At 68.4% G+C, this 56,795-nt stretch carries 55 protein-coding genes, 1 tRNA gene and 1 pseudogene (2 of these 57 cut by a window edge); 30 read left to right on the top strand and 27 right to left on the bottom strand.

Annotated elements, in window-relative coordinates:
• From SBI80_RS11760 to SBI80_RS11730, 7 genes and pseudogenes are all read right to left on the bottom strand, one after another.
• Positions 1-37 (bottom strand): annotated as a pseudogene (locus tag SBI80_RS11760) (HNH endonuclease signature motif containing protein) (it extends 1,371 nt beyond the left edge of the window).
• An 88-nt stretch (positions 38-125) separates the two neighbouring features.
• Entirely contained in the window at positions 126-1,391 is a 1,266-nt protein-coding gene (locus SBI80_RS11755; RefSeq protein ID WP_318974760.1) for a DUF4032 domain-containing protein, read from the bottom strand.
• A 2-nt stretch (positions 1,392-1,393) separates the two neighbouring features.
• Positions 1,394-2,476, bottom strand: a complete 1,083-nt coding sequence (locus tag SBI80_RS11750; protein ID WP_318974759.1) for an ABC transporter ATP-binding protein — start codon at positions 2,474-2,476, stop codon at positions 1,394-1,396.
• A gap of 36 nt (positions 2,477-2,512) precedes the next feature.
• Positions 2,513-3,382 (bottom strand): carbohydrate ABC transporter permease, encoded by an 870-nt coding sequence (locus SBI80_RS11745; RefSeq protein ID WP_318974758.1) that lies wholly within the window; start codon positions 3,380-3,382, stop codon positions 2,513-2,515.
• A gap of 31 nt (positions 3,383-3,413) precedes the next feature.
• Entirely contained in the window at positions 3,414-4,388 is a 975-nt protein-coding gene (locus SBI80_RS11740) for a carbohydrate ABC transporter permease (protein WP_318974756.1), read from the bottom strand.
• Positions 4,388-5,755 carry an ABC transporter substrate-binding protein gene (locus SBI80_RS11735; RefSeq protein WP_318974754.1) on the bottom strand — a complete coding sequence of 456 codons (1,368 nt, stop codon included), beginning with the start codon at positions 5,753-5,755 and terminating at the stop codon, positions 4,388-4,390. The genes SBI80_RS11740 and SBI80_RS11735 overlap by 1 nt, the downstream gene beginning before the upstream one ends.
• Before the next feature lie 37 nt (positions 5,756-5,792).
• Complete coding sequence (locus tag SBI80_RS11730; protein ID WP_318975233.1) at positions 5,793-6,749, bottom strand: sugar-binding transcriptional regulator; 957 nt, start codon at positions 6,747-6,749, stop codon at positions 5,793-5,795.
• 230 nt (positions 6,750-6,979) lie between these two features.
• Here SBI80_RS11730 and SBI80_RS11725 point away from each other — a divergent pair, with 230 nt between their 5' ends.
• The 9 genes from SBI80_RS11725 (at position 6,980) to SBI80_RS11685 (ending at position 15,145) form a co-directional block, all read left to right on the top strand.
• A complete protein-coding gene (locus SBI80_RS11725; RefSeq protein WP_318974752.1) occupies positions 6,980-8,401 on the top strand; it encodes a mannitol dehydrogenase family protein in 1,422 nt (473 codons plus the stop codon).
• A complete protein-coding gene (locus SBI80_RS11720; protein WP_318974750.1) occupies positions 8,398-9,315 on the top strand; it encodes a carbohydrate kinase family protein in 918 nt (305 codons plus the stop codon). The genes SBI80_RS11725 and SBI80_RS11720 overlap by 4 nt, the downstream gene beginning before the upstream one ends.
• A 21-nt stretch (positions 9,316-9,336) precedes the next feature.
• Positions 9,337-10,293, top strand: coding sequence for a non-homologous end joining protein Ku (gene ku, locus SBI80_RS11715; protein ID WP_318974749.1), 957 nt, complete (start codon positions 9,337-9,339; stop codon positions 10,291-10,293).
• 58 nt (positions 10,294-10,351) lie between these two features.
• Complete coding sequence (locus tag SBI80_RS11710; protein ID WP_318975231.1) at positions 10,352-11,143, top strand: SDR family oxidoreductase; 792 nt, start codon at positions 10,352-10,354, stop codon at positions 11,141-11,143.
• 10 nt (positions 11,144-11,153) lie between these two features.
• Entirely contained in the window at positions 11,154-12,230 is a 1,077-nt protein-coding gene (locus tag SBI80_RS11705) for an NAD(P)H-dependent amine dehydrogenase family protein (protein WP_318974747.1), read from the top strand.
• A 28-nt stretch (positions 12,231-12,258) separates the two neighbouring features.
• On the top strand, positions 12,259-12,540 hold the full coding sequence (locus SBI80_RS11700; RefSeq protein ID WP_318974745.1) for a hypothetical protein: 282 nt from the start codon (positions 12,259-12,261) through the stop codon (positions 12,538-12,540).
• Between the two features lie 24 nt (positions 12,541-12,564).
• Positions 12,565-12,765, top strand: a complete 201-nt coding sequence (locus tag SBI80_RS11695) for a hypothetical protein (RefSeq protein ID WP_318974744.1) — start codon at positions 12,565-12,567, stop codon at positions 12,763-12,765.
• 124 nt (positions 12,766-12,889) lie between these two features.
• Positions 12,890-14,083: an Nramp family divalent metal transporter gene (locus SBI80_RS11690; RefSeq protein WP_318975230.1), complete on the top strand. Its 1,194-nt coding sequence runs from the start codon at positions 12,890-12,892 to the stop codon at positions 14,081-14,083.
• The gene (locus SBI80_RS11685) at positions 14,084-15,145 is read left to right on the top strand and encodes a poly-gamma-glutamate hydrolase family protein (protein WP_318974742.1); all 1,062 of its coding nucleotides are present in this window, start codon (positions 14,084-14,086) and stop codon (positions 15,143-15,145) included.
• Here the strand turns inward: SBI80_RS11685 and SBI80_RS11680 are convergent.
• The 3 genes from SBI80_RS11680 to SBI80_RS11670 all read right to left on the bottom strand — a co-directional run bounded on the left by SBI80_RS11680 (position 15,131) and on the right by SBI80_RS11670 (position 18,789).
• Positions 15,131-15,556, bottom strand: coding sequence for an STAS domain-containing protein (locus SBI80_RS11680; protein ID WP_318974740.1), 426 nt, complete (start codon positions 15,554-15,556; stop codon positions 15,131-15,133). The genes SBI80_RS11685 and SBI80_RS11680 overlap by 15 nt on opposite strands.
• A 193-nt stretch (positions 15,557-15,749) precedes the next feature.
• Entirely contained in the window at positions 15,750-17,087 is a 1,338-nt protein-coding gene (locus SBI80_RS11675; RefSeq protein WP_318974738.1) for an APC family permease, read from the bottom strand.
• Between the two features lie 28 nt (positions 17,088-17,115).
• A complete protein-coding gene (locus SBI80_RS11670; RefSeq protein WP_318974736.1) occupies positions 17,116-18,789 on the bottom strand; it encodes an amidohydrolase in 1,674 nt (557 codons plus the stop codon).
• A 156-nt stretch (positions 18,790-18,945) separates the two neighbouring features.
• On the opposite strand from SBI80_RS11670, the gene SBI80_RS11665 reads away from it, so the two are divergent.
• From SBI80_RS11665 to SBI80_RS11640, 6 genes are read left to right on the top strand one after another with little or no spacing between them, the layout of a single operon-like run.
• Positions 18,946-20,190, top strand: a complete 1,245-nt coding sequence (locus SBI80_RS11665; protein ID WP_413232712.1) for an NAD(P)/FAD-dependent oxidoreductase — start codon at positions 18,946-18,948, stop codon at positions 20,188-20,190.
• Complete coding sequence (locus SBI80_RS11660) at positions 20,184-20,924, top strand: DUF1365 domain-containing protein (protein WP_318974733.1); 741 nt, start codon at positions 20,184-20,186, stop codon at positions 20,922-20,924. Before SBI80_RS11665 ends, SBI80_RS11660 begins: the two co-directional genes overlap by 7 nt.
• Positions 20,921-22,192, top strand: a complete 1,272-nt coding sequence (locus tag SBI80_RS11655; protein WP_318974732.1) for a class I SAM-dependent methyltransferase — start codon at positions 20,921-20,923, stop codon at positions 22,190-22,192. Before SBI80_RS11660 ends, SBI80_RS11655 begins: the two co-directional genes overlap by 4 nt.
• Positions 22,189-22,974: a DUF1295 domain-containing protein gene (locus SBI80_RS11650; RefSeq protein WP_318975229.1), complete on the top strand. Its 786-nt coding sequence runs from the start codon at positions 22,189-22,191 to the stop codon at positions 22,972-22,974. Before SBI80_RS11655 ends, SBI80_RS11650 begins: the two co-directional genes overlap by 4 nt.
• Positions 22,975-22,979: 5 nt before the next feature.
• Entirely contained in the window at positions 22,980-23,555 is a 576-nt protein-coding gene (locus SBI80_RS11645; RefSeq protein WP_318975227.1) for a sigma-70 family RNA polymerase sigma factor, read from the top strand.
• Positions 23,552-24,298, top strand: coding sequence for an anti-sigma factor (locus SBI80_RS11640; protein WP_318974731.1), 747 nt, complete (start codon positions 23,552-23,554; stop codon positions 24,296-24,298). The genes SBI80_RS11645 and SBI80_RS11640 overlap by 4 nt, the downstream gene beginning before the upstream one ends.
• Position 24,299: 1 nt before the next feature.
• On the opposite strand, the gene SBI80_RS11635 is transcribed toward SBI80_RS11640, so the two are convergent.
• The gene (locus SBI80_RS11635) at positions 24,300-25,415 is read right to left on the bottom strand and encodes a glutamate--cysteine ligase (protein ID WP_318975226.1); all 1,116 of its coding nucleotides are present in this window, start codon (positions 25,413-25,415) and stop codon (positions 24,300-24,302) included.
• A 137-nt stretch (positions 25,416-25,552) separates the two neighbouring features.
• Between SBI80_RS11635 and SBI80_RS11630 the strand changes: the two genes are divergently transcribed.
• Positions 25,553-26,377 (top strand): LLM class F420-dependent oxidoreductase, encoded by an 825-nt coding sequence (locus SBI80_RS11630; RefSeq protein ID WP_318974729.1) that lies wholly within the window; start codon positions 25,553-25,555, stop codon positions 26,375-26,377.
• Positions 26,378-27,214: 837 nt separating this feature from the next.
• On the opposite strand, the gene SBI80_RS11625 is transcribed toward SBI80_RS11630, so the two are convergent.
• Positions 27,215-27,631, bottom strand: coding sequence for a helix-turn-helix domain-containing protein (locus SBI80_RS11625; RefSeq protein WP_318974727.1), 417 nt, complete (start codon positions 27,629-27,631; stop codon positions 27,215-27,217).
• Positions 27,632-27,893: 262 nt separating this feature from the next.
• Between SBI80_RS11625 and SBI80_RS11620 the strand changes: the two genes are divergently transcribed.
• The 3 genes from SBI80_RS11620 (at position 27,894) to SBI80_RS11610 (ending at position 30,289) form a co-directional block, all read left to right on the top strand.
• Positions 27,894-29,810, top strand: coding sequence for a PGRS repeat-containing protein (locus SBI80_RS11620; RefSeq protein WP_318974725.1), 1,917 nt, complete (start codon positions 27,894-27,896; stop codon positions 29,808-29,810).
• Between the two features lie 155 nt (positions 29,811-29,965).
• Positions 29,966-30,041: transfer RNA gene (locus tag SBI80_RS11615), tRNA-Arg, on the top strand.
• A gap of 110 nt (positions 30,042-30,151) precedes the next feature.
• Positions 30,152-30,289 carry a hypothetical protein gene (locus SBI80_RS11610; RefSeq protein ID WP_318975265.1) on the top strand — a complete coding sequence of 46 codons (138 nt, stop codon included), beginning with the start codon at positions 30,152-30,154 and terminating at the stop codon, positions 30,287-30,289.
• Between the two features lie 257 nt (positions 30,290-30,546).
• On the opposite strand, the gene SBI80_RS11605 is transcribed toward SBI80_RS11610, so the two are convergent.
• Positions 30,547-31,191: a 3-oxoacid CoA-transferase subunit B gene (locus SBI80_RS11605; protein ID WP_318974724.1), complete on the bottom strand. Its 645-nt coding sequence runs from the start codon at positions 31,189-31,191 to the stop codon at positions 30,547-30,549.
• A complete protein-coding gene (locus SBI80_RS11600) occupies positions 31,188-31,967 on the bottom strand; it encodes a CoA transferase subunit A (protein WP_318974722.1) in 780 nt (259 codons plus the stop codon). Before SBI80_RS11600 ends, SBI80_RS11605 begins: the two co-directional genes overlap by 4 nt.
• 385 nt (positions 31,968-32,352) lie before the next feature.
• Here SBI80_RS11600 and SBI80_RS11595 point away from each other — a divergent pair, with 385 nt between their 5' ends.
• Positions 32,353-33,885 carry a GGDEF domain-containing protein gene (locus SBI80_RS11595; RefSeq protein WP_318974720.1) on the top strand — a complete coding sequence of 511 codons (1,533 nt, stop codon included), beginning with the start codon at positions 32,353-32,355 and terminating at the stop codon, positions 33,883-33,885.
• Positions 33,886-33,904: 19 nt separating this feature from the next.
• On the opposite strand, the gene SBI80_RS11590 is transcribed toward SBI80_RS11595, so the two are convergent.
• A complete protein-coding gene (locus SBI80_RS11590; protein WP_318974718.1) occupies positions 33,905-34,585 on the bottom strand; it encodes a GAF and ANTAR domain-containing protein in 681 nt (226 codons plus the stop codon).
• 199 nt (positions 34,586-34,784) lie between these two features.
• On the opposite strand from SBI80_RS11590, the gene SBI80_RS11585 reads away from it, so the two are divergent.
• From SBI80_RS11585 to SBI80_RS11570, 4 genes are read left to right on the top strand one after another with little or no spacing between them, the layout of a single operon-like run.
• Complete coding sequence (locus SBI80_RS11585) at positions 34,785-36,002, top strand: acetyl-CoA acetyltransferase (protein ID WP_318974716.1); 1,218 nt, start codon at positions 34,785-34,787, stop codon at positions 36,000-36,002.
• A gap of 3 nt (positions 36,003-36,005) precedes the next feature.
• Entirely contained in the window at positions 36,006-37,523 is a 1,518-nt protein-coding gene (locus tag SBI80_RS11580; RefSeq protein WP_318974714.1) for a carotenoid oxygenase family protein, read from the top strand.
• Positions 37,524-37,559: 36 nt separating this feature from the next.
• Complete coding sequence (locus tag SBI80_RS11575; RefSeq protein WP_318975224.1) at positions 37,560-38,420, top strand: winged helix-turn-helix transcriptional regulator; 861 nt, start codon at positions 37,560-37,562, stop codon at positions 38,418-38,420.
• 14 nt (positions 38,421-38,434) lie between these two features.
• Positions 38,435-39,424 carry an NAD-dependent epimerase/dehydratase family protein gene (locus SBI80_RS11570; protein ID WP_318975222.1) on the top strand — a complete coding sequence of 330 codons (990 nt, stop codon included), beginning with the start codon at positions 38,435-38,437 and terminating at the stop codon, positions 39,422-39,424.
• Positions 39,425-39,429: 5 nt separating this feature from the next.
• On the opposite strand, the gene SBI80_RS11565 is transcribed toward SBI80_RS11570, so the two are convergent.
• Both SBI80_RS11565 and SBI80_RS11560 read right to left on the bottom strand, forming a co-directional pair.
• Positions 39,430-40,014, bottom strand: coding sequence for a GNAT family N-acetyltransferase (locus SBI80_RS11565; protein ID WP_318974713.1), 585 nt, complete (start codon positions 40,012-40,014; stop codon positions 39,430-39,432).
• The gene (locus SBI80_RS11560) at positions 40,011-40,442 is read right to left on the bottom strand and encodes a hypothetical protein (protein ID WP_318974710.1); all 432 of its coding nucleotides are present in this window, start codon (positions 40,440-40,442) and stop codon (positions 40,011-40,013) included. The genes SBI80_RS11565 and SBI80_RS11560 overlap by 4 nt, the downstream gene beginning before the upstream one ends.
• Before the next feature lie 48 nt (positions 40,443-40,490).
• Here SBI80_RS11560 and SBI80_RS11555 point away from each other — a divergent pair, with 48 nt between their 5' ends.
• Positions 40,491-40,967, top strand: a complete 477-nt coding sequence (locus SBI80_RS11555; protein WP_318974708.1) for a cupin domain-containing protein — start codon at positions 40,491-40,493, stop codon at positions 40,965-40,967.
• A gap of 53 nt (positions 40,968-41,020) precedes the next feature.
• On the opposite strand, the gene SBI80_RS11550 is transcribed toward SBI80_RS11555, so the two are convergent.
• On the bottom strand, positions 41,021-41,773 hold the full coding sequence (locus tag SBI80_RS11550) for a 3-keto-5-aminohexanoate cleavage protein (protein WP_318974706.1): 753 nt from the start codon (positions 41,771-41,773) through the stop codon (positions 41,021-41,023).
• A gap of 50 nt (positions 41,774-41,823) precedes the next feature.
• Here SBI80_RS11550 and SBI80_RS11545 point away from each other — a divergent pair, with 50 nt between their 5' ends.
• Complete coding sequence (locus SBI80_RS11545; protein WP_318974704.1) at positions 41,824-43,548, top strand: NAD-binding protein; 1,725 nt, start codon at positions 41,824-41,826, stop codon at positions 43,546-43,548.
• On the opposite strand, the gene SBI80_RS11540 is transcribed toward SBI80_RS11545, so the two are convergent.
• Genes SBI80_RS11540 through SBI80_RS11505 form a run of 8 tightly spaced genes read right to left on the bottom strand, consistent with a single transcriptional unit; the run spans position 43,538 to position 52,186 of the window.
• Positions 43,538-44,422, bottom strand: a complete 885-nt coding sequence (locus SBI80_RS11540; protein WP_318974702.1) for an amidohydrolase family protein — start codon at positions 44,420-44,422, stop codon at positions 43,538-43,540. The genes SBI80_RS11545 and SBI80_RS11540 overlap by 11 nt on opposite strands.
• Positions 44,419-45,633, bottom strand: coding sequence for a class I SAM-dependent methyltransferase (locus SBI80_RS11535; RefSeq protein WP_318974700.1), 1,215 nt, complete (start codon positions 45,631-45,633; stop codon positions 44,419-44,421). The genes SBI80_RS11540 and SBI80_RS11535 overlap by 4 nt, the downstream gene beginning before the upstream one ends.
• On the bottom strand, positions 45,630-46,061 hold the full coding sequence (locus SBI80_RS11530; protein ID WP_318974698.1) for a type II toxin-antitoxin system Rv0910 family toxin: 432 nt from the start codon (positions 46,059-46,061) through the stop codon (positions 45,630-45,632). The genes SBI80_RS11535 and SBI80_RS11530 overlap by 4 nt, the downstream gene beginning before the upstream one ends.
• A gap of 2 nt (positions 46,062-46,063) precedes the next feature.
• Complete coding sequence (locus SBI80_RS11525; protein ID WP_318974696.1) at positions 46,064-46,294, bottom strand: antitoxin; 231 nt, start codon at positions 46,292-46,294, stop codon at positions 46,064-46,066.
• A gap of 16 nt (positions 46,295-46,310) precedes the next feature.
• Positions 46,311-48,698 carry a cation-translocating P-type ATPase gene (locus SBI80_RS11520; RefSeq protein ID WP_318974695.1) on the bottom strand — a complete coding sequence of 796 codons (2,388 nt, stop codon included), beginning with the start codon at positions 48,696-48,698 and terminating at the stop codon, positions 46,311-46,313.
• Entirely contained in the window at positions 48,695-50,323 is a 1,629-nt protein-coding gene (locus SBI80_RS11515) for a serine hydrolase (RefSeq protein WP_413232698.1), read from the bottom strand. The genes SBI80_RS11520 and SBI80_RS11515 overlap by 4 nt, the downstream gene beginning before the upstream one ends.
• Positions 50,324-50,340: 17 nt before the next feature.
• Entirely contained in the window at positions 50,341-51,450 is a 1,110-nt protein-coding gene (locus SBI80_RS11510) for an MBL fold metallo-hydrolase (RefSeq protein WP_318974693.1), read from the bottom strand.
• A 1-nt stretch (position 51,451) separates the two neighbouring features.
• Positions 51,452-52,186, bottom strand: a complete 735-nt coding sequence (locus SBI80_RS11505) for an enoyl-CoA hydratase (RefSeq protein WP_318974690.1) — start codon at positions 52,184-52,186, stop codon at positions 51,452-51,454.
• A gap of 38 nt (positions 52,187-52,224) precedes the next feature.
• Between SBI80_RS11505 and SBI80_RS11500 the strand changes: the two genes are divergently transcribed.
• Together SBI80_RS11500 and SBI80_RS11495 are read left to right on the top strand one after the other, a co-directional pair.
• Entirely contained in the window at positions 52,225-53,706 is a 1,482-nt protein-coding gene (locus SBI80_RS11500; protein ID WP_318974688.1) for a carboxyl transferase domain-containing protein, read from the top strand.
• Positions 53,707-53,734: 28 nt separating this feature from the next.
• Positions 53,735-54,427: a hypothetical protein gene (locus SBI80_RS11495; RefSeq protein WP_318974686.1), complete on the top strand. Its 693-nt coding sequence runs from the start codon at positions 53,735-53,737 to the stop codon at positions 54,425-54,427.
• A 97-nt stretch (positions 54,428-54,524) separates the two neighbouring features.
• Here SBI80_RS11495 and SBI80_RS11490 read toward each other — a convergent pair whose 3' ends face one another.
• Positions 54,525-55,067: a TetR/AcrR family transcriptional regulator gene (locus SBI80_RS11490; protein WP_318974684.1), complete on the bottom strand. Its 543-nt coding sequence runs from the start codon at positions 55,065-55,067 to the stop codon at positions 54,525-54,527.
• 100 nt (positions 55,068-55,167) lie between these two features.
• Here SBI80_RS11490 and SBI80_RS11485 point away from each other — a divergent pair, with 100 nt between their 5' ends.
• Positions 55,168-56,301, top strand: a complete 1,134-nt coding sequence (locus tag SBI80_RS11485) for an FAD-dependent oxidoreductase (protein WP_318974682.1) — start codon at positions 55,168-55,170, stop codon at positions 56,299-56,301.
• 52 nt (positions 56,302-56,353) lie between these two features.
• A protein-coding gene (locus SBI80_RS11480; protein ID WP_318974679.1) for an NAD(P)-binding protein crosses the window boundary here: on the top strand, positions 56,354-56,795 show its 5' end (the start). 929 nt of this gene lie beyond the right edge of the window; only the first 442 of its 1,371 coding nucleotides appear in the window; the start codon lies at positions 56,354-56,356; its stop codon lies off the right edge, out of view.

The following is a 56,795-nucleotide window of genomic DNA, read 5'->3' as shown; positions in this document are numbered from 1 at the left end:
TACGCAACGCCGCGACCGCCTCACCAACCTCTTGCATTACTCGAACTTATGTTCGAATCCTAAGAACTCGGCGGCGCAGTTCACGAGGATTCTCTGAGTGTCCACACTCGTTGTTGCACAACGATTCACCCGTCTTCGGAGAGCACGGCGAACGGCGCCGTCGGCACCTCCGCGACCGCCATCTTGGCGGCAGAGTCGGTGGGGATGACGTCGCCCGCCAGCGCCGCGAGCGCCTTGTTGGTGCCGACGTCGCGACCGGCCTTCTCGCTGAGCAACCACCGCACCTCGAGCAGATCGCAGTACGCCTGGATGGCGGTACCCGTGAAGTGCACCGCCTCGTGGGCCAGTTGCTCGTACGGAGTCAGCACCTCGATCACCCACAGCCGCGCGGCCGTCGACTCGTCGACGTCGTGGCCGGCCTCGACGCACAACTGCGCTTGGTACGCATGCAGGTCACCGAGCAGGATGGCCGCCTGTCCCTCGCCGACGTCCAGTCCGGTCAGGTCCCGCAGGTGTTGCGCGTGATAGCGACGGTCGCCCACGGCGACGCGGACCCGCATCCGGCTCGGGTCCTCGGCATCGGGCTGCAGCGCGAGTTCGTCGACGGCGAAACCGAGTTCGTTGAGCCTGCGGATGGTGCCCTCCACGCGATACCGGTCGCTGAAGCCGAATACCGGCTCGGCATGCAACAGTTCCCAGAGGCTGTCGTAGCGGACCTGCACCTGTTCGGCCTCGGCGATCAGCACCTCGTGCATCTCCTCGGGCAACTCGAGTCGCTCGGCGAGGTCGACCAGGCCCTCGGCGACGTTCTCGACCAGGATCTCGAGATCGTGCCGACGCTGCCCGCGACTCAGCTGCGGATGAACCTCGGAGGTCTCGGCGTCGACCAGCCACGCCTGCAGCAGCTGCCCGTCCCGGGAGAACAGCGTGTTGGCCAGGGAGCAGTCACCCCAGAACACCCCGTGCCGGTGCAGTTCCACCAGCAGGCCCGCCATCGCGTCGAGCAGCCTGGCCCGGTGGCGCGGCTGGTCGGGTGGCAATCGCATGAACAATCGCCGGTACTGCCACGACCCCTCGAGATAGCGGGTGACCAGGATCGCGGTGTCGAACTCCGGCTGCAGCACCAGCCCCGCCGGGTGCACGGCGGGCAACCCCATGTCCTCCAGCTTCCGCAGTACCTCGTACTCCTTGATCGCGATCCGCGGCGGCATGTCCTTGACCGCCCAGAGATGTCCGTCGGCGTCGACGAACTTCACCAGGTGCCGACTCATTCCGACGGCGATGTCCCGCAGCGGGACCTCGGGCACCACCCAATCCGAAAGCGGCTTGTCCCACGGCAATCCGAGCAGACCAGGCGTCGGAGCCCGGAGCCGCAACTCCGGTGGTCTCATGGCTAATTCAGTCGCTCGCCCGAGGTCGGGTGGAACAGGTGCACCGCGCCCTCCGGGTGCCTGCGCAGGCGAACCGAGTCGGCCAGCCGCGGCGCGGTGCGCGGGTTGCAACGCGCCACCAACTCGACCCCACCCGAACCGGCGTGCGTGTAGACGTAGGCCTCGCTGCCGAGATCCTCGACGAGGTCGACGACCACCTCGATGCCGCCGGTCTCGGTGACCTCGAGCTGCTCGGGCCGAATGCCGACGGTGACCTCCGACAGACCCGCCTGGCTGATCTTGGCGATGTCGTCGCGCTCCAGCTCGAACACGGAGTCCCCCACCTTCACACCGTCATTGGTGACCGGTGCGGTGAAGAGGTTCATCGCGGGCGAGCCGATGAAGCCCGCCACGAAGGCGTTCGCCGGACGATCGTAGAGCTCGTTGGGCGACGCGAACTGCTGCAGCTTGCCGAACCGCAGCACGGCCACCCGGTCACCCATCGTCATGGCCTCGACCTGGTCGTGGGTGACGTAGACGGTGGTGGTGCCGAGACGGCGCTGCAGGGCGGCGATCTGCGTGCGGGTCTGCACGCGCAGCTTGGCGTCCAGGTTGCTCAACGGCTCGTCCATGCAGAACACCTGCGGCTCACGGACGATCGCGCGGCCCATCGCGACGCGCTGACGCTGACCGCCGGACAGCTTGGCGGGCTTGCGGTCCAGGAACTCGGTGAGATCGAGGATCTTGGCCGCGCTCTCGACCTTCTTGCGGCGCTCGTCGGCCGGCACGCCGCGCAGCTTCAGGGCGAAGCCCATGTTCTCGGCCACGGTCTTGTTGGGGTACAGGGCGTAGTTCTGGAACACCATCGCGATGTCGCGATCCTTGGACGGGACGCCCGTCATGTCCTTGCCATCGATCTCGATGGCCCCCTCGTCGATGTCCTCCAGTCCGGCCAGCATCCGCAGCGCGGTGCTCTTGCCGGAGCCGGAAGGCCCCACCAGGACGATGAATTCGCCGTCCTTGATGTCCAGGTTGAGATTGTCGACCGCGAGTTTGTCCGACCCTTCGTAGATGCAGGACGCGTTCTTGTAGGTGATCGATGCCATGTCGGGTTCTCCTTTTCAGGGTGAGGGAAGTGGGAGCTACTTGATCGCGCCGAAGGAAAGCCCGCGCACCAGCTTGTTCTGAGCGAACCACCCGCAAAGGATCACGGGCAGGGCGGCCATGGTTGCGGCTGCGGACAGCACCGCCCAGTACTGACCCTCACCGGCGATGAACCCGACCAAGTACACCGGCATGGTCTGAGCGTTGACCGCGGTGAGGTTCACGGCGAGGAAGAATTCGTTCCACGCGAAGATCACGCAGATCAATGCGGTCGCCGCGATGCCGGGAGAGACCAACGGCAGGATCACTTCTCGCACCGATCGCCACAGGCTGGCGCCGTCGAGGCTGGCGGCCTCGAGCAGTTCACCGGGCACCTCGAGGAAGAACGACCGCATCATCCAGATCGCGATCGGCAGGTTCATCGACGTGTAGAGCACGACCAGGGCCCAAATGTTGTCCAGCAGACCGAGGTTGGACACGATCACGTACAGCGGCAGGATCGCCGCGACGACGGGCAGCATCTTCGTGCTCATGAAGAAGAACAACGCGTCCGATGTCTTGCGGACCGGCCGCAGCGACAGCGCGAAGGCCGCCGGTACGCCGAGCAGCAGCACCAGGATCGTCGACATGGCGGTGGCGAACACCGAGTTCAGCATCGCCGGCCCAATGCCCTGGGAGAACACTGCGGAGTACTGATCCAGGGTCGGGGTGAAGAACAAGGTCGGTGGGTTCGTCGCCGCTGCGTTCTCCGGCTTGAACGACGTGAGCACCATCCAGAACACCGGGAAGAAGAAGCCGAGCCCGACGAGCCAGGCCACTACACCCCACGGGCTGAACTTCTTGGACTTCTTCTTTCGCACCGGGGCGGAATCGCTGGTCTCGGTGAGTCTTTCGGCTGTAGTGGTCATCGCACTGAACCCTTCTTTGCGCAAGCGCTCATCATGCTGCCTCTTCCTTGCCAGAGAATGATTTGAAGATCAACCGGAGCGCGAAGCTGGCGATGATCATCGTGAAGATGACGACCACCACGCCCATGGCCGCCGCTTGGCCCATGTCGAAGCCGAGGAACGCGCGCTGGTAGATGTAGAACGGCAGGTTCGCACTGGCGACACCGGGTCCGCCCTGGGTCATCATGAAGATGGCGTCGAACGTGTTGACCAGGTACACCGCGCCGAGGACGACGCCCAACTCGATGAAGCGGCGAAGGTGTGGCAGCGTCAGCTCGCGGAAGAGCTGGATCGCGGTCGCACCGTCCACCCGGCCCGCTTCGAGCTGATCTCGGGGCATGGAGGTCAAGCCGGCCAGGATCAGCAGCATCATGAAGGGCGTCCACTGCCAGATCAATTCGACCATGACCATCGCCAACGGGAATTGTCCGATCCAGTCCACCGGGCCGATCCCCACCAGCGACAGCAACCAGTTGAGGATGCCGTTGTTGGGGTCGAGGATCGTGGTCTTCCAGATCAGGGCTCCCGCAACGGGTGTGATCAGGAAGGGCGTGATCAGCAGCGTCCGGACGGCTCCGCGGCCGAGGAACGCGCGATCCAGCAGCAACGCGATACCCAGGCCCAGCAGGGCCGAGATCAGCACCACGCCGACGATCAGGATCACGGTATTGCCCGCCACCGACCAGAACTGGCTGTCCTGGATCACCGCGAGGTAGTTGTTCAGCCCGACGAACTGCCGGGACCCGGGGCGCACCAGGTTCCACGACTGCGTGGAGTAGTACAGCGTGAACAGGAACGGGACCTGCGTCACCGCGATCATGAAGATCAGCGCGGGAAGCAGGGGACCGCGTCGGCGCCATCCCTCGGCGCGGCTCACACCGACGTCCTGCGCCTCCCGGATCTTGCGGACCCGTTCGGCAGTCGCCCTCTCGCCGGTGTCGGCACCGGTATCAGCAGTAAGTGTCATCACTTCTCCTGGTAGCTCTTGCCGACGACCTCGGCATACAACTGCGATTGCTCCATCGCGGCGTCGACGGACTTCTGCCCGGCGATGGCCGCGCTGATCTGCTGGCTCACCCGTGTTCCTAGATCCTGGAATTCGGGTATCCCGACGAATTGCACACCCGTGTACGGAACCGGCTGCACCGTGGGCTTGTTCGGGGTTGCGTTGGTGATCGACTGCAGGGTCAAGGGACCGTAGGACTTCGAGATCGCCTCGTACTCGGGCAGTTCGGTGTAGGTCGAGGTGCGGCTACCCGGTGGTACCCGCGCCCAGCCCAGCTTCTCGCCGACCAGCTTCATGTAGTCCTTGCTGGTCATCCACGAGATGAACTTCCATGCCCCGTCGGGGTTCTTGGCGGCCTTCGGGATGCCAAGGGCCCAGGTGTACAGCCATCCCGAGTTGGGCTTCTCCACGATGGGCGCCGGCAGATAGCCGATCTTGCCGACGAGGTCGGGGTAGGTCTTTGGATCCTCAAGGACCGACACCGCGGACGTCGCGTCGTACCACATCGCGGTCTGACCCTGGCCGAACAGGTTGGCGCACTCTTGGAATCCCGTCGAGGAGGCGCCCAGTTCGCCGGACTCCTTGATCGTGTCGACGTAGAAGTTGACGGCCTTCTTCACCTCGGGGCTGTTGAGTTGCGCGTTCCACTTCTCGTCGAACCAGCGTCCGCCGAAGGTGTTGATGACCGTGTCCAGCGGGGCGAGTACCTCACCCCAACCAGGCTTGCCGCGCAGGCAGATCCCCGCCCGGTCGTTGGTCTTGAGGGTCTTCGCCCAGCCCGCGACTTCCTGCCAGGTGGGCTGGTAATTGGGATCCGAGTCGACGGTTATGCCGGCCTGCTTGAACAGGTCCTTGCGGTACATCAGGAACGACGACTCGCCGTAGAACGGCACCGAGTACATGTTGCCCTGGTAGGAAAGCGAATCCCGCAGCGAGGGAATGAAGTCCTGCTCGTCGTATCCCGGTGTGTTCTTGGCGTAGTCCGAGAGGTTGCGCAACCAGCCGTCCTTCGCCCACTGCGGGGTTTCGAAGTTGCTGATCATCGCGACGTCGAACTGGCTTCCGCCCATGGCCGTGGACATGGTGATCTTCGCGCGTGCCTGGTTCTCCGAAAGCGAGATGAACTTCAGCTTGATGCCGGGATTGGCCTTCTCGAACTCGGGCGACAGCTTCTGGGCGTCGGTCATCTGTGCGTTCGACACCAAGGCGATGGTCACCTCGTTGCTCGAAGCCCCCAGACTGCCCGCGCCCGCACAACCCGCCGTCAACGACAACCCCGCCGCGACCGCGCACACCGAGAGCTTGCGCAACGCTCTTGTCGTCTTCATTCTCACCTCACTCATATCGAGAAACCCTTCGCTTGGTTTACTGATTCAAAAGCCAACGTGCACAGTCGATGTCGCATACCAATAGCTTGCCCAACCCTCCCCGCAAGGCGGCGAGCGTGGCCTGGTACTTCGGCGGCCCGCTGCAGATCAGAATGGTCTTGGCGCACGTGCGGACGTCCTCCAGCGGAACCGACACCGCACGGTGCGCCAGCTCGGTGACGACGGGGACGCCGTCGGCATCGAAGAACCGGCCCCCGATCTCGCCGACGGCCCCAAGCGACACCAGCTCGTCGAGCATCCGGGTGTCCAGGAAACTGCCCTCGAACAACGTGGTCGACGTGGTCACCGACCCGACACCGAACAGCATGGTGTCGGCGCGGCGCCCGGTCTCCAACGTCCGGGAGATCACCGAGTCGCTGCGCATCGACATCACGGTCGAGGGGTCGGCGTACAGCGGAGCGGGCAGTCGCATTGCGCTGGCGCGCAACATGTCGGCGCCACGGCTGAGGATGAACTCCATCCCGGTCTGATAGGCCGCGGTGGACATCGCGCCGTCCAGTTGAACGACCACGCGACAGCTCGCCACGCCCGGCGTCAGGGCAGTGACGGCTGCGACCTGCTCGGGTCCCCACGTGAAGCCAAGCACGTCGTTCTCGGAGAGACGCCGCATCAGCAGCGCCCCGGCAGCACGCCCCAGGTGCCCGCTGACGACCGCCTCCGTCAGTCCAAACCGCTTCTCCAGGAGACGTTCCTCGTCGGCGTGCAGATCGTCCTTCATGGTCGGCGGCACGACGACCTCGATGCGCACCAGCCCTCTGGCCTTGGCCCTGGCGATGAGCCTGCCCGCCGTCGGGCGAGACACCCCCAGCTTGGCCGCGATCTCCGCCTGGGTCAGTCCGTCGAGGTAGTACAGCGTGGCCGCGCGCAGCGCGAGCCGAAGGTCCTCGGGGGTCGCCCCGGCATTGGGTGCCGCGTCGGCGGGCGGTTCGGCCACCCTGCCGTTCGACGTCGATGTCGCCACCCTCGCCTGCCCTCCTCTTTCCCATTGTGTGAGCAAATGCTCAGGGATGCGTGTACATGCTCATCACGCTAACATTCAGATGTGACCTACACAACACTTTCAGTCGAGACGACATTGCGAGGCGAATTGAAGACCGCGACCCCGTCAATGCGGGCCGCCGCCGGCCCGGTGCGGGGTAGCGTCGAGGAAGTGGTGACCCAGTCATGAAGCTCGACAACGCGTCCCTGCCCCAGCTCCAGATCGCCAAGCCGTCCTATGACCGCAGCGAGATCAGCGTCGGCATAGTGCATTTCGGGGTGGGCGGATTCCACCGAGCACACCAGGCGATGTATCTGGACCGGCTGCTCGAGAACGGTCAGGCCAAGGAATGGGGCATCTGCGGCGTGGGCGTCCTGCCCGGCGACCGCAAGATGGCTCAGGTGATGGCCGACCAGGACTGCCTCTACACCCTGATCGCGATGAACCCCGACGGCAGCCGGGACGCCCGGGTGATCGGCTCCATCGTCGACTACAAGTTCGCCCCCGACGATCCCGAGGCCGTCGTCGAACTCATCGCGGCCCCGTCCACGCGCATCGTGTCGCTGACGATCACCGAGGGCGGTTATGCCATCGACGACGCCGGACCGGACAGCGTGTTCGAACTGGTGACGGCCGCACTGGCCCGCCGCCAGGAGCGCGGGCTGCCGTCCCCGACCATCGTGTCTTGCGACAACATCGAGGGCAACGGCGACGTCGCGAGGAAGGCGTTCACCGACTACGCCCAGCGGACGAGGCCCGAACTCGTCGAGTGGATGAACGCCAATACCCTCTTCCCCAATTCGATGGTGGACCGCATCACGCCGGTCACCACCCCCGACGTCATCGAGGGTCTGGCCGCCGAATTCGGCGTCGAGGACCAGTGGCCGGTTGCCGCCGAGCCATTCACCGCCTGGGTGCTCGACGACCACTTCTCCGACGGCAGGCCGGCGTACCAGGACGTCGGTGTCCTGCTCGTCGAGGACGTCACGCCGTACGAATTGATGAAGCTGCGGCTGCTCAATGCCGGACACCAGGCCCTGTGCTACTTCGCCTACCTCGCCGGCTATCGGTTGGTGGCCGACGCGGCGGGCGACCCGCTGTTCGCCGAATTCCTGCGCGACTACATGGATTCCGAGGCCACGCCGACGCTGAAGCCGGTGCCCGGGATCGATCTGCCCGAGTTCAAGGCCACGGCCATCGAGCGCTTCGCCAACCCAAGCGTGCGCGACACCATCGTCAGGCTGTGCTTCGGATCCTCGGACCGCATCCCGCAGTGGCTGCTGCCGGTCGTGCGGGAGAACCTCGCCTCGGGTGCGCCGATCAGGCTGTCGGCGGCAGTCGTCGCCAGCTGGGCCAGGTACGCCGAGGGTGTCGACGAGCAGGGCGACCCGATCGACGTGCAGGATCAGCTCGCCGAAACGCTGGTGCCACTTGCCAAGTCGCAACTGGAGAAGCCGACCGCCTTCATCGAGAACACCGCGCTGTTCGGTGACCTCGTGCAGCAGCCGAGGTTCGTCGAGGCGTATCTGTGGGCACTGGACTCCCTGCACCGCGATGGTGCCCGCGCCACGCTCGAGGCACTCGCCGCTGGCAAGGGTCCTCGATGACTGGCCGCGCGCTGGTCATCGGCGAGGCCCTGATCGACATCGTGCAGCGCGACGGCCACGTCCAGGGTGAGCACGTCGGCGGCAGTCCACTCAACGTCGCGGTCGGGCTGGGCCGGCTCGACCGCGACGTCGACTTCCTCACCCACATCGCCGACGACGAACGCGGCCGTCGCATCGTGGACTACGTGCAAGCCTCCGGTGTTCGGTTGGTGCCGAGCAGCACGAACGCCACCCGCACGCCGACGGCCGAGGCCACGCTCGACGAGGACGGGGCGGCGACCTACACCTTCGACATCGAGTGGCGGCTCAGCGGAACACCCGAGGTGGCTCCCCCGCTCGTCGTGCACACCGGGTCCATCGCCGGGTTCCTAGCTCCCGGTTGCCTCGCCGTGGCGGCGCTGCTGGATGTCTACCGGCTGGCGGCCACCATCACGTTCGACCCGAATGTCCGCCCGGCGTTGATCGACGACCGCGACGAAGCGATCGCACGCATCGACCGCCTGATCGAGAAGGCCGACGTCGTCAAGGCCAGCGACGAGGACCTGCGGTGGATCGACCCGACCCGCAGCCCCGAACAGGTTGCCGCGGCATGGCAGTCGATGGGGCCCGCGATCGTAGCCGTGACGATGGGCGGTGAAGGCGCGTTCGCGATCTGCGCCGCGGGCACGGTGCACGTCAAGGCGCGATCCGTCGACGTCGTCGACACGGTGGGCGCCGGCGATTCCTTCATGACCGGGCTGGTCGACGCACTCTGGTCGCTGGGGCTGCTGGGCGGTGACAAGCGGACGCCGCTGGCCCGCATCGACCTCGCCACCTTGACGGGGGTACTGGAAGCGGCCGCGCACGCGTCCGCGGTGACCGTTGCCCGGGCCGGTGCCGACCTACCGGATCGCGCCGCTCTGCTCCGCGACTGAATACACGAGCCATACTGGGTCATGCGTTCCATCTGGAAGGGCTCCGTCGCGTTTGGCCTGGTGAACGTGCCGGTCAAGGTCTACAGCGCGACCGAAGACCACGACATCAAGTTCCACCAGGTGCACGCGAAGGACAACGGACGCATCCGTTACAAGCGCGTCTGCGAAGTGTGCGGGGAAGTCGTGGAGTACCGCGACATCGCCAAGGCCTACGACTCCGACGACGGCCAGACGGTCATCATCACCGACGAAGACATCGCCACGCTGCCCGAGGAACGCAGCCGCGAGATCGAGGTCATCGAGTTCGTCCCCGCCGAGCAGGTCGACCCGATGATGTACGACAAGAGCTACTTCCTCGAGCCGGATTCCAAGTCGTCGAAGTCCTATGTGCTGTTGGCCAAGACGCTCGCCGAGACCGATCGAGTGGCGATCGTGCACTTCGCGCTGCGCAACAAGACCCGCCTGGCCGCGCTGCGCGTCAAGGACTTCAGCAAGCGCGACGTCATGGTGATCCAGACGCTGCTGTGGCCCGACGAGATCCGCGACCCCGACTTTCCGGTGCTCGACAAGGAGGTCGACATCAAGCCTGCCGAGCTGAAGATGGCCGGCCAGGTGGTCGAGTCGATGACCGACGACTTCCACCCCGACCAGTTCCGCGACGACTACCAGGAGCAGCTACGCGAACTGGTGCAGGCGAAACTCGAAGGCGGCGAGGCGTTCACGACCGAGGAGCCCGAACCGGAGAACCTCGACGAGACCGACGACGTCTCCGATCTGCTGGCCAAGCTCGAGGCGAGCGTGAAGGCGCGCCAGGCCGGGTCGGGCTCCGCATCCGACGACAAGGCCGCTGCAAAGGCTGCTGACAAGGCCGCTGCAAAGAAGGCACCACCGAAGAAGACCCCCGCGAAGAAGACACCGGCCAAACAGGCGGCGGCCAAGAAGACGCCCGCGAAGAAGACACCCGCCAAGAAGGCCTAGCACCCCGTCGCCGGGAAACCGGGCACGACTAGAACGTGTTCTAGTAATGTCGGCGCACGTGATCCTCGACAGATTCAGACTCGACGGTCAGGTCGCCGTCGTCACCGGTGCCGGCCGCGGACTCGGTGCCGCGATGGCCCTGGCCCTTGCCGAAGCCGGTGCCGACGTGCTGGTCGCCGCACGCACGCGATCCCAGCTCGACGAGGTCGCCGAGCAGATCCGGGGCGCCGGGCGCCGGGCGCACGTGGTGGTTGCCGACCTGGCGCGGCCCGACGACACAGCCACGCTGGCCGCAGCGGCCGTCGAGGCGTTCGGCCGACTAGACGTCGTCGTCAACAACGTCGGCGGCACCATGCCGGGCGCGCTGCTGGACACCTCGACCAAGGACCTGCGCGACGCGTTCACGTTCAACGTCGCTACGGCCCATGCGCTCACCCTCGCCGCCGTTCCCCTGATGCTCGAGCACTCCGGCGGCGGCAGCATCATCAACGTCACCTCGACCATGGGCCGGCTGTCCGGTCGCGGATTCGCCGCCTACGGCACCGCGAAGGCTGCCCTGGCGCACTACACCCGACTCTCGGCGCTGGACCTCGCCCCTCGCATCCGGGTCAACGCCATCGCCCCGGGGTCGATCCTCACCTCTGCGCTGGACGTACTGGCCAGCAACGACGAACTGCGCAAGCCGATGGAGCAGGCCACGCCCATGCGCCGGCTCGGCGATCCGCTCGACATCGCCGCTGCCGCCGTCTATCTCGCGTCCCCGGCGGCGGGCTACGTCACCGGCAAGACCCTCGAGGTCGATGGCGGCCTCACCCACCCCAACTTCGACATGCCCATCCCCGATCTGTGAGGACCTAGGAATGCCCATCAAAGTCGCCGCGATCGGCACCGGCAACGTCGGCAAGCACGCGCTGACCCAGCTGATCGACGATGCCCGGTTCGAACTCACCGGCGTGTGGGTGTCGTCGGGGTCCAAGGCCGGCAAGGACGCCGGAGAGCTTGCCGGACTGGACGTTTCGACGGACATCATCGCCACCACCGATCTGGAGGCAATCCTCGCGGCGGAACCCGAGTGCGTGGTCTACACCGCGATGGCCGACAACCGCCTCGGCGAGGCGCTGGAGGACTATCGCCGCATCCTGGCCGCGGGGGTCAACGTCGTCGCCAGTGCCGCGGTGTTCCTGCAGTATCCGTGGGGCACGCTGCCCGACGAGATGATCGCGCCCATCCAGGAGGCGGCGCGAGACGGCCGGTCAAGCCTGTTCGTCAACGGCATCGACCCCGGTTTCGCCAACGACCTGCTGCCGCTGGCGCTCGCGGGCACGTGCCAGAGCATCGAGCAGGTGCGCTGCATGGAGATCATCAACTACGACACCTACGACAGCTCGACCGTGATGTTCGACGTGATGGGGTTCGGCAAGCCCCTCGACGAGATCCCGATGCTGCTGCAACCGGGTGTGCTGAGCCTGGCGTGGGGATCGGTGGTCCGACAACTCGCAGCGGGCCTTGGCATCTCGCTGGACGAGGTCACCGAGACCCATGTCCGCGAACCCGCCCCGGAGGACTTCGAGATCGCGTCGGGGCACATCGCCAGGGGAACCGCGGCCGCGTTGCGCTTCGAGGTGCGCGGCATGGTCGGCGGCAAGCCCGTCGTGGTGCTCGAACACGTCACCCGCACGCGCGACGACCTGCAGCCGGATTGGCCCCAACCCGCACAGCAGGGCGGTTCGTACCGCATCGAGATCACCGGCGAACCCAGCTACATCGTCGACCTGCGACTGAGCAGTCCGAACGGGGATCACAACCATGCCGGACTCGTCGCGACCGCCGCCCGGGTGGTCAATGCGATCCCCGAGGTGGTCGCCGCCCCACCGGGCATCCGCACCACGCTCGACTTGCCCCTCGTCACCGGATCAGGGCTGTACGCTGCACGTTGACTGTCGAATGACGTAACGGGGGCTTGCCATGCGGACGCGGAAACTGATCGGGACGATGCTCGCGGCGCCCGCCGCCCTGGCCATCATCGCGGCGCCCACCGCGGCGGCGGACCCGCAAGAGATCGCCAACGATCCCACCTGCACCAGCGCGGGTCTCGGCGGCACGACCGGCACCGGCATCACCCAGTGCCAGACGCCCGGGAACGTGCAGATCTCGGCCCAGGCGCCCGACGTCCCCACCTGGTCCTACCCCTGGGATGACGAGTTCTACGGACCCGCCCTCATCATCGGCGGCGGTCCGGTTCGGTAGGCCACTGAAATGCGATGCGCAGCAATGGCTCTCGTAGTCACCGGACTGACGGGCACCATGCTGCTGGCGCCATCGGCCGCCGCCGCACCGCAGTGCACCAAGACCGGACCGACGACGACGCAATGCGAGACCCCCGGACATACCCAGATCACCACCTCTCCCCCGGCCAGCAGGAACGATCCGTGGTGGCCGTACGGCGGATTCGTGGTCGCACTGCCCTGGTGACGCCGGCCCCTCGCAGGCCTTCACTGGCTCCCAACTGCAGTTTCGGTTAACCTAACTTTTCTATTCGCCCATCCGGATAGAGAGGACCCAGTTGTCGATCGCGATCAAGACGCCGCAGCGCGCCATGGCGATGCTCCTCGGACCCGCCTTCGTCGCGGCGATCGCCTACGTCGATCCCGGCAACGTCGCCGCCAACGTCAGCGCCGGTGCGCAGTACGGGTTCCTGCTGGTGTGGGTCATCGTCGTGGCCAACGTGATGGCGGGGTTGGTGCAGTACCTTTCGGCCAAGCTCGGGCTGGTCACCGGGCGCACGCTGCCCGAGGCAGTGGCCGATACCTCGCGCACCCGCACCAGGATCGCGTACTGGGCGCAGGCCGAATTGGTCGCCATGGCAACCGATCTCGCGGAGGTGGTAGGCGGCGCAATCGCGCTCTACCTGCTCTTCGATCTGCCGCTGCTCGTCGGCGGCATCATCACCGGGGTGGTGTCGATGCTGCTGTTGGCCGTGCAGAACCGGCGCGGCCAGGGGATGTTCGAACGGGTCATCGGCGGCCTGCTGCTCGTCATCGCCATCGGATTCCTGACCAGCCTGTTCGTCGAACCGCCACCGGTGGGTGACGTGATCGGCGGGCTGGTTCCACGGTTCCAGGGCCCGGAGAGCGTGCTGCTCGCGACCGCGATGCTCGGCGCTACCGTCATGCCGCACGCGGTATACCTGCACTCAGCGCTGGCCCGCGACCGGCACGGCCGGCCCGATGCCGGGGCGCCCCGGCGGCGCCTGCTGCGGGCCACCCGCTACGACGTCGGCCTGGCGATGCTGGTCGCCGGCGCGGTCAACCTCGCCATGCTGCTCGTCGCCGCCACCAACCTGCGCGGCATGGGCGACACCCATTCGATCGAGGGTGCCTACTCCGCGGTGCAGAACTCGTTGGGCCACACCGTCGCACTGTTCTTCGCGATCGGTCTGCTGGCCTCGGGGCTGGCCTCGACGTCGGTGGGCGCCTACGCCGGCGCGATGATCATGGAGGGTCTGCTGCGCAGGTCCTACCCGCTGCTGCTGCGCCGCCTGATCACCCTGATCCCGGCGCTCGTCGTGCTCGCCATCGGCGTCGACCCCAGCCGAGCGCTGGTGCTCTCGCAGGTGGTGCTGTCGTTCGGCATCCCGTTCGCGTTGGTGCCGCTGATTCGCCTGACCAGCAACAAGGTGCTGATGGGCGGGGATGCCAACCATCCCGTCACCACCGCACTCGGGTGGACCGTCGCGGCCATCATTAGTGTGCTGAACGTGGGACTCATCTACCTGACGGTCACCGGCTGAATGCAGCCCTACTTCGCGTACGGGTCGAACCTGAACGTGACACAGATGGCGCGGCGCTGCCCCGACGCCATCGATCCGCGCCCAGCGACACTGGCCGACCACGACTGGCTGATCAACGAGCGCGGCGTCGCGACGGTGGAGCCGTTACCCGGTGCCGAGGTACACGGCGTGCTGTGGCAGATCAGCGATCGCGACCTGGCAGTACTCGACAGCGCGGAGGGCGTCCCCGTGCGCTACCGCCGGGACTGGTTGACGGTCCGGACCGCCGAGAGCCCGCGGGAGGCCTGGGTCTACGTGGACCACCGCGTCGAGGCCGGTGCCCCGCGGGAGGGCTACCTCGAGCGGATCATCGACGGCGCCATGCATCACGGCCTGCCCCCGCGCTGGCTGGACTTCCTGCGGCGGTGGGATCCGGTGCACTGGCCGCGCAAGCTCGAACCTACGACTCTGGCTGCGCCGCAATCGCTTTCGGAGCTGCTGTCGCGGCCCGACGTGACCGATGACATGACGCTGCGATCCCGCTTCGGGTTCCTCGCCATCCACGGTGGCGGTTTGGAGCGGATGACCGACGTGATCGCCGAGCGGGCGGCGCTGGCCGCGGACGCGTCGGTGTATGCCGTGTGCCACCCCGAGAACTATCCACACCACCTGCCGTCCTCGGCGTACGTGGCCGGTGAGTCCGCACGCCTCGATGCCTTCCTCGACCACGTCGACGTGGTGGTGTCGCTGCACGGTTACGGCAGGGTCGGCCGCACCATGCAGCTGCTGGCCGGCGGCGCCAACCGGGCGCTGGCCGACCACCTGGCCGCACACGTGGCGGTGCCCGGCTACGAGGTCATCACGACGCTCGGCGACATCCCCCGCGAGCTGCGCGGCCTGCACCCGCAGAACCCGGTCAACCGCGCCCGCCACGGGGGCGCCCAGCTCGAACTATCCCCTCGGGTCCGCGGAATCAGCCCGCGCAGCGGACCCGTCGGCGACGACGGATTGTGTGCAGCGACGTCCGCGCTGGTCGAGGGGCTGGCCGCGGCGGCAAGTGCGTGGCCCTCAGTGCAGCACTGACGCGCGGGCCAGGTCCAACTGGGCGAGGGCCAACTCCACGCTCTGCGCGCGGGGCAGGTCCTTGGTTCCGCAGATGCGCATCACCCGCCGGAGCGCTGGTCCGGCGACCAGCAGCCAGGCCACGCCGCCGTCCTGACAGCACCGGTCGACCCGGTGCAGCGACGCGAGCGCCGGCACGCCGAAGAAGTCGACCGCACTGGTGTCGACGACGAGGGAGCGCCCGACGCCGGCGTGCCGTTCGACGTAGTCGGCCAACCGTCCGGAATTGCTCGCGTCGATCTCGCCGTCGACCCGCAGGACCAGGCAACCGCCGGCGCGACTCGTGTTCACCCCGGCCCCTCCCCATCGCTCGTCGACGCCGATGGACGTCGGATCCGGGCGGTAGACCCGGCAGGTACCAATGGGTGTCATCGTCACCCCCTGAAGCTCGAGGAATGGGTGAAGGGCCGCCAGATTCTGGACGTAGGGGGAAGGTACAACGAAATCCGTACGGCAAGGTCCGGAATCGCAAACAGGGATTAGTTCCTACTCCAACGTCAATTCCGACCCGCGAGGGCCCACCGGCGACGGATTTCGTTGCCGCGGAGTTCCGCAGCAAACAGCGTTACTCCTCGAGGGCCAACACGGGCGTCGGACGCTGGAACCCCTTGGTGACGACCAGCAGCCAGAGGAAGCCCAGCGCCAGCCAGATCACGCCCACCTCCAGCGTGAGCCAGGACAGACTGGTCCACAGCCACGCGGTCAGGACGAAGCCGATCAGCGGTAGCACCAGGTTGTTGATGACGTTCTTCTCGCCCTCGTCGACGAAGTAGTGCTTGATGACGGTCAGGTTCACCGCGGAGAACGCCACCAGCGCGCCGAAGCTCACGATCGAGGCCAGGAAGTCGAGCTTGATCCAGATGGCCGCCAGCGAGATCACCGACACCACCAGGATGGCGAACGTCGGCGTGGAGAACTTCGCCGAGACGTGGCCGAAGACCTTGCGCGGCATGATGCCGTCGCGTCCCATCGCGTAGAGGATCCGGGCCACCGACGCCTGGGAGGTCAGCGCCGAGCCGAAGGCACCCGCGATGTAGGCCGCGGTGAAGAACGTGTTCAGGAACTGGCCGCCGGCCGAAGTCATCACGTCCAGCGAGCCCGAGTCCACGTCGGCGAACTGGTTCGACGGGAACACCAGCTGCGAGACGTAGGACAGGCCGAAGAAGATGAGGCCGCACACGACGGTGGCGATCATGATCGCCTTGGGCACGCTCCGGGTCGGGTCCTTCGCCTCCTCCGACAGCGTCGAGACGGCGTCGAAGCCGAGGAACGACAGGCACAGTATCGCCGCGCCCGCGAAGATGGGGCTGGCCCCCGCCGTCGTGCCGTCACCGGAGAAGGGCGCCATCAGGTCGACGCTGCCCAGCTTGTTGATCGTCATGAACGACATCACCAGGAACACGACGATGAAGATGATCTGCACCGCCAACAGCAGGAAGTTGGCCCGGGCGACCGAGACGATGCCGACGATGTTGAGGAACGTCACCAGCGCGATCGACGCCAGGACGAACACCCAGGCCGGCACGGCCGGGATCGCCGCCTCCAGGTAGATGCCGATGACGAGGTAGTTGAGCATCGGCAGGAAGAGATAGTCCAGCAGCAGCGACCAGCCGGCCAGGAAGCCGACCGGCGCCCCGAACGTGCGCTGGGTATAGGCATACGTCGAGCCGGCGACGGGGAAGGCCGCTGACATCCTGGCGTAGGACCTGGCGGTGAACACCATGGCGGCCAGCGTCACCAGGTACGCGACCGACAGCCGGCCACCGGTCAGCTGGGTGACGATGCCGTAGGTGGTGTACACCGTGAGCGGCACCATGTAGACCATGCCGAACAGCACCAGGGCGGGTACACCGAGCGCGCGTTTGAGGTGGCCCTCGGTCTCGACCGACGTCGTCGACGACATGGCTCTTCCTTCCTTGGGTTCCATGGAGTTACTGCCCTGAGGAGTTGAACGGGTTGCCCAGCTCGCCTCGCAGATAGGTTCCCCGAATACCGATCTTCGGCAGATCGAGGGCGGGCGCGCGGCGCGGGTCGCGCTCGAGCCACACCAGATCGGCGCTGGCGCCAGGCACCAGGCGGCCCCAGATGCCCTCGGCGAAGGCCTGTTCGGCGACCCCCGCGGTATAGGCGCTCAGGGCGCTCTCGATGGTCAGTGCCTCCTCGGGCGTCCAGCCGCCCTCGGGCTCGCCGTCGGGGGTCCGCCGCGATATCCCGATGGAGATGCCGTCCAGCGGGGCGCCCGAGGACACCGGCCAGTCCGATCCGAGCGCCAGCGGTGCGCCCGATTCGGCCAGCGTCCGCATGCGGTACTGCTTGTCGGCGCGTTCCGCGCCGAGACGCGGGATGGTCAGCACCGTCATCAGCGCGTCCATCTGCGCCCACAGCGGTTGCATGCAGGGGATCACGCCAAGCTTCGCGAACCGCTCGAGGTCGGCGTCGTCGACCAGCTGCACGTGCGCGATCACGGGCCGGCGATCCCGCGGGCCGTTCGACTCGATCGCATACTGGATGGCGTCCAGCGCCTGGCGCACCGCGGCGTCGCCGATGGCGTGGATGTGGATCTGCAAACCGAGCTCGTCGACGCGGCGGGCGGCCTGGGCCAGGCTGTCGCCCTCCCACACCGTCATGCCGAATGGCTCTCCCGAGTCGCTCTGCTCCTGCCCTCCGTGCGCGTGCAACCCCGAGCAGTACGGGGCCAGCAGCGCGCCGGTCTCGTTCTCCACCACGCCGTCGGCGAAGAACTTCACCGTCTGCGCCGTGAGGAACGGCGAACCCACCTCGTCCACCCGGCGCCGGGCCTCGACGAAGTGCGGCACCTGCTCGTCGAAGTGCCGCGGGTCGGCGTAGAGCGCGAGGTTGAACCTGATGCGCAGCGCGCCTCGGCGCGCTGCCTCGACGTATGTGTCGACGTCGCCGGGCTCGACCCAGGCGTCCTGCACCCAGGTCACGCCTCTGGCCAGGTAGTAGTCGGCGGCCGTCCCGAGGGCGGCGATGCGGACGTCCTCATCGCGCGGCGGCGCGACGGCGTTGATCAGATCGACCGCACCCCACTCGCGCAGCGTGCCGAGCACCGAACCGTCGGCCCGGCGCGGCAGCTCACCGAGCGGCGGGTCGGGGGTGTCGGCGGTGATGCCGGCGCGTTCCAGCGCCACCGAGTTCACCCACATCGTGTGGTAGTCCCAGGCCCGGAGGGCGACCGGCCGATCGGGCACCGCCTCGTCCAGCCAGCGGGCGTCGAACAGTCCGCCCTCGGCCAGGCTGCCGTCGTAGGAGGCGCCAAGGATCCACTCCTGGTCGGGATTCGCCTCGGCGTACTTGCGTACCTCGGCGACGATCTCTTCCACGGAACTGCAGGGCCGCACGGCGGGTCCGACGAATTCGAGACCGCCGGGCAGCGGGTGGGCGTGCCCGTCGCCGAAGGACGGCATGAGGAACCCGCCCTCCAGATCCACCTCGGCCGTGCCGGGATGTTCGGCAGCCAACGCCCTCGCCTCGTCGCCCACCGCCGCGACGACACCGTCGACGACGAGCAGGGCGTCTGCCTCCCCAGTCGATCCAGCGGTGCCCGTCCACACGGTTCCGTCGTGAAACAGCGTTCTCGCCACGGGTTGGCACCTTACGCGGGCGCAAGCGATGCGCAATGCGTAACGGCGGGGAACGACACCCATCCGTCGTGTCGGCGGATCCGAATAGAGATCGTGGAACGTGAAGACCTCACCGGTCGCTCGGTCGCCGTCGTCGGAAGCGGTGTCGCCGGGCTGATGGCAGCCCACGTGTTGTCGACCCGCAATCGGGTGACCTTGTTCGAGGCCGACGACCGGCTCGGTGGCCACGCGCACACCCACGTCGTCGACCGCGGCGACGGAGTCGAGGTCGCCGTGGACTCGGCCTTCCTGGTCCACAACGACCGGACCTACCCCACGCTGTGCCAGTTGTTCGCCGAGCTGGGCATCGAGACCGTCGACACGGACATGTCCATGTCGGTACGTGACGACCGGGTGGGCGCAACCGGCCTGGAGTACGCGGGGGCGAAGGGCATCGGCGGGCTCTTCCCGTCGGCATCGAACCTCGCCAGACCCCGCTACCTACGGATGCTGGCCGAGGTCAAGCGCTTCCACCGCGAGGCGACACGGCTGCTCGAGGACCCCGACTCACGCGAGACGCTCGGGTCGTTCGTCGAGCAGCAGGGCTTCTCGGCGTACTTCGTCGACCACTTCCTGACGCCGCTGGTGGCCGCGGTCTGGTCCTGCGCGCCCGGCGACGCGATGCGCTACCCCGCCCGCTACCTGTTCGTGTTCCTGCACCACCACGGCATGCTGTCGGTGTTCGGCTCGCCGACCTGGCGGACGGTGGCCGGTGGCTCCGCCACCTACGTCGACGCCATCGCCACGGGCATTCACGAGATATCGCTGCGCTCGCCGGTGCGCGCGCTCGAGCGGGTTCCCGACGGGGTGCGCATCTGCGTCGGCGACGCCGGACCGCGGCACTTCGACGCTGCCGTCGTCGCCACCCATCCGGCACAGGCACTGCAGATGCTGGCCAAGCCCTCCAGTGCCCAGCGGGCGGTGCTGGGCGCCATCGCCTACTCCACCAACCACGCTCAGCTGCACACCGACGAGTCGCTGCTGCCGCGACATCGCAGGGCCCGGGCGTCCTGGAACTACCTGGCCACCTCCGACACCGACGCGGTACTGGTGACGTATGACGTCACGCGGCTGATGAAACTGGCCGGGCCGAAACGCTTCCTGGTGACCCTCGGCGGTCGCGATCGCGTCGACCCGGCCTCGGTCATCGCGGAGATGACCTACGAGCATCCGCTCTACACCCCCGAATCCGTTGCGGCGCAGGCCTTGCTGCCAACCATCGACGAAGACCGCCTGGTCTTCGCCGGCGCCTATCACGGTTGGGGCTTTCACGAGGACGGTGCGGCCTCGGGCCTGCGGGCCGCGGAACGGCTCGGCGCGACGTGGCCCACCGCGAGGACACTGGAGACGGTGCCATGCTGACGGCCCTCTACCGCACCAGGATCACCCACCTGCGCCGGGCACCGGTGCACCACTACTTCGAGCAACGGGGTTACAGCTGGTACGTCGACATCGACGACCTTCCCCGGCTGCCCCGCTGGTTGCAGCCATTCGCCAGATTCGAAGCCGCCGATCATCTCTCACCACCACCCGACGGTCAGGACACCCTGCGGACGCGGGTCGACCACTACCTCGCCGAACGGGGCGTCACACTGCCGGGCGGTACCGTCACCGCCCTACTGCAAGCCAGAGTGCTCGGCTACGTCTTCAACCCGCTGAGCATCTTCTGGTGTCACGACGCACGGGGCGTCCTGCGCCACGTCATCGCCGAAGTGCACAACACCTACGGTGATCGGCACGCCTACCTGCTGCCGCCGACGGGCGACCAGCCCGCCGCGGTGAAGAAGGCCCTCTACGTCTCGCCGTTCAACCAGGTCAACGGTTACTACCTGGTGCGTGCACCGCTGCCCGATGCCGAACTCGATGTGACGATCTCGCTGCACCGCGAGAACAAGCCCGCCTTCGTCGCCACCCTCGAGGGGGCGCGCTGCAAGGCATCGATCGCCAACATCCTGCGATTGCAGATGGTGGCACCGGTCGCACCGTTGTCTGGTGCGCTGTGGATTCGGGTGCAGGGTGTGACGCTGTGGGCCCGCCGGGTCCCGGTGGTCCCGCGAGTGCCAGCTCCGGAGAGGGAGAAGGTCAGCCAGTCATGACCACCAGAATCGTCGGAAGCAGCCGTAGCACCGCGGAAGTCGATCTTTGGCCCTCGGTGGCGCGAGTACCGAGCGGACCCGTGAGCATGGCCACGGCACTGGTGGCGGAGTCCTTCCTGCGACGTGCTGCGGCGCGCTTGCCGCTGCGGCTGCGATATCCGGACGGTTCCGTCGTCGGGGCGGCCGATCCCACGTTGCCGACGATGGACATCCACCGTCCCGCCGCGCTGTTCCGCCGCGTCGGCCGGTCGGGGCTCATCGGCTTCGGCGAGTCCTACATGGCCGGGGAATGGAGTTCGGCGGACCTCGCCGGTCTGCTGACGGCGTTCGCCAACTCGATCGCCGACTTGGTTCCCCCTGCGCTGCAATGGCTGCGGCCGCTGGCCCTGGTGCGGCATCCACACACGATGCTCAACAGCCCGACCCAGGCGCGGGAGAACGTCGCCGAGCACTACGATCTGTCCAACGATCTGTTCGCCGAGTTCCTCGACCGCACCATGACCTATTCGAGCGCGCTGTTCGAGGATTCGCAACCCGTCTGGTCGGATCTCGAGGCTGCCCAGCATCGAAAGATCGACCGGTTGCTCGACTCGGCCGGTGTCGGCCCGGGCAGCCGTGTCCTCGAGATCGGCACCGGCTGGGGTGAACTGTGCATTCGCGCAGCCTCCCGCGGCGCGGTGGTCCGCTCCATCACGCTGTCGGCTGAGCAGCAGCGACTGGCCCGGCAGCGCGTGGCCGCGGCCGGCCTGTCCGACCGGGTGACCATCGAGCTCAGGGACTACCGCGAAGTCCAGGGCCGGTTCGACGCCGTGGTGTCGGTCGAGATGATCGAGGCCGTCGGATACCGCTTCTGGCCCACGTACTTTCAGACACTCGACCGGCTGGTCTCACCCGGTGGCCGGGTGACGATCCAAGCGATCACCATGCCACATGATCGAATGCTCAAGTCTCGCAACACGTATACGTGGATTCAGAAGTACATCTTCCCCGGCGGGCTGATTCCATCAGTGGAGGCCGTCGTCGGCATCACCGAGCGCGAGACCCGGTTGCGCACCGTCGACATGCTGTCGCTGCGACCGCACTACGCCGAGACCCTGCGACTATGGCGGGAGCGCTTCAACTCCCGCCGGGACGCGGTGTCGGCGCTGGGATTCGACCAGGTGTTCCAACGGATGTGGGAGCTGTACCTGGCCTACTCCGAAGCGGGCTTCCGCTCGGGCTACCTCGACGTGTACCAGTGGACCTTCGCCCCGGCGGGCACCCCGTGAACTTCCTCGCCGTCACCGCGGGCTCGCTGGTGGCACTGATCCTGGTGTATGGCGCGACGTTCCTCATCGGGCGCCGCATCGGTCGCTACAACGTCGTCGACGTCGCCTGGGGTGCGAGCTTCGTCGTGGTGGCGGCCGTCGCCGCCGTGCTGGGCGACGGTGACCTCGTTCGCCGCCTGCTGCTGCTGGCGCTGACGGCCCCCTGGGGACTGCGGCTGGCCTGGCACATGGTTGGCAAGTCGGCGGGCAAGGGCGAGGATCCGCGCTACGACCGACTGCTGAAGGGAGAGTTCTCAGCGGTCACCGTGCTCCGCAAGATCTTTCTGCTTCAGGCGGTCATGGCGTGGTTCATCTCCCTGCCCTTGCAACTGTCCGCCACGCTTGGGCCCACCCCTACCGCTCTGCTGCCGGTGGCGATCATCGGGGTCGCCGCATGGGCGCTGGGGTTGTCGTTCGAAGCCGTCGGCGATCACCAGTTGCGGCAGTTCAAGGCCGATTCCGAGAACCACGGCAAGATCATGGACCGCGGACTTTGGTCGTGGACGCGCCACCCGAACTACTTCGGCGATTCCGCGGTCTGGTGGGGGCTGTGGCTGGTGAGCCTCGCGGGGTGGGTCTCGCTGACGACGGTGCTCTCCCCCGTGGCGATGACGTATTTCCTGGTGTACGCCACCGGCGCCCGGCTGACCGAGCGAATCATGGCCGAGCGCCCGGGTTTTCGTGAATACCAGTCGCGCACATCGTTCTTCGTACCGCGACCACCCCGAAGTCGATCATCGTGACTACCCTGCTCCTGCCCAGTAGTACACTTCGCGGCGTGACGGCCGATCTCGACGCATTGCTGCGCCGGGTGGCAGAACAGGACGTCGAGGCGTTTGCCGAGTTCTACGACCACACCCGGGCCAGGGTCTTCGGCTTGGTGCTGCGCGTGCTCCGCGATCCCGGGTACAGCGAGGAAACCACCCAGGACGTCTACCTGCAGGTATGGCGCGGCGCCGCCAACTACAACCCGTCGGCGGGATCGCCGCTCGCCTGGCTGTTGACGCTGGCCCACCGCCGGGCGGTGGACCGCGTGCGGTCCGAGCAATCGGCCAGTCAACGGGACTCGCGCTACGGCGCCGCCAACGTCGAGCTGCCGGCAGACCGGGTCGCCGAGGCGGTCATCCAGCTCGATGAGCAGCGTCAAGTCGTGGAATGCCTGGGCTCGCTGACCGATCCGCAGCGGGAATGCCTCCAGCTTGCGTATTACGAAGGCCTGACCTATGTCCAGGTGTCAGAGCGTTTGTCGGCGAACCTTGCGACCATTAAGTCACGGATGCGAGACGGCATTCGTGGCCTGCGCAAGTGTCTGGGGGTCTCGTGACCGAGCCTAATGCCGAAGACCTGATGCTCTTGGCTACCCCCTACGCCCTGCACGCGATGCCGCAGCCCGAACTCGACGATGTCGACCGACAGCTGGCCGACGTTCCCGCCTCGGTAGCCATCGCCTTTGCCGCCGAGGTGCGCGCCGTACGCGAGACCATGGCCAAGGTGTCCGCGGCGACCGCCACCGAACCGCCCGGCCACGTACGCGAGCGTCTGCTGGTCGCCGTGGGGGCCGAACCCGTCCAGACCAGCTCCCGTGCCGAGACCAGCAACGTCGTCGAGTTGCAACCCAAGTCGACCAGGTGGCGCACCATCGCGCTCGCCGCCGCGGCAGCCGTCGTCGTCGGGCTCGGCACTTTTGGAGTGGGTTTCGCGCTGCGGCCCGCGCCGAAGCAGGCCGCCGCCGAGCAGATCTTCTCCGCCCCGGACGTCCGGACGGTGTCGGGGGAGATCCCGACGGGCGGCACGGCGACGGTGGTGTTCTCCCACGAACGCAATGCCGGAGTGCTGGTGATGAACAACGTCGAGCCGCCCAAGCCGGGCACCGTCTACCAGATGTGGCTGGTCGGAGCCGAAGGGCCCAAGTCCGCGGGCACCATGGACGCCGGGGCCGTCGCCCCGTCCACCACGGCGGTGCTGCCCGATCTCGGCGACTCGAAGATGCTGGCCTTCACCGTCGAACCCAGCGGCGGATCGCTGCGTCCGACCACCCCGGCCTTCGCCTCACTCCCGCTGATCTGAGTCACAGACCTTCGACGGTGGCCGCGGCGGCCTCCTCGACGACGTCGCCGACCTCCCCGCGCCGCCGCCAGGCTCGCCGCTGCCGCGCGGCACCGTTGCCCGCCGCGACGATCCGCGCCAGCTCGGAGCGCACCATGTCGCGTTCCCCGAGGGCGGTCAGCGCGGGCCCTAGGTGCTCGATCAACGCGTCGAGCAGGACCGGCGCGGGCCGCGGGGCGTGCCCGCCGACGAGGTCGATCAACTCGCCCTCCAGCCCGTAGCGAGCGGCTTTCCAGTAGGCGGCCTTGAGTTCGTGCGCTCCGGGCTTGGGCATGGGTTCGCCCCGCTCGTGCTCGTCGACGACGGTCATCACCAGCGCCCTGACCAGGGTGCCGTACAGCGCCGTCTCGGCGACCGTGGCCGGGACGTCGGCGACGCGCACCTCGACCGTCGGATAGTTCGCCGACGGGCGGACGTCCCAATAGACCATGCCGTCGTCGAGCATCGCACCGGTCTTCAGCATCATCTGGACCGTGGCGTCGTAGTCGTCGGCCGAGTCGAAGAACGGAGGCGGGCCCGAGCTGGGCCAGCGCGCCCACAGCACGCTGCGCCAACTGGCGTGCCCGCTGTCTGCGCTGCGGTAGACCGCGGAATTGGCAGTGAGCGCCAGCAGCAGCGGCAACCAGGGGCGCAACCGGTTGCTCACCTGGACGGCGAGATCGCGATCGGCCACGGCCACGTGCACGTGGCAGCCGGAGATGCCCTGCTCGTGGGCGATCATGCCGAACCGCTCGGCGATGTCGCGGTAGCGGGGTTTGTCGGTCACCGGGAAGCCCACCGGCACCGTGGGCGGCAGCGAGACGGCGAGCAGCCGAGCCCCCGCCTCGGTGGCCGCCCCGGCGGCGGCCCGGCGCAGTCGGCTGAGGTCGCGCCGTAGGTCGTCGCTAGAGGAACAGACGGCGGAGGTGGTCTCGACCTGGCAGCTGGTCAGTTCGAGTTCCAGTTCGACACCGGCTTGGGCGGCGAGTTCGGCCACTCGGGCGTTGCGCGCAACGGGTTCGCCGCTGGCGGGATCGACCAGGAGGAATTCCTCCTCCACGCCAAAGGTGGGCAGGTCAGGAGTGTCGACCCGGCCCATCGGATGGTTCACGACGGGCCGGATCAGGGTGTCACTCCTTTGCTGGGGCGTTCGTTCCCGCCCCGCTCGAGGGATCTATTGCCCGACCCCGCGAGGGGTCAAACCTTCGTGTCCGAACTGACACCTAAGCTCGGGTGATGGGCAAGGACTTCCGGTTCGGATTCGGTCTGCACGCCGCCCCGCGGCTGTCCGCGGTGCAGGACTTGGCGCGGCACGCGGAGGACATGGGATACGACGTGCTCCACGTCCCGGACCACCTCGGCGCACCCGCTCCGTTCCCGACGTTGATGGCCGCCGCGGCGGCCACCGAGACGCTGCACGTCGGCACGTTCGTCCTCAACGCCGGTTTCTACCAGGCCGCGCTGCTAGCGCGTGACGTGACCGCGTTGCGGGATCTGACCGGGGGCCGCCTCGAGCTCGGTCTTGGCGCCGGTTACGTCGAAGCGGAGTTCGCTGCCGCCGAGATTCCCTTCCCGACGGCCCGCCAGCGGGTGGATCACCTGCGCCACGTCGTCGAGTACCTCGGCGAGCATGCGCCCGACGTGCCCATCCTGATCGCGGGCAACGGTGACCGGCTGCTGACCATCGCCGCCCAGCGGGCGCAGATCATCGGGCTCACCGGTGGTGATCCGGCCAGCCCGTCCGGCGATCCCCTGGCCGAACGAATCTCGTTCGTCCGCAACGCCTCTCCGGAACGCTTCGATGGCCTCGAGCTGAACATCGCGATCACCGCGATGCCGATCGACGACTCCGGGGTTCCCGATCTGTCGATCACCCGGCGATTCCTGCCCGAGCTGACCGACGAGCAGCTGTTGCGCACCCCCGGCGTGCTCTCGGGTTCGGCCAACGACATCGCCGACGAGATCCGGCGCTACCGCGACGTCTACGGGGTCACCTACATCATCGTGCAGCAGCCGCACGCCGAGGCGTTCGCCAAGGTGATTGCGCTGCTGCGAGGTTAGCCTCCGCGCCCGGCGACCCAGATCGCCCCACCCTACGGTGCCCATCATCTCGTCGAGCGGTGTCGTCGAACTCGCAGGCTCACCGGGCCGCCTCGAAGGTGGTCACCGGCAGCCGAGCACTGGATCGCGGGCAGGACGCGAGATCGAGCAGCCCGTGCCTCCGCCTCCACACGGGCCCGCCGGGCGGTCGACGGGGTGGGGAAACTCCCAACGCGGATGTCTCAGCTTTGCGAGTGTGCACATGACCGTCATACGCCACCCTTCATGATCGACCCGATTGAGTTTGCTGTACTTCGGCAATGCATTCGGCGAGGCCCCCAGCAATACGGCTTTCGTCTCGGCTGAACCGATTAAACGCCGCTGGGCTTTCGCCTCCGTGATCAATTGCCGCGCCGATAACCGCCGCGCGCAGCTCCTAACCGGTCGAAATCACACGTTCACACTGTTCAATACCGTTCGAACCTTCGCGATGACGCCACCGTGCTCCCCACCTGCCCTTAGGTGAGGCGAGCTGACAACGGCTTTCCCGAAATGTGGGTGAACGACCGGCCGCGAGTTGCCACGATTTCATGATCGGGGAATGGCCTCATGAGAATTCCGCAGCGAAATTGCGAGATCTCTCGTTTGCTTGCGATTGCCGCCGCGAGGGTGCAGGATTGCATCATTACCGCGGCCGTTGATTTGCCAGACTGCCCACACGGACTGGAACGGGCAACCCTGAAGACGGGCAACGACATCACACGAACCGACAGCCCAGCCGATGCTGAGCGTGCTTTGCTACCCCATCTGCGCTGGGAGCTGACCCAGGTGATGACCCGGGTTCAGCCCGACGACCTCTCAAACGCCGAGATTGCCGCCCTGCTCGCGATCCTGCGCCCGGCCCTCACCCGCATCGTCGGCGGACCAACCAGCGGGCCACGACTGCGTCTGGTCTGAACTGGCGGCGGTCAGCCGTCGACGAAGTTCGCCCAACAACGAGTCCACCGACACCCCTGCCAGATCACCGGTCACGGTGGTGAGGTCGACGACGCCGATCTCGCCCATCGTCAAGAATCCCGCTGCGACCAGCGCCTCCACCGGCGACCGCCGATAACCCCTCGCGAAGGCGACGGCGGCCTCGGCCCGCGGCCTGCTGTTGCCGCGCTGCCAGCGCGAGATGCTGGATTGATCGATCCCGGTCGTGGCCGCGATGTCCTTCTGTGCTGCTCCGCCGGTCACGGTCAGCACGTACTGCCACCACGTCGACTCGACCATCGGCCCAGGATATGGCACCGAGACGGTGGCGCTCGCCCGCGCCGACGGGACCCGCTCCCGGGCGCGCCGCGCCCCTCCTCCCGTTTGCTGATGCTTGCATGCACGCCTGCATATATGTATGCTCACAAGCAAGAACATTGACCGAGACGGAGGCCCGCAGTGTTCGCGACGCCCGTCGCGACCGCCATCAGTGATGGCGCGTCACTCCCGAAGACATCCTTTCGAATCAGGCCCACGGGGCCGCACCAGGAGCTTGAGAAACATGAAGAATTCCCTATACCCGGTTGCGACCGGTTTGGCCATCGCCGGCGCCGGCGTGGCACTCGCCCTCGGCTCGGGTACCGCCCAGGCCGCACCGACGAGCGAGACCGCAGCGACCTCCACCACGCAGTGCGTCGTGCTGCCCAGTAACTGCGTCGCCAGCGCCAGCGAGGTGACCCTGGCGAATACCTTTGCCTTGAGCCCCAATTCGCCCACACCCAACGCTCTGGCCGCCGCATTCATCGGCCCCGTCCAGTTCGCCCCCCTGTACCAGGCAATCGCCCTCGTCGGGTGGATCCCCATCGTCAACATCTTCGTGAGCAACGGAGTCGACGGCGCACCCGGCAGCGGGGCGAACGGCGGTAATGCCGGGCTGTTCATCGGCTACGGCGGTGTCGGTGGCTCCGGCGCCAACGGGCAGGCCGGCGGCAACGGCGGCACCAGCGGCCTGTTCTTCGGCAGTGGTGGCGCGGGAGGCGTCGGCGGCCTCGGTGCGGTGGGTGGCAACGGCGGCAACGCAGGCACCTTCGTGATCTTCGGTAACGGCGGCGACGGCGGCACCGGTGGCGCCGGCGCCGTCGGCGGCAATGGTGGCAACTCCGGCGTCATCTCATTGCTCGGCAGCGGCGGCAACGGCGGTGCCGGTGGTACGAGCGCCAACGGCGGCAATGGCGGCAACGCCGGCACCTTGGCCCTGTTCGGCCATGGTGGCAACGGCGGCGTCGGAGGCGACGGCGTCCAAGGCGTCGACGGTGCGGCAGCCACGGGTACGGCCGCCAACGGGGTCGACGGCGTCGACGGAACGACGACCGGCGCCAACGGCGCGGCCGGGGTCAACCCGGCCCCCAGCGGTCCGGCGGGCACCGAGGGTGCCGCGGGTGCGGCGGGCACCGTGACGGGCGGCAACGGCAGCCCGGGTACCGCGGGCAATCCCGGTGGTGCAGGCGGGGCAGGCGGCGCGGTGGCCGGCACGGCTCCGGTCGCCACCGGTGGTAACGGCGCCGCGGGTGCCGACGGCACGGCGGGCGGCAACGGTGGCGCCGGCGGCGCCGGCGGCGCGGCGTCCACCACGGGTACTGGCGCAACCGCGACCGGCGGCAACGGAGCCAACGGCGGCAACGGCGGAACCGGCGCGACCGACGGCGGCGCCGGCGGCGCAGGCGGCGCAGGGGTGAGCACCAGCGGAGTCGGGACCGGCGGCAGTGGCGGCAACGGTGGCAACGGCGGAACGGGCGCAGCCGGCCAGGCGGGCGGCACCGGACAAGCGGGCGCCGCCGGTGGCGCGGGTGCCAACGGCACCAGTGTCGGCGGCGCCGGAACCGCGGGCAGCGCAGCGGGATCGGGCGGCAACGGCGGCACCGGCGGGCTGTTCGGTAGCGGCGGCAACGCCGGTAGTGGTGGAACCGGCGGTACGGGTGGAAGCGGCGGCAGGGGTGAGGCCGGAGGCAACGGCGGCAACGGAGGCAACGGCGCGGCCGGTGGCAATGGCGGAACTGGCGCTGCGGGTGGCAACGGCGGTACCGGCGGCGCCGGCGGGGCGGGCACGGGTGCCGGCGGCACCGGAGTCGGCGGAACGGGTGGCGCCGGCGGCTCCGGCGCGACCGGCGGCGCGGGCGGCGCTGCGGGTGCAGGCGGCGCGGGCGGCCAGGCCGGTTCCGGTGGCACGGGTGCGGCGGGTGGTACCGGAGGTGCCGGTGGCACCGGCGGCGCTACCGGTAGCGCGGGCCGAGGCGGCATCTTTGGCGGATCCGGAGGCGCCGGCACGACGGGCGCCAATGGATCGACCGGAGGGACCGGCGCCACGGGTGCGACCGGCGCGGCCGGTACCGCCGGGGCAAGTGGAGCCAGTGGCAGTGCAGGCGCGAGCGGAGCCAACGGCAACGCCGGCGCCAACGGCGCCAACGGCGCTTCCTCCTAGAAGTCGATCAGCGCCCATCGCGCTCGGCTCCGAACCTTCTGGGGACGTCGACCTCGTCGACGTCCCCAGAGGCATGTCCGTCGTGCGGGGTTCGTGGCCGGACTGGTCGGGCCGCGCGGGGCGGTCCCGGACTTCGGTATGCTGCGATCCGGTCCGCCCCCGTAGCTCAGGGGATAGAGCACGGCTCTCCTAAAGCCGGTGTCGCATGTTCGAATCATGCCGGGGGCACCACTGTGATGTATGACCTCGATTGATGCTCGTCGTTTCGGTGTCGGGTGATGGGCGACAGTGTGTCGGCTGATGCTTTACACCTGCTTCGGTTGATCCTCGATACTCCCTTGGTGAGAGAGTTGAGCGTGGCCGAGCAGAGGTATCAGGCCGTATTGGCGGTCATCGGCTGTGGATTGTCGATCGCGCAGGTCGCTCGGGGTGCGTCGTCGTTCGAGTCGATGGCCGGGCTGGAGTATCCGCTGGTTTGACCGTCGTGGGTCTGATGGAGTCCGTGATCTCAACTCGACTCAGGACGACCGAGACGGCTTGATCCGAGCCCAGGGGCCGTGGTCGAGGGCGCTATGGCGGCGATCGGGGGTGGCTGGCAGCATTTCGATTCGTGGTGACCCAGCTCGATCCGTGCAATCAGTTCCGTCCGCCTCTCCCCAAAGACCTTGCAGCAGCGCGTCGCCCGCATCCAAGCCCGACTGGGGGCGCCGCGATTTGGCCTGACGGCGTTTCGGGCCTAGGCAGGCAACCGCCCGTCGACGAGGGCACCGCCGGTCTTGGCGACCACGTCGTCGTAGGCGACGCCGGGGGCGAGCTCGACGACCCGGAACCCCTCACCGGTCACGTCGAATACCCCCAGATCGGTGATCACCTGACTGACGACGCCCTTGCCGGTCAGCGGAAGATCGCACGCGGCAACCAATTTGGCTGCGCCAGTCTTGGTGACGTGATCCATCAGGACGATGACGCGCCCCGCTCCATTCACCAAATCCATCGCACCGCCCATGCCCTTGACCATCGCGCCGGGCACCATCCAGTTGGCGAGGTCACCATTGCCCGCGACCTGCATGCCGCCAAGGATCGCGACGTCGACGTGTCCGCCGCGAATCATCGCGAAACTGGTCGCCGAATCGAAGAACGACGCCCCCGCGAGCACCGATACCGTTTGCTTGCCGGCGTTGACCAGATCCGGGTCCACCTCGTCGTCGTACGGAAACGGGCCGACACCCAGGATCCCGTTCTCGGCGTGCAGGGTGACCTCCGAGCTCGGCGGCAGGTGATCCGGAATCAAGGTGGGCAGTCCGATGCCGAGGTTGACGTAGTCACCGTTGCGCAGCTCCCGGGCAGCGCGCGCAGCCATCTGCTCTCGCGACCAGCTCATCGGGTCAGCTCCGGCCGCGGCCGCGTGGTGCGTTTCTCGATGCCCTTGCGCGCAGCCTGCTCCGGGGTGAGTTCGACGACCCGCTTGACGAAGATCCCTGGCAGGTGGACCTCGTCGGGGTGCAATTCCCCGACCTCGACGACGCGCTCGGCCTCCACGACCGTGATGCGACCGGCCATCGCGGCCGGTGGGTTGAAATTCCGTGCCGCGGCGTGAAAGACGCAATTGCCGGCCTCGTCGGCGACGGCTGCGCGCACCAACGCGTAGTCGGTGACGATGGCCTCCTCGAGCAGCATCTCCCGCCCACCGAACGTGCGTACCTCCTTCGGCGGCGAGGCCAAGGCAACGCTCCCATCGGGGTGATATCGCCACGGCAGGCCCCCATCGGCGACCAGCGTGCCGACTCCCGTCGGGGTGAAGAACGCGCCGATGCCACTGCCGCCGGCGCGCAACCGTTCGGCGAGAGTGCCCTGCGGGGTCAGTTCAACCGTCAACTCCCCCTTCAAGTACTGCCGTGCGAACTCCTTGTTCTCCCCGACGTACGACGCGATCACGCGCGAGATCCGGCGCGCCTCGAGCAGCAGGCCGAGCCCGCCCCCGTCGACTCCGCAGTTGTTGCTCACGATCGTCAGATCGCCTGCCCCGTGGTCCAGTAGCGCCTCGATGAGCAACCACGGGATACCCGCGAGTCCGAAGCCCCCGACCGCGATGCTGGCACCGTCGGCGACGTCCGCGACGGCTTCCTCGGCGGTCCCGACGACCTTGTTCAGGGTCATGACTGCTCCAGGTGTGAGACGAGAGTCCAGCTGAGGTCGACCATTACTCGACCGTAGGACCCACCCGTAATATCCGGAAATACATGGAACGGCCAGATTGATAGTCGTCGAGTCTTAGTAGCCGCCATCGCGTCGCCACGGAGCGCAACCACACGACCACGTGAACGTCCGCGCCGGCGTCAGCGTCTCGTCGACCGTGGCCGTCTGGACGGCGAACCGTCGGTAAACTCGCAGGCACACGAGACCTTACCGAGGGAAGCCATTGCCTGAGTGGGCGCTGAGACGGCGGCGGTCGATGGGTGCGGAACCGATCGCCAGCGATCTGGGGGCGGCTGCATCGGATCCCGATTTCGGGCTGAGCGAGCCCCCTATTCTTCGTGCCCTGGTGAAGATCTCCCAGGCCGTCATGCGGGCGAACTACTTCGACGAGGCGTTGGAGGTCATCGCCGAGGAGGCGCTCGAGGCCCTCAACGCGGCGTCGGTGTCGATCAGCCGGTGGGAACCCGACGAGCAGATCCTGCGGACGCTGATCAACGTCGGCGACCTGGCGCCAATCGAGGAGCGCTGGCCCGAACAGGAGGTCTACTACGTCGCAGACGACGGGCCCGTCATGCAACTGCTACAGCACGGCCTGCCCTACGCCATGGCCGTGGGTGACGAGAACGTCGCGCCCGCGGAGGAGGCCTGGCTCGGTCAGCTGGGCAAGGAGAGCGAGCTCGGCGTTCCCATCATGTACGAGGACGTCATGTGGGGCGAGCTGTGGGTCACCGGTGTCGGCGGCCGGCGCTTCGGCCCCGACGACGTGCAGCTGCTGCAGGCGATCGCCGCCTATGCCGCGATGGCCATCGGACGCTCGGAGCTGCTGAGTACGGTGTGGCGGTACGCCCACCAGGATCCGCTGACGGGGCTGGCCAACCGTCGCGAACTGGAACGGTTCTTCGCGGAGACGGACTGGCAATCGGCCAAAGCGACGCTGTTGGTGTGCGATCTCGACGGGTTCAAGGCGGTCAACGACCGGGAGGGCCACCCCGCCGGTGATGCATTGCTGCGCAACGTCGGTGCCGCACTCGGGGAGGTTGCCGCGACGGTCCCGGGGGCGCTGGCCGTTCGGCTCGGCGGTGACGAATTCTGTGTGCTGCTACCGGATTCCACGCTGGACGACGGTGAACGGTTCGCCTGCCAGGCCAGTTCGCACGTCCGGCGCTCCGTCGGGACCTACATCACCCTCAGCTGGGGCGCCTGCGCCCACGGTCCACACCTCACCTCCGGCCAGGAATTACTCGCCGCAGCGGATGCCGCTCTCCTCGAGGCCAAACGGATGGGGCCGGGGCACTACAGCGTCGGGGTCGGCGATCCGCTCGCCGCGGCGAGGGACGATCGGCGCACCTTCACGGCAGCCGGTGAACGATCCGCCCTGGACCTCCTCGTCCCCCGGGTGGTCGAGCTCCTCGACGAACACTCCCCCGCCGACCCCGTCGCGGCCCTGCACATCCTCGGCGCCGAGCTGCACAACGCCGTGAACGCGGCGGCGTGGGCGCTGTCTCAGATCACCGAGGACGGCACGGGAGTCCAGACCATCCGCGGCCTGGACAGCGTCCGCGATCCCGAGTCCGGACTGGCGCTGCTGCGCAAGATCGACAGCGGCACCGTCTACCCGCTGGCCGACTACCCCGCGACCGCCGCGGTGCTCGCCTCCGGCGGGGCGCTCATCACGGGGGTGGACCTCGACGACGGCGACCCGGCAGAGCGGGCGCTGCTGGCCGACCTGGGATACCGGGCCGTCTTGTTGGTGGCTGCCAAGGGCGACGATCGGGACTACCTACTGGAGGTCTATTCGGCCGACGGGCACCACCTTCTAGCCGCCGTGGCACCCCATGCTCGAGTGCTCGCCCGCTACTGCACCGCGAAGTACTCCTGACCCTCGGGCTTCGCGGCGGTCAGTCCCCCCTGGTGTCGATGACGCGTTGGGCGACGTCGATCAGTTTGGTGTTGGTGTCCTGCGACAGCTGGCGGAGCATCGCGAATGCCCGAACGTCGTCGATCTTGAAACGCTCCATGATGATGCCCTTGGCCTGGCCGATGCGGTCGCGCGTGGACAGCGCGGACTGCAATTGGTCACCCTCGCGGCTGGCCAGGATCGCTGCCGCGGCGTGGGCTGCGAGCACCATGCCGACGGTCTCCGCCTCGCTGTCCCACAGATTCGGCTCGTAACCGAACAGGTTGAGCGCGCCGGCGGTGCGGTCGGCGGTGTAGAGCTTGAACGACAGTGCGCTGCGTACCCCGAGCTTGACGACTTCGGGGGCATACCGTGGGAAGCGCGGTTCGACGCGAAAGTCGTCGGTCCGCACCACGATCTCGTCGAGGGCCGCCTCCACGCATGGGCCTTCCTGGTAGCGCATCTGCAGCTCGTCGAGCTTGAACATCAGTTCGTTGGTCGGCGCCAGCGTCTCGAAGGTGTTGGCCTTGCCGACCAGCAGAACGCCTGCGACGTCGACGCCGGGGATCAGTTCCATGGCGGTGGCGGTGACGTCGGCGAGCACCTCGTCGACCTTGCGCAACGCCACCACCCTCGCCAACTCCGCCATGCGCACGGCGAGGTCGTGGTTCTGCAACTTCATGAGTGCATCTTGCCCCTTCCGCCGATGGCGCGAACGTTTGTGTCCCCCAAATGCGGGAAATGTTCGCACACAGGTTCACGCAGTGGTCGACAACTGCGTGCACCGAGGTCCCGCCGGTTCAGGAACGAGCCGGTGGGGCCGTCTGATTTTCGCACCATCTTGCCCATGACACTCTGTTAGTCGTAGTACCGTCCGCGACATGGGCGGCACGGGCGTGTGGGTACTGGGCGGTTACCAGAGCGACTTCGCGCGCAACCTGACGCGCGAGGGCATCGACTTCGCCGGGCTGACCGCGGAGGTCGTCACGGCCACCCTCGCGGCCGCCGGCATCGACGCATGTGACGTCGGCGTCGTGCACGTCGGCAACGCCTTCGGCGAGATGTTCGCGGCCCAGGGCCATCTCGGCGCAATGCCGGCTACCGTGATCGACGACCTGTGGGACACCCCGTCGTCACGGCACGAAGCAGCCTGCGCATCGGGCAGCATCGCCGCACTGGCGGCCATTGCCGACCTTCGCTCCGGTGGCTACGAAACAGCCCTGGTCATCGGTGTGGAGTTCGAGAAGACCGTGCCGGGCGAGACCGCCGCCGCGTACCTCGGGGCCGCCGCCTGGGCCGGTCACGAGGGCCATGACGCCAGGTTCATGTGGCCGTACGTGTTCTCCCAGGTGGCCGACGAATACGACCGCAGATACGGCATCGACGAGGCCCACCTGCGGGCGATCGCGACGGTCAACTTCGCCAACGCCCACCGCAACCCGAATGCGCAGACCCGCGACTGGACGGTGCCCACTCCGCTAACCGATGACGACGTGCAGAACCCCGTCGTCGACGGACGTCTGCGCCGGTTCGACTGCAGTCAGATGACCGACGGCGGGGCAGGCATCGTGCTGGTGACCGACGACTATCTGCGCAACCACCCGGGTGCTACGCCCCTCGGCCGCATCGAGGGCTGGGGGCACCGCACGGTGGGCTTGGGCATGCGGCAGAAGTTGGAGCGCTCCGCGGACGACCCGTACGTGATGCCGCACGTCCGCCGCGCCGTCCTGGATGCCTTCGACCGCGCCAGGATCACACTGGCGGACCTCGACGGCATCGAGGTGCACGACTGCTTCACCCCCAGCGAGTACCTCGCCATCGACCACATCGGGTTGACCGGCCCCGGCGAGTCCTGGAAGGCGATCGAGAACGGCGAGATCGAGATCGGCGGGCGGCTGCCGATCAACCCCAGCGGCGGGCTGATCGGCGGTGGCCACCCCGTCGGGGCGTCCGGCGTTCGCATGCTGCTGGACGCCGCCAAACAGGTCAGCGGCACTGCGGGTGCCTATCAGGTCGACGGTGCCCGCACGTTCGGCACCCTCAACTTCGGTGGCAGCACCGCCACCACGGTCAGCTTCGTCGTCGGCGCCAAGGAGTAGGTCGTGAACGTAGAACTCGTCGGGAAGTTCCTCTCGACGCTGCCCGATGACGACGACCACCCCTACCGCACCGGGCCCTGGCGGCCCCAGACGAGCGAGTGGGATGCCGACGACCTCACCGTCGTCGAGGGCGAACTTCCCCGCGACCTCGATGGCGTCTACCTGCGCAACACCGAGAACCCGCTACACCCGGCAATGAAGGCCTACCATCCCTTCGACGGTGACGGCATGGTGCACGTGGTTGGGTTTCGTGACGGAAAGGCGTTCTACCGCAACAGGTTCGTCCGCACCGACGGTTTCGCCGAGGAGAACGAGGCGGGTGGCCCGCTGTGGCCCGGGCTCGCCGAGCCGGTCGGGCTGGCGCGCCGCGACCACGGGTGGGGTGCGCGGACGTTGATGAAGGACGCCTCGAGCACCGACGTGATCGTGCACCGTGGAACGGCGCTGACCAGCTTCTACCAGTGCGGCGACCTGTACCGGGTCGACCCGTTCACCGGCGAGACCCTTGGCAAGCAGGAGTGGAACGGCGCCTTCCCACGTCAGTGGGGGGTGTCCGCCCACCCGAAGGTCGACGACGCCACCGGTGAGTTGCTGTTCTTCAACTATTCCAAGCAGGACCCGTTCATGCACTACGGCGTCGTGGACGCGAACGACGCACTGGTGCACTACGTCGACGTGCCACTGCCCGGACCACGCCTGCCGCACGACATGGCGTTCACCCCGAACTATGCGATTCTCAACGACTTTCCGCTGTTCTGGGAGCCCGAGTACCTGGAGCGCAACGCCCACGTCGCGAGGTTCCACCGCGACATGCCGTCGCGCTTCGCCGTCATTCCCCGGCGCGGACAGACTTCGGAGATCCGATGGTTCGAGACCGACCCGACCTACGTGCTGCACTTCACCAACGCCTTCGAGGAGGGGGACGAGATAGTCCTCGACGGCTTCTTCCAGGGTGACCCGGAGCCGTCCGACAATGGCCTTGGCGACAAATGGCAGCGGGCGTTTCGCTTCCTTGCCCTCGACCGCATGCAGGCCCGGTTGCACCGCTGGCGGTTCAACCTGGTCACCGGCGGGGTGCGCGAGGAGCAGTTGTCCGACAGCATCACCGAATTCGGCATGATCAACCCTGCCCATGCCGGTACCGACTACCGATATGCCTATGCCGCCACCGGCAAGCCCGGTTGGTTCCTGTTCGACGGCATGGTCAAGCACGACTTGGTGACGGGCGCCGAGGACCGGTACGCCTTCGCCGACGGCGTCTACGGCAGCGAGACGGCGATGGCGCCCCGGGTGGGTAGCACGGGCGAGGACGACGGTTACCTCATCACCATCACCACCGACATGAATGCCGACGCCTCCTACTGCTTGGTGTTCGACGCGGCCAGGGTGGGTGACGGCCCGGTATGCAAACTGCAGCTACCCGAAAGGGTATCCAGCGGAACGCATTCCACGTGGGCACCGGGAAGCGAGCTGCGTCGGTGGCAGCACACGGACACGGCCGCTGCTGCGATCGGGTTGTAGTTGACTACGCCTGGCGGGGTCAACGCCGTGGGCCGGATGCTGGGCGTCCTCGGCGACGAGTGGACGCTGCTGATCACCCAGCAGGCCCTGCTCGGAGCCAGCCGCTACAACCACTTCACCGCGCGGCTCCCGATCTCCAACGCGGTGCTCACCCGCCGGTTGGCGACGATGATCGGCGATCGGCTGTTGGAACGCGTCCCGTACCGGGACAGCCCGCCCCGCTACGAGTACGTGCTGACCCAGCAGGGACGCTCGCTGTGGCCGGTGCTGACGTCGATCTGGGAGTGGGAGCGCCGGTGGGTGCCCGACCACGCCAACAGCCTGCCCACAATGCACCACGTCAGCTGCGTCTCCGTCTTCGCGCCGGTACTCACGTGCCGGTCGTGTGCCGTTGCCGTCACGGAGTACGACCTCATCGCGGCGTGGGGGCCCAGTGGCTCCTGGGCGCGGTCCATGCCGGTCGAGTCGACCCGCCGCCGTTCGACCCGCCGGGCCGCGCCGGCCGGCCCAGGCCTGTTCCCCGACACCATGAGCATCCTCGGCAACCGGTGGGCCTTCGCCCTGCTCCTTGCGGCGTTCGTTGGCACCACCCGTTTCAACGACTTCGCCATGCAACTCGGGGCTCCGCCCAGCTCGCTGGCCGACCGCCTGCAGATCTTCACCGCCGGTGGGGTGCTGGCTACCGACGACGGACGCTACCTGCTCACCGAGAAGGGTCGCGCAGTCTTCCCGGTGCTGGTGATGGCACTGCAGTGGGCGGAGCGCTGGTATGCCGCCCCCGAGGGACCTGCCGTACTCCTACGACATACCAAGTGCGACAATCCCTTCGACGCGGTGTTGACCTGTGATCAATGCGCAGGAGCCCTGCGCGGCGCCGATGTCGCGGACAGACGATGAACGTGGAGGGTCCGTTGCGAGTACTCGTCACCGGTGGCACCGGATTCGTCGGCGCCTGGAGTGCGAAGGCTGCGCAGGACGCCGGGCACCGGGTCCGCTTCCTCGTCCGCAGCGTCGAGCGGCTGCGCACCAGCGCCGCCAAGATCGGGGTCGACATCGGCGACCACGTCGTCGGGGACATCGCCGATCCGGCGTCGACGGCGACCGCACTGCAGGGTTGCGACGCCGTGATCCACTGTGCCGCCATGGTTTCGACCGATCCCGCGCGCGCCGAGGAGATGCTGTTCACCAACCTGGAGGGTGCGCGCAACGTCCTTGGCGGCGCGGTCCAGCGCGGCATCGACCCCGTCGTGCACGTGTCGAGTTTCTCGGCGCTGTTCCGTCCCGGTCTCGAGACGCTGCACGCCGACCTGCCCGTCGTCGGGGGCTCGGACGGGTATGGCAAGTCGAAGGCCGTCGTCGAGGCATATGCCCGCGGTCTGCAGGACGCCGGCGCACCGGTGAGCATCAGCTACCCCGGCATGGTCCTGGGCCCGCCCGCGGGTGACCAGTTCGGCGAGGCGGCCGAGGGCGTCGAAGCCGCGATCAAGATGCACGGCGTGCCGGGGCGAAGCGCCGCATGGATCGTGATCGACGTCCGCGACCTCGCCGACCTGCACGTTGCCCTGCTCGAGCCGGGCAAGGGACCGCGCCGCTACATGGCCGGCGGCCAGCGCGTCCCGGTAGACCGCCTCGCCCATCTGCTCGGCGACGCCGCGAACACGACTCTGGTGGCGGTTCCCGTGCCCGACAGCGGATTGCGGGCGCTGGGCCGGCTGTTCGACGTCATCGGCGACCGGCTGCCGTTCGACACGCCGATCGACTCGGCCGCCATGCAGTACTACACCCAGATGCCCGCGTCCGACGACGGACCGGCCGAACGCGAGCTGGGCATCACGCAGCGCGATCCCGCCGAGACCCTGGCCGACACCGTCGCCGGCCTGCGTGAGGTCGGCAGGATCTAGGCCGGCTAGCGGTCCAGTCGGAAGCGCAGATTGTTGCGGACGGCCGGCCACTCGTGGTCGAGGATCGAGTAGACGACGGTGTCGCGCCTGGACCCGTCGGGCAGCAGTTGATGGCTGCGCAGGATGCCGTCGCACTTGGCACCCAACCGCTCGATCGCGGCACGGCTGGTGGAGTTGAAGAAGTGCGTGCGGAACTCGACTGCCACACAGCCGAGTTCATCGAAGGCATGGCCCAACATCAGCAGCTTGCACTCGGTGTTCACCCCGGTGCGCCGCACGGCACTGCGGTACCAGGTGTAACCGATCTCCAGCCGGCGGTTGGGCGGGTCGACGTGACAGTAGCTCGAGGAGCCGATCACGGCGCCGTCGCGATCACGCACCACCAGTGTCAGGCCGGTGTCCGGGTGCTGCGCCGCCAGCCGGCCGTCGATCCACTCCTGGGCCGTCTCGGGCGTCGGCGCGCTGGTGAACCACAGCGGCCGGACGTCGGCGGCCGCCTCGACGATCGCCGGGCCGTGCTCGGGCGTCAGCGGTTCCAGCGACACCCAGCGGGCTCCCGTCAGCTCGACGGGTTCGACGAATCCGCTCACCGACGGCCCAGCTCCGACCACGCCGCGACCATCGCGAAGACCGAGAGCACCACCGCGGCCAGGATCGCCGAACCACCGACGTACATGCCGTAACCCGCCCCGACGGGGTGGCCCACGTAGAGCCGGTAGTACCACAGCACCAACACCGCGAGCAGCACCGAAATGGCAAGTGCCGCAGTTGAAGCCAACTTCGGATGCAGACTGCGCGCCGCCATCGCCGCAGCGACGATCAGCGTCGAACTCAGCACCACGATCAGCTGCCCGACGCCGAACCCGTTCGGCGGCACGTGGATCTGGCCGATCTTGCCGCCGATCGCACTGGCCCGGCCACCACCGTCGGCGCTGGTCACCAACCAGGGCAGCCACGCGCTTACCAGGAGCACCGTCGAGCACAGCACGACGAGCCATCCTGGACGCAGGCGAGCCATGCGAGGAGCGTATCCGGTCGCGCACCCGCATCGTCGTAGGCTGGCCCCATGACGGAGCTCCCCGAGTGGGCCGGGAACCTCGACCTCTCCCCCCACCCCGAAGGGGGTTGGTACCGGGAGACCTGGCGCAGCGACCTCGTCCTCGGACAACCCGCCCTGCCGCCCGACTACACCGGCCCCCGCAACGCGGGTACCGCGATCCTGTTCCTGCTGATGCCGGGTCAGCAGTCGGCGTGGCACACCGTCCGCAGCGCCGAGTTGTGGCTGTATCACCGCGGCAGCCCGCTGCTGCTGGAGGTCGGGCCCGACGGCAGGGGTGGGCAAGGACCAGGGACGGAGTCGCAAGGTGCCACCACCCACCTGCTCGGCGCAGATCTGGCCGCCGGTGAGCAACCCCAGTTCGTGGTACCACCGGGGCACTGGCAGCGGGCCACGCCGCGCGACTACGAGCCCACCCTGGTGAGCTGCGTCGTCGTCCCCGGCTTCGACTTCGCCGACTTCGCCCTCGGTGCCCCCACCGACTGACCAGCGCAACCGGCTCAGCAGTCCTACCGGCAGCAGTTCTACCGGCAGCAGTACTACCGGCTCAGCAGTCCTATGGCCGCCGACACCAGCGCGGCATTGTCAGGCGTGACGGATCCGTCGGGCAGCTTCAGCGTGTCCTCCATGCCGATCCGCGTCTGCACCCCGCACACCCCCGCGTGCTCGAGCAGCGGCCAGCAGCTGTCGTCGAGGCCGTGCAACAGCACCGGCGCAGGGGAATTCGCGGCTGCGATCCTCTCGAGCATCGCGTCCGCCACGGCCACGTCCTCGTGCCCCTGCAGCTCGATCATCACCCGCATGCAGTGCTGCACCATCTTCGAGTCGGCCCACGCCTGCACCGCCTCGAGGTGGAACAAGCCGATCTCGACGCCGAGCCCCTTGCCGAGCAGCACCTCGGCGAGTTCGGGCGAACCCGGCTCGTGCCAGTTCAGCGACGCGAAGTCGGGCAGCACGGTCCAGCCCTCGACGGCCGCGCGGCGCGCATCGGGATCCGGCAGCGCCCAGAATCCCGTCGTCACCCCCAGCGGCAGACCGGGGGCCGCGGCCCGCACCGCAGTGACCGCGGCGGCGACGATCTCGGGCTCCAGCGAGTCCTTCCCGTCCGGTGTCTTCGGATGCATGTGCACTGCCTGCGCGCCGGCCCGGTGCGCGGAGACCGCGGCCGCGGCGAGTTCGTCGGGGCTGACCGGAAGGTTCGGATGCTGGTCGGGGGTGCGGGCACCGTTGATGCACGCCTTGACGTAGATCTTGGCACCGGACACGACGGGATCGGATTCGAAGGAGGTCATGGGTCCATCTTCACCCGTCACGCCGTCGGTTTCCGAAGTAGCGTGCTCGCATGCAGGGGCACATCATCGTCTGCGGTGACGATCCACTGGGACTGCAGATCATCGAGCAGCTTCGCGCCGCAGGCAGGGACATCGCCGTCATCGACACCTCGGCGGACCTTCAGGACGCCGGCATCGCCACCGCCGACGCCCTGATTTGTGCCGATGACGACGATGCGCTCAATCTCGAGATTGCCTTGCTGGCAAGGCAACTCAACGCTGGCGTGCGGGTGGTGGCGCGGCTGGGCAACGGGGTGCTGAGAGAGGCGGTGGCCACCGGCAACGGACCGGGAGCCATCCTCGACGTGGCGGATCTGGCCGCGCCATCGGTCGTCGAGGCATGCCTGTCGCGGACCACGCACACCATCTCCGCGGCCGGCATCGAATTCATCGTCTCGGGTACCACCGCACCGCGGGCGGCGACACTGCGCGAGCTGTTCGGCGACCTCGCCCCGGTGGCGGTGCTGCGTGGGGACGACTCCAAGGCGCCGGGCGAGGTCGTCGCCTGCCCCGGCCGGGACCTTCACGTGGAGCAGGGCGATTGGACCACCATGATCGGCACGGCGGACGAGCTGGCCGCCCAGGGCATCGCCGTGGCCGCACCGGTGGCGGCGCCCGCCGAAGTCGGGCACCGTGGCGCACGCGGGTACAACCCACACCGCCGCCGGCCCCTCAAGCGAGCGCTCGGCGCCTTGCGTGCCTTCCGCGAGGACGTCAACCCCAACTTCTACAAGGCGCTCGCCACGTCGATGACGCTGCTGTTGAGCGCCACGGTGCTGCTGCGGTTCACCTATCACAAGCCAGGCATGAGCATCGTCGACGCGCTGTACTTCTCCACCGAGACCATTGCGACCGTCGGCTACGGCGACTTCAGCTTCGTCGATCAGCCCACCTGGTTGCGCCTGTTCGGCATCCTGCTGATGTTCGCGGGGGTGACGACGACGGCGGTGCTGATGGCCTTCGTCGCCGACCTGCTGCTGTCGCGGCGCATCGCGCAGAACGCCGGCCTGCGCAAGGTGCGGGAGCTGCAGGACCACATCGTCGTCGTCGGGCTCGGTTCGTTCGGCATCCGTGTGATCGCCGACCTGAAGGCGGCCGGGCACGACGTCGTCGCCATTGAACGCAGTCCGGACAACCGCTATCTGTCCTCGGCCGCCGAGCTCGACGTGCCGGTGATCTTCGGTGACGCGACGGTTCCTGCCACCCTGGACTCGGCGCGCATCGACGAAGCGGTCGCCGTGGCCGTGCTGACCCAGTCCGACATGGTCAACATCGAGATCGGCATCGTGTTGCGCGAGCGGCTGGGCGCCCGGTGGATGCGTTCGGCCACCGCCCCGGGGGTACCCGTGGTGCTGCGCGTGTACGACCGCACCCTTGGGTCGGCGGTGGCCCAGCGCTTCGGTTTTCAGAACGTGCGCTCCACCGTCGACCTCGCCACACCGTGGTTCATCGGCTCGGCGATGGGCCTGCAGGTGTTCGGCACGTTCTCGGTGGGCCAGCAGTCCTTCATGCTGGGCGGCGTCCTCGTCGAACCGGGCAGCGAGCTGGACCGCCTGCGCATGGCCGACATGTCCACCCAGACCCGCGTCATCGCGATCGCCTCGCCAGGCGAGCCGGCCCGGCTGCACCCGCGCCGCGACACCCAGCTGCGCGCGGGCGACACGGCCTATGTCGTCGGCCCGCACCGCGAGCTGCTCGACACCCTGCGCAAGGGTCAGCGCGGCGTCAGAGTTTGAGCACCCGGACGGCGTTGTCCTTGAGGATCAACGACTCGACCTCGGACCCGAGGTCCAGCGCCGCGAATTCCCGCCGCCAACGGTCCATTTGGACGTACGGATAATCGGTGCCGAACAGGGCCTTGGTCCGCAGCTGTCGGCCGAGTGCGCGAACCAGTTGCGGGGGAAGGTATTTCGGGGCATAGCCGGACAGGTCGAGGTAGACGTTGGCCTTGTGCGCCACGATCGCGATCTGCGCATCCACCCAGGGCACCGCAGGGTGCGCCATGACGACGGTGAGACCGGGAAAGTCCGCGGCGACGTCGTCGAGCAGCATCGGGTCGCTCATCCGCAGCTTGATGCCGTGCCCGCCGGGCAGGCCGGAACCCAGACCCGTCTGCCCGGTGTGGAACAACGCGGGTACGTCCGCTGCCTCGATCGCCTCGTAGATCGGGTAGAAGCGGCGGTCGTTGGGTTCGAATCCCTGCACGCTCGGATGGAACTTGAAACCCCGCACGCCAAGGGCCACCTGGGCGTGCACCCGCTCGACGGCCCGGTCCACCCGAAGCGGGTCGACGGTGCCGAACGGGATCAGTACGTCGGCGTGCCGGGCGGCACCCGCGACGAGGTCCTCGACGGAGTTGGGCGGATGCCCGGTCGCGGTCTCGGCGTCGATGGTGAAGACCACGGCCGCGGCATTGCGCTCGCGGTAGTGCGCGGCGAGGTCGTCGACGGTGGCAGCCGCCGCGTCGCCCATCTTGAAGTAGGTTCTGGTGGCGTCGACCAGTTCGTCGTCGTAGGCGTGATGCCCGGCGCAGTCAACCTCGACGTGGGTGTGCACGTCGATGGCGGTGATCGCGTCGACGTCGACGCGGCATTCGTAGCGCTCCGTCACGGCTTGCGGGCCAGGATCTGGTCGACGCCCATCCGGCCCTGCTCGAACGCCAGCCCGCCGCCGACGAGGTAGAGCCGCCACACCCTGGCGACCTCCTCGCCCTGCAGCGCGACGAACTCCTCGTAGTGCCGCTCGAAGGTCTCGAGCCAGTGCCGGACGGTCGTGACGTAGTGCTCGCGCATGGCCTCGACGTCGCGTACCTCGAAGCCGGCGTTCTCCAGATGCCGGACGGTCTGCCACAGCGGCCGCATGTGCATGTCCGGCGCGATGTATGACTCGATGAACGGACCGCCACCGGGCGCGGTGCCCTCGCGTCGCGACATCTGTTGCAGCAGAAGGTGACCGCCGGACTTCAGCGCGCCAAGCATGGTGGCGACGTAGATGGGGTAGTTGCCCTCGCCGACGTGCTCACCCATCTCGATCGAGCTGACCGCATCGAAGGTGGCTGGCGGATCGGCCAGTTCGCGATAGTCCTGCAGGCGCACCTCGACGAGTTTCCCGAGGCCCTCCTGCGTCACGCGTTCGGCGATGTAGTCACGCTGTTCGGCCGACAGCGTGATGCCGGTGGCGCGCACGCCGTAGTTGCGGGCGGCGTAAAGGATCATCGAGCCCCAGCCGCAGCCCACGTCGAGCAGACGCTGGCCCTCCCGGAGCTCCAGCTTGCGGCAGACCAGGTCCAACTTGGCCGCCTGGGCGTCGACGAGTGACTGACCGTCGTGGGTGAAGTACGCCGACGAGTAGGCCATGTGATCGTCGAGCAGCAGGCGGTAGAAGTCGTTGGACAGGTCGTAGTGATGCGCGATGGCCGCGCGGTCCCGGCCGCGGGTATGCAGCCGGCCCGCCAGCCGAGCCTCCGAGGCGGGCGGCTTCGGCGGCGGACCCACGGCACCCAGCCTCACCGCCGACGCGACCGCTCCCGCCTTGTCCCGCATCGTGATCGACGTCCGGCGCCGACCCGCGACGGCCCACGCCCGGCGAAATCCGTCGGCCATGTCACCCTCGACGTCGAGGTCGCCGGTGACGTACGCGCGAGCCAGACCCATCTCCCCGGGCGCCCACAGCAGCCGGCGCAGCGCCCGGCGGCTGCGGATGATGAGCACTGGGCCACCGGCTGGGCCCGCCTCGGTGCCGTCCCAGGCCCGGATGCGGACTGGCAGTTCGATGCCCGCGGCGTCGCGCACCACGTCGGCGAGGCGCCGGGCAACGGTCACGCGAAGACCGTCTTGAACTTGTCCAGCGAATCGCGGATGTCGCCCTTGAGCGCACCGGCGACGATGATCCCGATGGGACCGAACAGCGCGGGACCGCCGAGGTGCACGTCGAAGGTGACCGTCGAACCGGCATCTGCGGGCTGCACCTTGCCCATCAGCTTGACCTTGACGCCACCCTTGCCGTCGCCGTTGAGGGTCATGCTCTGCGGCGGCTTGTAGTTGACGATCTTCCAGCGGACCAGGTTGGGCATGCCCTTGACCTCGACGATCGAGGCCAGCTCGGTGCCCTTCTCCAGGGTCTCGGGCAGCGAGCTGCGCCAGACCCGGTGAATGCTGAGCCACTCCTCGTAACGCGACAGGTCGGAGGCGGCCGCCCACGCCTCCTCCGGCGACAACGGCACGTCGACGGAGACCGAGAGCTTCGCCATGGCTAGGAGGTCGGCGGGGGTCCGGCCGGCGCGGCGGGCGGCGCCTCGGGCGGCTGGGTCTTGCCGGCCTGATCCCTGGCCGCCTTCTTGGCCGCCTCCTGCACCTTGTCCACCTGCTCGGCGTACTTGCCTTGCGTCTTCTCGTCGACGAGGTCACCGGCCTTCTCGATCACCGTGTCGACCTTGTCGGCGTTCTTCGACGCCAAGTCCTTCACCTTGTCCAGAAATCCCATGGCTCCACCATAATCACTAGTCTTCGGTGCGCCAGAAGCGCCGCTTCTCCCCGAGCAAGCGGCCCCGCATCCACCAGACCACCTCGATGAGGGCCGCGGCGAGCAAGCCGATCGCCAGGGCGGTGGACGTGACGGTCGCGTTGGTCGGGTCGAGCATGAACACCCGCTGCGCCAACGGCACCGAGAAGAGCACCAGGTAGGCGACCGCGGAGACACCCACGAGGGCGACCCGCCACCACTCGTACGGGCGGGCCACCACCGACAGCACCCACAGCGCGCCGACCAGCAGCGTGATCAGTGCCGCCGTCGACGCCTGCGTCAACTCCATCGTCGTCGACGACCGGCCACGGTAGGCGGCCAGGTAAGACGCGAAGGCGGCCGTGCCGACGATGAGGCCGTTTGGCAGCGCCGAGGACATCACCCGGCGGACGAAGCCGGAATGCGCGCGTTCGCGGTTGGGTGCCAGGGACAGGATGAACGCGGGGATGCCGATGGAGAACCAGGCCGCGATGGTCACGTGGATGGGCTGAAACGGGAAGGGCAACGGCGGGGTGCCGAGGAACTTGGCCGACAGGCCGGCCAGCCCGACGAGCACGGCCAGCAGCACCGAGTACACCGTCTTGGTGAGGAACAGGTTGGAGACCCGCTCGATGTTGCCGATCACCCGCCGGCCCTCGCCGACGACGTAGGGCAGCGTGGCGAACCTGTTGTCCAGCAACACGATCTGGGCCACCGCACGCGACGCCGAGCTGCCCGATCCCATCGCCACGCCGATGTCGGCGTCCTTGAGGGCCAGGACGTCGTTGACGCCATCGCCGGTCATCGCGACCGTGTGCCCGCGCGATTGCAGCGCATGCACCATCGCCCGCTTCTGGTCGGGCCGCACCCTGCCGAAGGTGGTGTACTCCTCCAGCGCGTCCGCGAGTTGGTCGGTCTCGTCGGGCAATTGCCGCGCGTCCATGGTCTGGCCGTGCAGGCCGAGGGTGTCGGCCACCGCCGCGACGGAGACGGCGTTGTCGCCGGAGATCACCTTCACCGTGACCTTCTGGGCGGCGAAGTAGTCGAGGGTCTGCTTGGCGTCGGGCCGCACCCGTTGCTCGAGGACGACCAGTGCCACCGGGGTGACGGTGCCCGGCGCGTCGGGGGCGTCGACCGGGCGGTCGGAGGAGCCGAGCAGCAGCACGCGCAGGCCCTTGGCGCCGATGCGCTCGGCGGCCTCGGCGTCCGGGGACGATGCATCGAGCAGGACGTCGGGGGCACCGATGACCCAGTTGCCCTGCGGCCCATAGGACGTGCCGCTCCACTTGGTCGCCGACTTGAACGGCGCACTGCCCGTCGCCGTCCAGCCGGGTGGGGTGTCGTAGGCCTCGGCGATGGCCTGCATGCTGGCGTTGGGGCGCGGATCGTCACCGGCCAGGGCGGCCAGCACGGTCGCACAGTCGTCGTCGGTGAACGTCTCGAGGTCGGCCAGCCGCATGCCGTTCTCGGTCAGAGTGCCGGTCTTGTCGGCGCACACCACGTCTACGCGCGCCAGTCCCTCGATGGCGGGCAGCTCCTGCACCAGGCACTGACGCCGGCCCAATCGCACCACCCCGACGGCGAAGGCGATCGACGTCATCAGCACCAGGCCTTCCGGCACCATTGGCACCAGGGCTCCGACCATGCGCAGCACCGACTCTCGCCAGCCGGCATCGGTGGTGAACAGCTGGGTGTAGATGGTGAGCAGTCCGGCGGGCACCAGCAGATAGGTGATGAAGCGCAGGATCGCGTCGATGCCGCTGCGCAGTTCGGACTTCACCAGGGTGAACTTGCTGGCCTCCTCGGCGAGCTTGGCGGCGTAGGCCTCGCGACCGACCCTGGTGGCGCGGTAGGCGCCGCTGCCCGCGACGACGAAGCTGCCCGACTTCACCTCGTCGGCTACGCCCTTCGGCATCGGATCGGCCTCGCCGGTCAGCAGCGACTCGTCGACCTCGAGGTTTGCCTCCTCGAGCACCTCGCCGTCGACGACGATCTGGTCCCCCGGCCCCAGCTCGATTACGTCGTCCAGCACGACCTCGCCAGGCGCCCGCTCGACAGTGCCGGACTGCCTGCGCACCAACGGTTTCGTCTGTCCGACGATCGCCAGCTCGTCGAGCGTCCGCTTGGCGCGCAGCTCCTGGATGATTCCGATGGCGCTGTTGGCGACGATGAGCATGCCGAACAGCCCGTTGATGAAAGAACCGGTGGACAGCACGATGATCAGCAACACGCCGAGGATGGCGTTGATCCTGGTGAAGACGTTGGCGCGGATGATGTCCCCGGTGCTGCGGGTGGCCCGGCTCGGTACGTCGTTGGTCTTGCCGTCGGCGACCCGTTGGGCCACCTCGGCGTCGGAGAGCCCGACCGCCAATGCAGCCGCCGTCATCGTCCGACGGCCTTGGTGAAGGTGCCCATCTTCTCCTGGTCGTAGAACTCGAGATTCAGCTGGTTCCCGTAGAACGTCGCCTTCGAGATGGTGCCCGGCGGGGCGTTCTCACCGCGCGGCACGAACGTGAACACGTCACCGTCCCAATGGGTCAGGTCGAACGTCTCCCGCGGCCCCAGCGCCAGGGTCAGCTTGCCGTCGACGTCGGTGACGGTGGCGGGACCCCAATAACCGTTGTCGTAGGTGCCGACGAGCGACGGCGTCGGCGGTGCGGGCGCCGGGTTGGTGGGCGGCTTCTGCCCCACCAGGGCACCCATCGGTTGCTCCATGGCCGCAAATGCCCTGGCGTACAACCCGCGCCAGTCCTCGCGCACCTGGCCGAACTGGACCAGGTCGGCGAATTCAGCGGTCAGCGTCTCGGGGACACCGGACGGGGTGGCGTTGGTCAGCGCGACGATCGCCACGTCGGCCGACGGGATGATGACGAAGTTGGTGCCCGCGCCGAGCTCGAAGGCGCCGGAGTGGCTGAACTGCTGGCGCGCCGCCGCCGTCGTACCCACGTTGAAGCCGTAGCCGTAGAACCCGGGGCGCGCGGCGGGCTCGGACGGCGGGCTCGCCACGCTCTGCGGGGTGAGGGCGGGCAACAGTGCCTTCGGGTCGACGATCTGCCGACCGTCGACGCTGCCATCGGCCAGCATCATCGTCAACCACTTGGTCATGTCGTTGGCCGACGAGCTGACCCCGCCGGCAGGTGCCTCGGCCTGGGCGTCGCGAACGTAGAGCGGCTGATACGAGCCGTCGACGTGGATGTGGCCGACGGCGCGGTCGGGCCTGGCCTGATAGTCGTCGAAGCGCGAGCTCGTCGACGTCATGCCGAGTGGGCCGTACAGCACCTCCTGGCTGAGGTCCTCCCAGGACTCGCCGGTGCTCTGCGCCGCCGCCTCGGCACCGGCGGTGAGCCCGAAGTTGGTGTAGGCGTAGGACGTACGGAACGGCGCCAACGGCAGCTGACGCAGCCGGTCCAGGATCTCGCGCCGGTCGTACCCCAGATCCTCGAGCAGGTCACCGGCGTGGTCGGGCAGCCCGGAGCGGTGGCTGTACATGTCACCGATCGTGACCATCTTCGTGACGGCCGGATCCGCAAGCGCGAACCAGGGCAGCTTCTCGACGATCGGGGTGTCCCAGCTGATCGCACCCTGGCCGACCAGATGGGCGACCACGGTCGAGCCGAGCGGCTTGGACAGCGAGGCCAGCTGGAAGACGGTGTCGGGGTCGACGCGGTTGCCCGGGGCGTCCCCGTTGCGCACGTCCTTCACACCAAATCCCTTGGCGTAGACGGTCTTTCCACCGTGCACCACTGCGACCGACATGCCAGGGATGCCGGAGGCCTTCATCAGCTCGTCGGCGATGCCGTCGAGTTTGGCAACGGCGGCGTCGACGGCGTTGTCGGGCAACGGCATTGCCGGGACGAGCGGCGGTGGCACGTCGGTCGACGTCGGGGCACTCACGGCGGCGGGCGGGCTGCTCGAGGGCGCGGCCGGCGGCCCGGACTTGGCGGCGCAGCCACCGAGCACGCTCACGACGGTCGTCAGGATCACCAGGCGAAACAGCGGGGAATGCGGCACACCAGCACGCTAACCGGTTAGGCGCGCCACCACGGGTCCAACGCCGCCGATGTCATGGATTCGATGCGCTGTCCGGGCTTTGGCGTCGCCACTGGAACGCCCTCTCCCTCGGCGGCGACCAGCAGCCGCTCGACGGGTTCGGACCAGGGGTGGGGCGCTAGCCGGAACGTGGCCCAGTGGATGGGCACCAGCAGACCGCGGTCGGTCACGTCGCGGTGCGCGCGGACCGCCTCCTCGGGGTTCATGTGGATGTCCGGCCAGCCGGGGTGGTAGGCCCCGACCGGCATCAGCGTCACGTCGAACGGGCCGTGGTCGGAGCCGATGTCGGTGAAGCTCTTGGTGTATCCGGTGTCGCCGCCGAAGAACGCGCGATGCCGCGGCCCGATGACCGCCCACGACGACCACAGCGTGAGGTTGCGCGTGAGGAAGCGGCCGGAGAAGTGCCGCGCCGGGGTGCAGACCAGCTCGAGCTCACCGACGTGGGCGCTCTCGTTCCAGTCGAGCTCGACGATCCGGTCCTCGGGGATGTGCCACTGCCGCAGGTGCGACCCGATGCCGAGCGGGACGAAGAACTTTGCCCGCTGGGTCAGCGCGAGCTGCTTGATGGTGTCGACGTCGAGGTGGTCGTAGTGGTCGTGGCTGATGATGACCGCATCGATCGCCGGCAGCTCCTCCAGCTCCGCGGGTACCGGGTGCAGGCGTTGCGGGCCCACCGCACGCGATGGTGAGCAGCGGTCGCTCCACACCGGATCGGCCAGCACGCGGTAGCCGTCGACCTCGATCATCGCCGAGGAGTGCCCGTACCAGGTGACGGCGAGCTCACCGGCGACGACGCTCGGATCCGGCGACACCAGCGGAACGGGCTCGGCCGGATGCTGATCCGAGCTACCCGCGATGACCTCGCGGGCGAGGGTGAACTGCTGCTGGCGGGACAGGCTGGTCTCGGAGGCGGGCTCGAGGTTGACGAAGACGCCGTCGCGCTGGTGCGGCGAGCGCTTGGTCACCGCGTCGATGGCGACCGGGGACGCGCCGAGGGCCTCGGGTGCGCCCTGCAGCGCCCGAAGGGCCCAGCCGCCGCCAACGACGGCGGCCGTCCCGCCGATCAACCGGCTCGCCCGCCAGAACACCCTAGGCGCCCTTGAACTTGGCTGGCCGCTTCTCGATCCGGGCCACCTGCGCCTCGATGATGTCCTGACTGGACCAGGCCCGGTCGAAGAGTTCCTGGTGCGCGGGCCACGCGTCCTCGTAGGCGCCGTCGTCGTTGAGCACGCGCTTGGCGTGCTGCAGCGCCAGCGGGGCGAACCCGGCGATCTCCTGGGCCCAGGCCTGCGCGTCGGCCAGCGTCCCGACGCGGTTGGCCATGCCGGTCAGCATCGCATCGTCGGCGCTCAGTCGTTCGGCGGCCAGCAGCATGCCGCGCGCGCGGCCGGCACCGACGAGCGACGTCAGCCGGCGGATGCTCCAATTGTCAAGCGCGATACCGTATTTGGCGACCGGGAATTGGAAGTACGCCTCTGGCGCCACGACCCGCAGATCGCAGATCATCGAGAGGATGACGCCGGCCCCGATCGCCGGGCCGTTGATCGCGGCGATGACGGGAATGGGCGCCTGGTCGATCGCGATGTTGAGGGCCTTGGCCTTGTCGGGCAGCTCGTCGGCGACGCCCTGGCCCCCGGAGAGGTCCGCGCCCGAACTGAACACGTGCCCCTGGCCGGTGAGGACGATCGCCCGCACGTCCTCGGTGGAGGCCTTCTGCACGGCCTCCCGCAGTCCATCGACCAACTCGCCATTGAGCGCATTGCGGCGCTCCGGACGCTGCATCTCCAAGGTCAACACGGCCCCGTCGCGGGTAACACCAATCATGGCGCCCAGCCTATAGAGCGACCCACTAGCCTTTCCTGGTGAGCCGGATCGGTGCCATGGAGTTGCGCGACGCCGTCCTCGACGAGGGGTCGTTCGTCAGCTGGGACGTCACCCCGCTCGACGTCGGCGCCGACCCCGAGTACCGGCGCGAGCTGGCCGCCGCCAGGGAGGCCACCGGACTCGACGAGTCGGTGCTGACCGGCGAGGGCACGGTGTTCGGCCGGCGCGTCGCCGTGGTGGCCAGCGAATTCGGCTTCCTGGCGGGGTCGATCGGCGTGGCCGCCGCCGAGCGGATCACCGCCGCGGTGGAGCGCGCGACCGCCGAACGGCTCCCGCTGGTGGCGTCGCCGAGCTCGGGTGGCACCCGCATGCAGGAGGGCACCGTCGCGTTCCTGCAGATGGTCAAGATCTCCGCGGCCGTCGAACTGCACAAGCGGGCGCATCTGCCCTACCTGGTCTACCTGCGACATCCGACGACGGGTGGGGTGTTCGCGTCCTGGGGGTCGCTGGGTCACGTCACCGCCGCCGAGCCCGGCGCGCTGATCGGCTTCCTTGGCCCGCGGGTCTACGAGCACCTCTACGGCGAGCCGTTCCCGACGGGCATCCAGACCGCGGAGAACCTGCACCGTCACGGCGTCATCGACGGCGTGGTGCCAATCGGACTGCTGCGCTCGACGCTGGACCGCGCGCTCAAGGTGGTCTCCGATGCGCCGGGCGTGCCACCGCGGGCCCCTGAGCCGGAGCCCATCCCCGACGTGCCCGCGTGGGATTCGGTGGAGATCTCGCGACGGCCCGACCGGCCGGGCATCGGCTACCTGCTACGGCACGGGACCACCGAGCGCGTCCTGCTGTCGGGCACCGGTGGGCACGGTGAGGCGGCGACGACGTTGCTGGCGCTGGCCAGGTTCGGCGGCCAGCCGGCGGTGGTGGTCGGCCAGCAGCGGGGTGTCGGGGGCGGGCTCGCCGGGCCGCAGGCACTACGCGAGGCGCGCCGCGGGATGGCCCTTGCGGCGGGGTTGCGGCTGCCGCTGGTGCTGGTGATCGACACCCCAGGGCCGGCGCTGTCCGCCGAGGCCGAGGAGGGTGGGCTCGCGGGTGAGATCGCCAGGTGCCTGGCCGAGCTCGTCACGCTCGACACGCCGACGGTGTCGGTGCTCCTCGGGCAGGGCAGCGGCGGCCCGGCGCTGGCGATGGTGCCCGCCGACCGGGTGCTCGCCGCGCTGCACGGCTGGCTGGCGCCGCTGCCGCCGGAGGGCGTCAGCGCCATCGTCTACCGCGATGTAGACCACGCTCCCGAACTGGCTGCGGCTCAAGGCATTCGGTCGTCGGACCTGTTACGCAACGGCATCGTCGACGCGATCGTGCCCGAGCACACCGACGCCGCCGACACGCCGCTGGAGTTCACCGGCAGGCTCTCGGCGACCATCGCGGCCGAACTCCGGTCGCTGCGGGCGCTGAGCCCGGCCGAACGGATGGCGTCGCGGCTGCGGCACTACCGCGGGATCGGGCTGGCTCGCTGACCGCCGCGTTGGTGGCATTCTGGGAACGGTGGAATCCGTGTTGCACTTCGCCGGCAACTTCTGGTGGCTGATCTTCCCGCTTGGCGGCGTCATCGGTGGTGGCGTCCGGGCGATCAGCGCGGCCAACGAGCGGCGTGCCGAGCGCCGGCTCGAGCGTTACCGCATCAAGCAGCAGGCCAAGGTCGCGCTGGCGGAGGCCTCGGGCCGGGGCAGGGTCGACGAGGTCGCCTCGCGCCGCGACGTCACCAAGGTGCTGCAGCAGCACGATCGCACCGACGCCCGCTGGCTGGAGTACGAGATCGACGTCGCCAAGCTGCTGGACTTTCCGTTGATGACCGACATGCGTGAGCCGCTGACGGCCGAGTTCCACCGCGCCCGCAGCCGGGCAGACCTGCTGCGGCCGGCGCGCGCCGAGGACATCGCCGGTGACCGCGATGCGCAGCTGGAGTACCGCGACGCCGTGCACGCCTATGCGTCGGCGTTCGACGTGGCCGAGTCCGAGGCGATGAGGCGGCGGCGCAGCGACTTCTCCTCCGACGCGCAGGAGCGTTTGGAGCGGGCGTCGCGGCTGCTTCGGGTGGCTGGGGATGGCGCCGCCACGGCCGACGAGCGCCGCAATGCCTACTCCAAGGCGCAGCGGGAGCTGGAGGGTCTGGTCGTACTGCCGGCGGTGACGCGGGCAGCCATCGAGCGCGGCATCGCCGGTGAGTTGGAGGCCTGAATGGCATGGGGGTCCGAAGGCCACACCCACACCACCACCCCCGGTAGCCGGCTGCTGTTCCCCACCCTGCGCACACCCGTCGATCGAACACACGTGACTACTGCGCAGTGAGATACCGCTGCAACGTCGGCCCGAGCCAATCGATCAGCTCGTCGCGGGTCAGCGCGACGACGGGCGGCAATCGAAGGACGAAGCGGCACAACGCCATCCCTAGGATCTGAGTGGCTAGCAGTCCGGCCCGTCGCGGGGCGTCATCGGGCACGACCTTCGCGATCGCGGGCAGGAGCTGCGCGGCGAAGATGTCGGTCATGCGCTGGGCTGCTTCGGCATTGGTGGTCGCCGATCGCAACAGGACGACGAGTGCATCGTCGTCCTCCCACCGCGACAGGAAGTGGTCGACCAACGCGGGGCCCAGGCACGACGCCGGCACGTCGGACAGGTCGGGAAACCGGAGGTCGAACTCGGCGGCCGCCGCGAACAGCTGATCCTTGTTGCCGAAGTAGCGCATCACCATCGAGGGATCGATGTTCGCGTCGGCCGCGATGGCCCTGATGGTCGAGGCCTCGTAACCCGCCTCGGCGAACCGCTCACGGGCGGCCGCCAGGATCGCCGCCCTGGTCCGATCGGCCTTCGTCCCCACACCGACCACCATATGCCAACGGGCGTTGACTTTGGCGCAGCAGAGGCGCACGCTAGGAAAGTCAACACGCGTTGGCTTTTTGCGAACCGAGGAGGCTGCCATGCAGGACGTCGACGTAGCGATCGTGGGGGCCGGGCCCACCGGGCTGACCCTGGCCGCAGCGCTGCTGCTCCGAGGCATCCGGGTCGCCATCGTCGACCGCCAGGCCGAAGGCGCGAACACCTCGCGCGCCGCAGGCGTGAACGCCCGGTCACTGGAGGTCCTCGACCGCATCGGCGTCGCCCGCCGCCTGGTCACCGACGGCGTCGAGGCACCCCGCTTCACCATCCTCGACGGCGCCACGACGCTTCTGACGATCGACTTCAGCGGTCTGCCCACCGACTATCCGTTCACCCTCCTGGTCCCCCAGTCGACCACCGAGCGCATCCTGCTCGACCGCGTCCGCGAGCTCGGAGGCGACGTCGTCCGCCCCATGACCCTGACCGGCCTCACCCAGGACGACGCCGGCGTCACCGCGAGCTTCGCCGACGGCGACACCCTGCGGGCGCGCTACCTCGTCGGCACCGACGGCATGCACAGCACCGTCCGCGACGCAGCGGGCATAGGGTTCACCGGCGGTGCGTACGAGCACTCCTTCGTCCTCGCCGACGCTCGCCTGCGCGGCGACGTGCCCACCGACGAGGTCCGCCTGTTCTGGGCCAGTGCGGGTCTCACCGTCGTCGCGCCCCTGCCCGACGGCTCGTTCCGCATCGTCGCGCCGGTCGACGACGCCCCCGAACACCCCGGTGCCGACCTGGTGCAGACCCTGCTCGAGGAGAGGGGACCCGGTGGCATCACCGTCGCCGACGTCGCCTGGGGTTCACGTTTTCGCATCCATCACCGCGTCGCCGACACCTACCGCGCGGGTCGCGTGCTGCTTGCCGGGGACGCCGCGCACGTGCACAGTCCCGCCGGGGGCCAAGGCATGAACCTCGGCATCCAGGACGCCGTGGCGCTGGCGGAGACCCTGACCGCCGTGCTCGCCGGTGGCTCAGATGCGCTGCTCGACGACTACGGCAGCACCCGCCGGCCCATCGCCAAGCAGGTCATCGCCCTTACCGACCGCCTCACCCGCCTGGCCACCATGCCGCGGCCCCTCCGACCCGTCCGCAACGCCCTGCTCGGCACCGTCGGCCGCACGCCCCCGGTCACCCGCGCCCTGGCGTCGCGCCTGTCGGGGTTGGTGTATCGCTGAACCGGGCACCCTCCCGGCGTTCACCGCCTCACCGCAGAGTTGGATGGTCACGATGCAGACGATCGAAGCCGATTACCTGGTGGTGGGCGCCGGGGCCATGGGGATGGCGTTCGTCGACACCCTGGTTGCCGAAACCGATGCCACGGTGGCACTGGTCGATCGCAACGACCAACCCGGCGGGCACTGGCTCAACGCCTACCCCTTCGTGCGGCTTCATCAGCCCTCGGCGTTCTACGGCGTCAACTCCCGCCGCCTCGGCAGCGACACGATCGACGCCGCCGGCTGGAATCAGGGGTTCTACGAGCTGGCCAGCGGCGCCGAGGTCTGCGCCTACTACGAGGCCGTGCTGCGTCAGCACCTGCTGCCCAGCGGCCGCGTCTCGTACTTCCCGATGAGTGAACACCTGGGCGACAACCGCTTTCGCACTCTCGCAGGTGACGAGCATCGCGTGGAGGTCCGGCGCCGCGTCGTCGATGCCACCTACCTCGGCGTGG

This window comes from Mycolicibacterium sichuanense (assembly GCF_033741125.1).
In the GTDB taxonomy this organism is placed as follows: Bacteria; Actinomycetota; Actinomycetes; order Mycobacteriales; family Mycobacteriaceae; genus Mycobacterium.
Note: the sequence above shows the minus strand (reverse complement) of the source record. Positions and strands in the feature narration are given on the sequence as shown.

Excerpts from the sequence above, each read along its gene's own strand:
- SBI80_RS11755 (WP_318974760.1), bottom strand. The coding sequence starts at position 1,391 with ATGAGACCACCGGAGTTGCGGCTCCGGGCTCCGACGCCTGGTCTGCTC.
- SBI80_RS11750 (WP_318974759.1), bottom strand. The coding sequence starts at position 2,476 with ATGGCATCGATCACCTACAAGAACGCGTCCTGCATCTACGAAGGGTCG.
- SBI80_RS11745 (WP_318974758.1), bottom strand. The coding sequence starts at position 3,382 with ATGACCACTACAGCCGAAAGACTCACCGAGACCAGCGATTCCGCCCCG.
- SBI80_RS11740 (WP_318974756.1), bottom strand. The coding sequence starts at position 4,388 with ATGACACTTACTGCTGATACCGGTGCCGACACCGGCGAGAGGGCGACT.
- SBI80_RS11735 (WP_318974754.1), bottom strand. The coding sequence starts at position 5,755 with ATGAAGACGACAAGAGCGTTGCGCAAGCTCTCGGTGTGCGCGGTCGCG.
- SBI80_RS11725 (WP_318974752.1), top strand. The coding sequence starts at position 6,980 with ATGAAGCTCGACAACGCGTCCCTGCCCCAGCTCCAGATCGCCAAGCCG.
- SBI80_RS11720 (WP_318974750.1), top strand. The coding sequence starts at position 8,398 with ATGACTGGCCGCGCGCTGGTCATCGGCGAGGCCCTGATCGACATCGTG.
- ku (WP_318974749.1), top strand. The coding sequence starts at position 9,337 with ATGCGTTCCATCTGGAAGGGCTCCGTCGCGTTTGGCCTGGTGAACGTG.
- SBI80_RS11705 (WP_318974747.1), top strand. The coding sequence starts at position 11,154 with ATGCCCATCAAAGTCGCCGCGATCGGCACCGGCAACGTCGGCAAGCAC.
- SBI80_RS11700 (WP_318974745.1), top strand. The coding sequence starts at position 12,259 with ATGCGGACGCGGAAACTGATCGGGACGATGCTCGCGGCGCCCGCCGCC.
- SBI80_RS11695 (WP_318974744.1), top strand. The coding sequence starts at position 12,565 with ATGGCTCTCGTAGTCACCGGACTGACGGGCACCATGCTGCTGGCGCCA.
- SBI80_RS11690 (WP_318975230.1), top strand. The coding sequence starts at position 12,890 with ATGGCGATGCTCCTCGGACCCGCCTTCGTCGCGGCGATCGCCTACGTC.
- SBI80_RS11685 (WP_318974742.1), top strand. The coding sequence starts at position 14,084 with ATGCAGCCCTACTTCGCGTACGGGTCGAACCTGAACGTGACACAGATG.
- SBI80_RS11680 (WP_318974740.1), bottom strand. The coding sequence starts at position 15,556 with ATGACACCCATTGGTACCTGCCGGGTCTACCGCCCGGATCCGACGTCC.
- SBI80_RS11675 (WP_318974738.1), bottom strand. The coding sequence starts at position 17,087 with ATGTCGTCGACGACGTCGGTCGAGACCGAGGGCCACCTCAAACGCGCG.
- SBI80_RS11665 (WP_413232712.1), top strand. The coding sequence starts at position 18,946 with ATGGCAGCCCACGTGTTGTCGACCCGCAATCGGGTGACCTTGTTCGAG.
- SBI80_RS11660 (WP_318974733.1), top strand. The coding sequence starts at position 20,184 with ATGCTGACGGCCCTCTACCGCACCAGGATCACCCACCTGCGCCGGGCA.
- SBI80_RS11655 (WP_318974732.1), top strand. The coding sequence starts at position 20,921 with ATGACCACCAGAATCGTCGGAAGCAGCCGTAGCACCGCGGAAGTCGAT.
- SBI80_RS11635 (WP_318975226.1), bottom strand. The coding sequence starts at position 25,415 with ATGGGCCGGGTCGACACTCCTGACCTGCCCACCTTTGGCGTGGAGGAG.
- SBI80_RS11630 (WP_318974729.1), top strand. The coding sequence starts at position 25,553 with ATGGGCAAGGACTTCCGGTTCGGATTCGGTCTGCACGCCGCCCCGCGG.
- SBI80_RS11625 (WP_318974727.1), bottom strand. The coding sequence starts at position 27,631 with ATGGTCGAGTCGACGTGGTGGCAGTACGTGCTGACCGTGACCGGCGGA.
- SBI80_RS11620 (WP_318974725.1), top strand. The coding sequence starts at position 27,894 with ATGAAGAATTCCCTATACCCGGTTGCGACCGGTTTGGCCATCGCCGGC.
- SBI80_RS11605 (WP_318974724.1), bottom strand. The coding sequence starts at position 31,191 with ATGAGCTGGTCGCGAGAGCAGATGGCTGCGCGCGCTGCCCGGGAGCTG.
- SBI80_RS11600 (WP_318974722.1), bottom strand. The coding sequence starts at position 31,967 with ATGACCCTGAACAAGGTCGTCGGGACCGCCGAGGAAGCCGTCGCGGAC.
- SBI80_RS11590 (WP_318974718.1), bottom strand. The coding sequence starts at position 34,585 with ATGAAGTTGCAGAACCACGACCTCGCCGTGCGCATGGCGGAGTTGGCG.
- SBI80_RS11585 (WP_318974716.1), top strand. The coding sequence starts at position 34,785 with ATGGGCGGCACGGGCGTGTGGGTACTGGGCGGTTACCAGAGCGACTTC.
- SBI80_RS11575 (WP_318975224.1), top strand. The coding sequence starts at position 37,560 with ATGCTGGGCGTCCTCGGCGACGAGTGGACGCTGCTGATCACCCAGCAG.
- SBI80_RS11560 (WP_318974710.1), bottom strand. The coding sequence starts at position 40,442 with ATGGCTCGCCTGCGTCCAGGATGGCTCGTCGTGCTGTGCTCGACGGTG.
- SBI80_RS11555 (WP_318974708.1), top strand. The coding sequence starts at position 40,491 with ATGACGGAGCTCCCCGAGTGGGCCGGGAACCTCGACCTCTCCCCCCAC.
- SBI80_RS11550 (WP_318974706.1), bottom strand. The coding sequence starts at position 41,773 with ATGACCTCCTTCGAATCCGATCCCGTCGTGTCCGGTGCCAAGATCTAC.
- SBI80_RS11545 (WP_318974704.1), top strand. The coding sequence starts at position 41,824 with ATGCAGGGGCACATCATCGTCTGCGGTGACGATCCACTGGGACTGCAG.
- SBI80_RS11530 (WP_318974698.1), bottom strand. The coding sequence starts at position 46,061 with ATGGCGAAGCTCTCGGTCTCCGTCGACGTGCCGTTGTCGCCGGAGGAG.
- SBI80_RS11525 (WP_318974696.1), bottom strand. The coding sequence starts at position 46,294 with ATGGGATTTCTGGACAAGGTGAAGGACTTGGCGTCGAAGAACGCCGAC.
- SBI80_RS11520 (WP_318974695.1), bottom strand. The coding sequence starts at position 48,698 with ATGACGGCGGCTGCATTGGCGGTCGGGCTCTCCGACGCCGAGGTGGCC.
- SBI80_RS11505 (WP_318974690.1), bottom strand. The coding sequence starts at position 52,186 with ATGATTGGTGTTACCCGCGACGGGGCCGTGTTGACCTTGGAGATGCAG.
- SBI80_RS11485 (WP_318974682.1), top strand. The coding sequence starts at position 55,168 with ATGCAGGACGTCGACGTAGCGATCGTGGGGGCCGGGCCCACCGGGCTG.